Here is a 42,532-nt window from a genome sequence, read left to right as displayed (position 1 = left end):
TCGCCTCAAAGTCAAGTGGCTATCGCAACGCGGCTAGGCGGCTTGGTTGAGGAGGGTGGCTAGGCGTTGGGCTGGGGTGTCGAGATCGAGGGTGGGTCGGGGCCGGCTGTTGAGTTTGTCTTGGACCCGTTTGAGATCGGCTTTGGTGTAGCCGCTGAGGTCGGTGCCCTTTTCAAACCAGAACCGCAGTAGCCGATTGGTGTTCTCGTTGCTGCCACGCTGCCAGGGCGAATGGGGATCGCAGAAGTAGACCGGGGCCTGCAACTGCAGGCTGATGTGCTGCCAGCTGGCCATCTCACTGCCGCGGTCCCAGGTGATGGTGCGGCGCAGATGAGCGGGCAGCTCATTCATCGCCTCGATCATCGCGGCGGCCACCGAGTCGGCGGTGTGATCGCCTGGCAGATGCAACAAGATGGTGAATCGGGTGCTGCGCTCGACCAGAGTGCCTATCGCACTGCCACACGCCGTGCCCAGGATCAGGTCACCTTCCCAGTGCCCGGGCACCGCACGGTCATCCACCACGGCGGGACGCTGGCTGATGGTGATCACATCGCTGAACTTCCCGCGGCGCTCAGTGTGACCACGGGGTTTGCGAGCTGCCCGTTTGGTCGACAAGCACTTGTTGAGATCGGCGCGCAGCTGGCCGCGGCCTTGGACGTAGAGACACTTGTAGATGGTTTCGTGGCTCACCTGCGCCAGCTTGTCACCGGGATGATCACGTGCCAAGACCTCAGCGATCAGCTTCGGGCTCCACCCATCGTCCATCCAGGTTTCGATGGTGGCGCACAACCGGGTGTCGTTGAGCTTGAACTCCTTGGGCCGCTTGGCATTCTGGCTAGCTCGGGCATGAGCCAACCCCGCGTGGTAATCCCCGTCGGGATTGCGGTTGCGCCGGATCTCACGGCTGACCACGCTCGGGTCGCGGCCGAGTTGGCGTGCGATCTCGCCCTGCCTGAGTCCCTGGTCTCGACCCCGCATGATGACCACGCGCTCGTCGTAACTGAGATGGTGCCCCCGGCCACCGGCGCGCTCTAGATCACCAGGATCGGCCAATCCCAGAACACCGCTGCCAAGACGTAGCTTCATGGCCCCAGCCTTACGCCACCACTGCTGGCCAACAGTGCGGGACACACCGAGTTGTCGCTCGGCTTGCAACACCGACGTCCCACCGCACACCAGATCAAAGAACTGCCGCTTCAACCACCACGGCGCCCGGTAACCGCTCGGCATTGCAACCTCCCACATTGATGGATGTTGCATTGACCGTATGAATCTGCCCGCCCGATCGACGATCTGCTAGCAGTTTCGGCGCAGTAGGCGGGAGTCGCTTCAGGCGCCGGGAATCGGGTCCAGCGCCTTGAGCTTCCCGTCGGCGATCTGGAAGCGCACCGTCCCGATGCCCGTCGGGCAGCAGGCCGCGTCTTGGCCCTGGCGCCACTGGTACTGCACTGATGCGCTGTCATCACCCGCCGACGTCACGCTGATGTAGGGCCGGGGCTGCGGCGTCGCCGGTCCCAGCGGAGTGTCGTGGTCGAAGAACAGCACCTGCTGCGGCCGATCGGGCGCCGCGCCGGTGACCGCGACCTGCACCCAGTGCAGCCGGCAGTCGCCCGTGTATCCCCTGGCGGTCTCCGACCAACCGCCGTCGCCCAATCCGGCGACCGCGCGCTCGACCGTGGCTGCGCTGGGACCATCGGACGGCGCGCAGGCTTTGGGGGGTGGCGCGGACGGTGGGCTCCAGCCGCAACCCGCCGCGATGAGGCCGACCATGACGATGCCGGCAAGGAATCCGAGAAGCCGCATGACGCGAGCTTACGGTTGGCTCCCCCGCCTGGACTCGAACCAGGAACCGTCCGATTAACAGTCGGAAGCTCTGCCAATTGAGCTACAGGGGAATGCTCGTCGACTCGCGGATTACTGCCCGCGACCGAGGGATGACTCTAGCGTATCGGGGGGCGAACCTCGGAATCGGGCACCGGCCACCTCGTCCCGACACCCGTCGCGCGGTGAGGCAGGATGGAGGCAATGCATCGTCACGTGGGAGGGGTCCTGTGATCCGAGTAGCCGTCGTGTTGGCCGTGGGCTATGTCATGGGCGCCAAGGCAGGCCGGCGCCGCTACGAACAGATCGCCGGCACGTATCGCGCGGTGACGGGCAGCCCGCGGACGAAGGCCGTGATCGACGCCGGGCGCCGCAAACTGGCCGATCGGGTCTCACCCGATCCGGCGCTGGTGAATCTGACTGCCATCGATGCCGAGACGTCCGTGCTGCATCCCACGACGTCGCAGGCCAGGGCCGACGGGCGTTAGCCGATCGGCACGGTCCAGGTCTGGCCCGGCAGCAGCGGCCCGGTGGTGACGCCGATGCCGCCTCCGCGACCGTTCGCGGCGCCGCTCTCCGGCCCGTACAGGCCGAAGTCGGGGGTGCCCACGTTGACGCCCTGCCCGTTGGAGTAGGACAGGCAGACGCCGTCCTCCTGGTTGCCGTACCAGGCCAGGCACGGCGGTCCGGCGACGGTTTCTGCTGCATTGCCGCTGGACAGCGCGACGGCGATCGGAGCGGCGGCGGTGGCCACGGCCAGCGCGCCCGCTGCGACGAAGCGGTGTGCTCGGATGGTCATGAGGTGCCTTCCCAGTGGTTTGACAGCGAAATCACCTTAGCGCGTGCGATCGGCTCACGCAGTAAGGTCGTCGCCGCTGGCCTGTTCGAGCAGGCTGCGGCGGTAGTTCTCCATAGCGACCAGGTCGCCGAACAGCGCCAGGTATTCGTCGTTCTGATCGACCGGTGACATGCGGTGCAGCTTGGACTTCATCTCGGCGATCTGCCTGCCCACCCACACCTCCTGCAGCCGGGCCAGCACACCGCCGATGTAGCGCGGCAACCGCTCGTCGTCGTCGACGCGGATGGCCTCGACCCCGAGTTCGTTGACCAGGTTGGCCGCCTCCGGCGACCCCGTCTGGTCGCGGACGGCTTCGATCCACTCGGCTCCGGACAGCCCGGACGCCGTGCCACCGGCTGCCGCGACCGCCCTGCGCACCGCGGCGTACGCGGGGTGGGTGAAGCCCTCGACGGTCAACGCGTCGAACACCGGCCCGGCGATCACCGGGTATTGCAGTGCCGACTTGAGCGCCTCGCGCTGCGGCCACAACGTGGGGTCGCGGGGGTTGGGCCTGCCGACCGCCGACGGCGCCGTCTTCGCGCGCCCGCGGGCCGTTTCGGCAGCAGTCTGGCGCCGCCCGTCGCCCCGGCCGGGACGCCGGCCGGCTTCCTCGCGCACCCGTCCGATGACCTGAGCCACGTCCTCCCAGCCGACCCAGCCGGCGAGTTGACGCGCGTACTCGTCGCGCAGGGACGAGTCCTTGATCTTCGCCACCATCGGAACGCACCGGCGCAGCGCGCTGACCCGTCCCTCGGCGTTGTCCAGGTCGTGCTCCTCGAGCGCCGTGCGAATCGCGAACTCGAACAACGGGGTTCGGCGCGCCACCAGGTCGCGCAGCGCGCCGTCGCCGGACTTGAGCCGAAGGTCGCACGGATCCATGCCGTCGTCGGCGACCGCCACGAACGACTGGCCCGCCAGGTTCTGCTCCCCCTCGAGCGCCTTCACCGCGGCCGCGCGACCGGCGGCGTCGCCGTCGAACACGTAGATCAGTTCGCCGCGAAAGAAGTTGTCGTCCATCATGAGTCGGCGAAGCATCGACAGGTGCTCCTCGCCGAACGCGGTGCCGCACGACGCCACCGCCGTCGTCACCCCGGCCAGGTGCATGGCCATCACGTCGGTGTAGCCCTCGACCACGACGGCCTGATGTCCCTTGGCGATGTCGCGCTTGGCCAGGTCGAGCCCGAACAGCACGTTCGACTTCTTGTACAGCACCGTCTCGGGCGTGTTGACGTACTTGGCCTCCATGCCGTCGTCGTCGAACAGGCGCCGCGCGCCGAAGCCGATCACCTCGCCCGAGGACACCCGGATCGGCCACAGCAGCCGACGGTGGAAGCGGTCCATCGGGCCGCGCTTGCCCTCCCGCGACAGGCCTGCGGCTTCCAGTTCCTTGAACTCGAATCCCTTGCGCAGCAAGTGCTTCGTCAGCGTGTCCCACCCCGACGGGGCGAAGCCGCAGCCGAACTTGGCGGCCGCCTCGGCGTCGAAGTTGCGCTCGACCAGATACTGCCGGGCCGCCGCAGCCTCGGGCGACTTCAGCGCCTCGGCGTAGAACTCCTGCGCTGCCGCGTTGGCGGCGATCAGCCTGCTGCGACTGCCACGGTCCCGTTGCACGTTGGTGGTCGAGGAGCCGGTGTAGGTGACGGTGTAGCCGATCCGGTCGGCCAGCATCTCCACCGACTCGACGAACGAGGCGTGTTCGATCTTCTGCAGGAACGCGTAGACGTCACCGCCCTCGCCGCAGCCGAAGCAGTGGAAGTGTCCGTGGTTGGGCCGGACGTGGAACGACGGCGACTTCTCGTCGTGGAACGGGCAGAGGCCCTTGAGCGAGTCGACGCCTGCGCGGCGCAACTGCACGTAGTCGCCCACGATTTCCTCGATGCGGACCCGTTCCCGGATGGCCGCGATGTCACGGTCGGGGATCCGCCCACGACCCCTGGTCGCTTCGCTCCTGCCCGCCGGTCCAGCCACCGGGACAGTCTATGCGCGCGCGGCGGGCCCGTTACGCGGGTTCGAGCCTCTCCAGGCGCCCCTCGGTGAAGGACGCGATCTGGTCAAGGATCACGCGCAGGCGGGCGCCGTCGTCGGCGGCGTCGTTGAACTCCGGCACGAAGATGGGGTCGAGGGTCGACGGCGCCCGGGCCAGCAGGAACTGGGCGACGTGATGGATCCTCATCCGTTGCTGCGCCTGCAGTTCGAGATGCGCCGGGTCGGACATGATGAATTGCAGTGCCAGGATCTTGAGCACGGCGACCTCGGCGCGCACCAGCGACGGCACCGACAGGTCGGCCTCGTACCGGACCAGCCGGCCGGGACCCGCAGCCTCCCTGGTCGCCTTGATGGCCGCCGACGCGAACCGACCAACCAGCTCGCTGGTCAGTTTCTTCAGTGCGACGGATGCGCTCAGCGTCCCGTCGTACTTGCCGACGGCACTCACCACCGGCAGCGCCGACAGCCGCTCCGCCGCCGCCACGAGGTCGTCGGCACTCAACCCGGAACCCATCCCGCTGGCCTGCCCGAGCCGGCCCAGCGCCGCGGCCTCGTCGTCGTCGGCCAGCACGCGCAGATCGATGCGACCCGACACGACGCCGTCCTCGACGTCGTGCACGGAGTAAGCGACGTCGTCGGCCCAGTCCATGACCTGGGCCTCCAGGCAGGGCTTCTCCTCCGGCGCGCCGGACCGTGCCCAGGCCGCCGCGGGAGCGTCGTCGGCGTAGAAGCCGAACTTGCTGGTCCGTTCGCCCCGGAACCACGGGTACTTGGTGACGGCGTCCAGCGCCGCCCGGGTCAGGTTCAGTCCGACGCTGCGACCTTGCCCGTCAAGCACTTTCGGTTCCAGTCGAGTGAGGATGCGGAAGTTCTGCGCATTGCCCTCGAAGCCGCCGAAGTCGAAGGCCACCTCGTTGAGCGCCCGCTCCCCGTTGTGGCCGTACGGCGGATGGCCGATGTCGTGGGCCAGGCCGGCGAGGTCGACCAGGTCGGCATCGCAGCCCAACCCCACCGCCATCCCCCGCCCGATCTGAGCGACCTCGAGCGAGTGCGTCAACCGGGTGCGCGGCGTCTCGCTGTGCCGCGGACCGACGACCTGCGTCTTGTCGGCCAGTCGACGCAGGGCGGCACTGTGCAGCACTCGCGCGCGGTCACGGGCGAAGTCCGTGCGGTGCTCGTTGTCGGTGCCCGGCAATGCGGCACCCTTGGGCTCCTCGGCCACCATGCGCTGGCGGTCGAAGTCGTCGTAGGGGTCGCTGCTAGTAATCACCGACGCACAGTCTGCCAGCACCGTGCGCCGGTCCCGCCGGGGTCAGGCCTGGTGACCGATGGCCCGCTCCGCCACCACACCGCCGAGAGGTCGTTAGATTGACGGTCATGCGCAGCAGACTTGGGGTGGCCCGCCTTCTCAGCGTGGTTCTGGCGGTGGTCACCGCGGGCCTGGTGATGGCGCCGACCGCCCCGACGGCCCGGGCCGATGCGCCCTTCCGGCTCTCCGACTACGTCACCGACAACGCCGACGCGCTGAGCGCCACCGGCCGCACCGAGGTGCAGAGCGCGGTCGACAGCCTCTACACCGCCCGCCGGGTGCGGCTGTGGGTCGTCTACGTCGACTCGTTCTCCGGTCAAGCAGCCGAGACGTGGGCCCGAAACACCTACCGCATCAGCGACTTACAGGACGAGGACGCGATTCTCGCCGTCGCCACCGGTGACCGCGCCTACGCGCTCCTGGTTCCCGACGCCGCCACCGGCGGAGTCGACGTGGACACGTTGCGCCGCAACGACGTCGAACCGGCGCTGCGCCGCGGCGACTGGGCAGGCGCTGCGGTTGCCGCCGCCAACGGCCTGACGCAGACGTCGTCGAGCGGCGGGTTCACCTGGGTGGGCCTGGTGGCCATCCTGGCCGTCATCGCCATCGCGGTGCTGATCCTGCTGTGGTGGCGGCGCCGACGGCGCCGCAAGCGTCGCGATGCGGAGTTCGCCGCCGCGCAACGCGTCGATCCCGCGGATGCCAACGCGATGGCGTCGTTGTCCATCGACACGCTCGACGACCTGTCCCGCTCGATCGTCGTCGAAGTGGACAATGCGGTGCGCACCAGCGACAACGAATTGGCCTTGGCGGTCGAGGAATTCGGCGAGCGGGACACCGCGCCGTTCACCGCGGCCGTGGCGAACGCCAAGACGACGCTCGCGCAGGCGTTCAACGTCCGCCAGATCCTCGATGACGCCGTGCCCGAGACGCCGCAACAGCGGCGCGATCTGCTGACCCGCGTGATCGTGGCGGCGGCGAAGGCGGACCGCGAGCTCGACGCGCAGCGCGAGGCGTTCCAGCAGTTGCGTGACCTGATCGTCAACGCCCCGACCCGGCTGGATGCGTTGACCCAGCAGATGGTGGATCTGACCGCGCGCCTCGAACCCGCACAGCAGACCTTGACCGGCCTGCACGCGCAGTTCGCCGACACGGCGCTTGCAGCGGTGGCAGGCAACGTCGACACCGCCAAACAGCGGCTGACGTTCGCCGACCAGAACATCAGCACAGCGCGCGCGCTGGTCGCGCGGCCCGCGGGCAGTCAGGGCGGACTGGTGGATGCGATTCGCGCCGCGGAGTCCGCGCTGGGTCAGGCCCGCGTCCTGCTGGACGCCGTCGACAGCGCCGCCACCGACATCAACCGCGCGGTCGCTGCCCTGCCGTCGGCCATCGCCGACACGCAGGCGGGGATCAACCAGGCCACCGCCCAGCTCGCCAAAGGCGATGCACCACATGAAGGAGAACTCAGCGCTGCCAGGGATGCCGCCGTGACGGCGGTGTCGAACGCGCAGAACACCGGCAACGCCGATCCCCTCGGCGCGTTCACTCACCTGACCCAGGCCGACGCCGAACTCGACCGGCTGCTGGCCATGGTCAGCCAGGAGCGCGAGGCCAGTGAGCGGTTGAGCCGCGCGTTCGACGAGGCGCTGTTCACGGCGCAGTCGCGGGTGCGATCGGTGTCGGACTACATCGATACCCGCCGCGGCAGCGTCGGCCCCGAGGCCCGCACCCGGCTGTCGGAAGCGATGCGGCAGCTAGAGGCGGCCGTCGCCAAGCGGACGACGAATCTGTCGGAGGCGCTCGCGCACGCCAACGGCGCGTCGATGCTGGCGGCCCAGGCGCAAACCCTGGCCAATGCGGACGTCCAGAACGCGCAGCGCACGTTCACCGGCGGCGGTTACGGCGGAGGCGGTGGCGGCAACATGGGCGCGGTGCTCGGCGGCATCATCATCGGCAACATCCTGTCCGGGGCCCTGCGCGGGGGCATCGGCGGAAGCGTTGGCGGCGGCAGCTGGAGTCCGACGTCGTTCGGCGGCTCGGGCGGCGGCGGCTTCAGCGGTGGCGGCGGCCGCTTCTAGGTCTCCTTCTCTGGCGCGAGCGTGCGTGTCGGAGGGCGACACGCCGAGCGCGAACCGGACTTCACGCACGCTCACGCCACCTGCGACCGCTGCAGGTCGAACTCGATGCGGCGCACCGTTTCCCAGGGCCGCCTTCTGACGTCGTCGGCCACGATCGACATCACCGACCAGCCCATCTCGAGAAGGGCAGCGCGCTTCTGTCGATCACGCCTCAATGCGTCCGGATCACTATGCCAATCGAAGCCGTCATACTCGACAGCCACTTTGCCGTCAGGCCAGGCAAAGTCGACGCGCCACAGGCGGCCCGAGCGATCGATCACCTCGTACTGCAACTCTGGCATCGGCAACCCGCCATCGATCATCACCAAGCGTGCCTCGCTTTCCATCGGCGACTCAGCTTCCGGTCTGGCGAGTGCAATGAGGTCGCGGACCTGCACGATGCCCCGCCGACCGGATTGCATCGCGGCGGCACGCTCGAGCGTCCGACGATCACACGTGCCGCTTCGCAATGCAGCGTCCAGGGTGGCCAACGCACGCGGACGCCGCAAGCCACGGGCGATCTCGACCGCCGTCCACTCCGGCGTCGTCGCCGGCCTGCCGTCGACCTCCGTGAGCGGCGCTCCTTCCCGACGGTGCACGACGAGGCCATCCGAATTTCGCAGCTGATGCCGCAAGGGATTCAGGACGTGAAGATCCGCGGGCTCCTCGGTGTCGAAGCCGTACGCGGACGCTGCGGTGCCAAGACAGACCGCGACGGGCTCGCCGGCGCGCAGATCCAGCCCGCGCAGGCGGGTCAGTCCATCGGGTTCGTCCCTGCTGTACACGCCGGCCCAGACCTTCACCAAGTCGCCGCGATTGACCCTGGTGTCGAGTTGACTGCGACTCACTAAGGTCCGCAGCTGAGCAGTGGTCGCCACTCCACCCTGCCGTGCGAAAAGCTGTTCCAAGTCGTCGGCCACGCAACGATCGTCACCGGGTGCGACGGCCGATTACAGATCCGAACGCGAGATTGGGGATGAAGCGCGGACTGTGGAGAACTCGCCGCCGGCGAGCGTGCGTGAAGTCCGGTTTACGCGCGGCGTGTCGCCCTCTGACACGCACGCTCGCGGAAAGGGTTGGACGCGGGAGAGAGCTAGCAGCCCTTGAGGCGCACCGCGAGATAGTCGGCGACGGCGTCGATCGCCACCCGGTCCTGCGTCATGGCGTCGCGTTCCCGGATGGTGACGGCGTGGTCGTCGAGCGAATCGAAGTCCAGCGTCACGCAGAACGGCGTACCGATCTCGTCCTGCCTGCGGTAACGCCGGCCGATCGCGCCCGCATCGTCGAACTCGACGTTCCACGACTTGCGCAGCTCGGCCGCCAGGTCGCGGGCCTTCGGCGACAGGTCGGCGTGCCGCGACAACGGCAGCACCGCCGCCTTGACCGGCGCGAGCCGCGGATCCAGCCGCAGCACCGTCCGCTTGTCGACGCCGCCCTTGGCGTTGGGCGCCTCGTCCTCCGAGTAGGCGTCGACGAGGAAGGCCATCAGCGACCGGGTCAGACCCGCCGCCGGTTCGATGACGTAGGGCACGTAGCGGGTTTCGGTGGCCTGGTCGTAGAACGACAGGTCGACGCCGGAATGCTTTGAGTGCGTGGACAGGTCGAAGTCGGTGCGGTTCGCGACGCCCTCGAGCTCACCCCACGGGTTGCCCTGGAAGCCGAACTTGTACTCGATGTCGACGGTGCGGTCGGAGTAGTGCGACAGCTTGTCCTTGGGATGCTCGAACAGGCGCAGGTTGTCGGCGTCGATGCCGAGATCGACGTACCACTGCAGCCGGGTGTCGATCCAGTACTGGTGCCATTCCTTGGCAGTCGCGGGTTCGACGAAGAACTCCATCTCCATCTGTTCGAACTCGCGCGTGCGGAAGATGAAGTTGCCCGGGGTGATCTCGTTGCGGAAGCTCTTGCCGATCTGGCCGATGCCGAACGGCGGCTTGCGCCGCGACGTGGTGACCACGTTGGCGAAGTTGACGAAGATGCCCTGCGCGGTTTCGGGCCGCAGGTAGTGCAGCCCCTCCTCGGTCTCGATCGGCCCGAGGTAGGTCTTGAGCATCATGTTGAAGTCGCGTGGCTCGGTCCACTGGCCGGGATCGCCGGTTTCGGGATCGCGGATGTCGGCCAGACCGTTGGCCGGCGGATGGCCGTGCTTGGCCTCGTACGCCTCGATGAGATGGTCTGCGCGGTAACGCTTGTGGGTGATCAGCGATTCGACGAGCGGATCGTTGAACACCTCGACGTGACCGGATGCCACCCACACCTCGCGCGGCAGAACGATCGCGCTGTCCAGGCCGACGACGTCGTCGCGGCCGGTGACCACCGAGCGCCACCACTGGCGCTTGATGTTCTCCTTGAGCTCGACGCCGAGGGGGCCGTAGTCCCACGCGGACTTGGTCCCGCCGTAGATCTCGCCCGATTGATAGACAAGACCACGGCGTTTCGCCAAGTTCGCAACGGTGTCGATGATGGAGGCCACGGGTCAACAGCGTAGCGAGGTGCCGGAGGTCGACTCGCCGCCGCGTGCGGGGGCGGCCGTTGACATGCACGATTACGCATGTAATCTGGCGTCATAATGAAAACGGTTTCCACTACGGCTGCTGCCGACGCCGAGGAACTGCCGCCGCGAGAAGTCCTCGATACGGCGGGCGACTTACTGCGTGCGTTGGCCGCGCCGGTGCGCATCGCCATCGTGCTTCAACTGCAGGGCGGGTCGTGTTGCGTCCACGAACTCGTCGACGCGCTCGCCGTGCCGCAGCCACTGGTCAGCCAGCATCTGCGCATCCTCAAGGCAGCGGGCGTCGTGGCCGGTGAGCGTTCGGGCCGCGAGGTGTACTACCGCCTCGTCGACCATCACCTCGGCGACATCGTGCTGGCCGCGGTGGCCCACGCCGGCGAGGACGCCCAGGACCGTCCCCGATGAGCGAGACTGCGCCGGCCGTGCGGTCGACCCGGCAGCGGGCAGCCATCTCGGCGCTGCTCGAGAACCGCGAGGAGTTCCGGTCCGCCCAGGAACTGCACGACGAACTGCGGCGTCGCGGCGAGGGCATCGGCCTGACGACGGTCTACCGCACGCTGCAGTCGATGGCCGCCGCCGGGCTGGTCGACACGCTGCGCACCGACACGGGCGAGTCGCTGTACCGCCGCTGTTCCGAGCACCACCATCACCACCTGGTGTGCCGCGACTGCGGGACGACGGTCGAGGTGCAGGGCGGTCAGGTCGAGAAGTGGACCGCCGAAATCGCCAAGGCGCACGGCTTCTCCGACGTCAGCCACACCGTCGAGATCTTCGGCGTCTGCGCGGGCTGCACGAAGACCGGCCCGTCAGGCGGTTAGCGCCGCACGGACATCCGCGCCCGTCGACAGCACCATGAGGATCAGCGTTCGCAGCGCCTCATCGGTCAATCCCGCCGCCGGAAAGTTGTAGCGCAACAGCACGTCGGCCACCTTCTTGGCGGGGCTGCGCCGCGCCGAGGACGTGGCGGACGCGCCGTTGGCCGCGGTCGCGACCGTCTTCGGGACCAGCGTGACCGTGCCGAGCATCGTCTTGGTCGCCTGATCGGTGACGCTTTCGCGGATCTTGTTCGTCAGCGGCAGATCCCACGCCAACGGCTGGGTCAGCGACACCATCTCCAGACCTTCGGCGATCTCGACGACGCGCAACGAGGCGACGCTGCCGTCGACGGTGACCGTGAGGGCGCCATCCGGTTCCTCGACGACGGTCATGACCGCGCCGAGTGCCGTCGACAGCCGCTCCAGCAGGGAGGGCATCATGCCCTGCCGAAGCGACGGTTGCGGTTCACGTACTCCATGCACGCCTCCCAGAGATCGCGCCGGTCGTAGTCGGGCCACAGCTTGTCCTGAAAGACGTACTCGGCGTACGCCGCCTGCCACAACAGGAAGTTGCTGGCTCGCTGCTCCCCCGACGTCCGGATGAACAGGTCGACGTCCGGGATGTCCGCGCGGTGCAGGTGCTTGGCGACGGTGTCCTCGGAGATTCGGCTTGGATTGATCCGCCCGTCGACGGCGGCCTGCGCGAGTTCCCTTGCCGCCTCGACGATCTCGGTACGACCGCCGTAGTTCACGCAGTAGTTCACGGTGATGACGTCGTTGTCGACCGTCATCTCCTCGGCGATGTCGAACTCCTTGATGACGCTGCGCCACATGCGCGGCCGAGAACCGACCCAGCGCATGCGCACACCCATCGCGTCGAGGTTCTCGCGGCGACGGCGAACCACCTCACGGTTGAACCCCATCAGGAACCGCACCTCGTCGGTGCTGCGCTTCCAGTTCTCGGTGGAGAACGCGTACACGCTCAGGTGCTTGATCCCGAGTTCGATGGCGCCACAGGTGACGTCGATCAACACCGCCTCGCCCATCTTGTGCCCCTCGGTGCGGCCCAGTCCGCGCTGGGTGGCCCAGCGACCGTTGCCGTCCATCACGATCGCGACGTGGTTGGGCACCTGCTCGGCGGGAATCTGCGGGGCGGATTCCTTCGAGGTGTGCTGCGGCGGACGGCGCGGCCCACCCTTCGCAGCGGGCGGCAGGTCGGGGAAGACTACCGGCCAGGTCGACTTGTCCGGGAACGTCGGATAGTCGTCAGGCGCCTGCGGCAGCTGTGGGTAGGTGTCCTTCTTCGCCCGCTGTCCGTCCCGCTTCAGTGCCATGCGCCACATCCTGCCCGAACAGGGCCGTTCGTCGATCAGCGACCGTGCGATCGATCCGATAGATCCGCTCGACCAGCGGCAACGTTCGCAACTGGCGTTCGAGGTGCCATTGCAGATGCGCGGCCACCAGTCCGCTGGCCTGGCTGCGGTGCGACGACGAGGCAGCCTCGGCCGCCGGCCAGTCGCCGTCGTGAAGGGCGACCATCAGATCCAGCACGCCCTGTGGCGGCGTGACCGAACCCGAAGGGCGGCAGTGCACGCACACGCTGCCGCCCGCGGCGACGTGGAACGCGCGGTGCGGACCAGGCTCGGCGCAGCGAGCACACTCGATGAGCGCGGGCGCCCAGCCGGCGATGCCCATGGCCCGCAGCAGGTAGGCGTCGAGCACCAGTTCGCGCGGCCGGTTGCCGTCCGCGACCGCGCGCAGGGCGCCGACGGTGAGCCGGTGCAACGCAGGCACCGGGGCACGTTCCTCACCGGCCAGCCGCTCGGCGGTCTCCAACACGGCGCATCCGCACGTGTAGCGGCCGTAGTCGCTGACGATGTCGCTGGCGAACGCGTCGATGGCCTGTACCTGGGTGACGATGTCGAGGTTCCGGCCCGGGTGCAGCTGAACGTCGATGTGCGCGAACGGCTCCAGCCGGGCCCCGAACTTGCTGCGGGTGCGGCGCACGCCCTTGGCCACGGCACGGACCAGACCGTGCTCGCGGGTGAGCAGGGTCACGATCCGGTCGGCCTCGCCGAGCTTGTGCTGGCGCAGCACCACCGCCCGATCTCGGTACAACCGCATCAGCACAGTCTTCCATCAAGAGGTGACAACGTCGCTGAGGCTTACCGTCGTCGCGGCCGGATATCCTCGGTTCCAACATGGCATCAGCGCTTCCCGAAACCCCGTCCATGACCACCGCTTCTTCGTACCGCCGCCCCGAGGGCAACCGGTTCCCCACCCTGACTCAGCTGCTGTATCGACTCGCCAGCGGCAGGGTCACCTCCGAGGAACTGGTCCAGCGTTCGCTGCGCGCAATCGACGCCAGCCAGTCCTCGCTCAACGCCTTCCGGGTGATCCTGACCGAACAGGCACTGGCCGACGCGCGGGAAGCGGATCGCAAACGTGCTGCGGGGCAATACCTTCCGCTACTCGGCATACCGATCGCGGTGAAGGACGACGTGGACGTCGCGGGGGTGCCCACGCGGTTCGGCACGTCGGGGGCGGCACCGGTCGCCACGGCGGACGCGGAGGTGGTGCGCAGGCTGCGCGCCGCGGGCGCCGTGATCGTGGGCAAGACCAACACCTGTGAGCTCGGCCAATGGCCGTTCACCAGCGGGCCCGCCTTCGGGCACACCCGCAATCCCTGGTCGCGCGATCACACGCCGGGCGGCTCGTCGGGCGGCAGCGCGGCGGCCGTCGCGGCCGGGCTCGTCACGGCGGCGATCGGTTCCGACGGAGCGGGCAGCGTCCGGATCCCGGCAGCCTGGACACACCTCGTCGGCATCAAGCCGCAGCGCGGGCGCATTTCCACCTGGCCGCTGCCCGAGGCGTTCAACGGCATCACCGTCAACGGCGTGCTGGCCCGCACCGTCGCCGACGCCGCGCTGGTGCTCGACGCGGCATCCGGCAACGTCGACGGCGACCTGCACAAGCCGCCCGCGGTGCGGGTGTCGGAGTATCTGGGCAGGGCGCCTGGGCCGCTGACCGTGGCGATGTCGACGAAGTTCCCGTTCAACGTCTTCAAGGCCAAGCTGCACCCGGAGATTCGGGCGGCCATGGCGACCGTCGCAGCCCAACTCGAAGACCTCGGCCACACCGTCCGGCACGCCGACCCCGACTACGGGCTGCGGATGTCGTGGAACTTCCTGTCCCGGTCGACGTCGGGTCTGCTGGACTGGGCGGATCGCCTCGGTCCCACCGTCGACTTCGAACAGCGCACCAGGAGCAACATGCGCATGGGCCGGCTGCTCTCGCAGCAGGCGCTGCGCAAGGCCAGGGCCCGCGAAGCAGACACCCACCGCCGCATCGGCTGGATCTTCAACCTGGCCGACGTGGTGCTCGCACCGACGACGGCGCTCCCGCCGCCCGACCTGCACGCGTTCGACCGGCGTGGTGGCCTGTCGACGGATCGCGCGATGATCCGCGCGTGCCCGGTGACCTGGCCATGGAATCTGCTGGGTTGGCCGTCGATCAACATTCCCGCGGGATTCACGTCCGACGGATTGCCCATCGGCGTGCAATTGATGGGGCCCGCCGACAGTGAGCCGTTGCTGATCTCGCTTGCCGCAGCGCTCGAGGCCATCGGCAACTGGCCCAACCAGCAGCCCGACCCGTGGTGGGACCAGCCTGCCAACAACTAGCCGTTCGCGCGATGGGCCGCCACGCACTCGCGTAATGTCCCCCACCATGAAGATCACCGACGTTGCATTGTCGTGCGCACGGGCACTGCCCGTCTTGGCGGTCGTGGGCGCTGCGGTGGTCGCGATGCCCACCGCCAACGCCGACAACAGACGGCTCAACGACGGCGTCGTCGCCAACGTCTACACCGTTCAGCACCAGCACGGCTGCACCGGTGACGTGAAGAAGAACCCGCAGCTGCAGCTGGCGGCCGAGTGGCACGCGAACGACGTGCTCAACAATCGAGCGCTCGACGGTGACATCGGGTCCGACGGGTCGAGCGTTCAGGACCGCGCCAACGCGGCGGGATTCAAGGGCATTGCCTCCGAGACGGTCGCGATCAACCCGGCGCTGGCCATCAACGGCATCGACGTCATCAACCAGTGGTACTACCGGCCCGACTACATGGCCATCATGTCCAACTGCGCCAACACCCAGATGGGGGTCTGGTCATTGAACAGTTTGGACCGCTCGGTCGTCGTCGCGGTGTACGGCCAACCAGGCTGAGCCGCTAGAAACCGAGGCGACCGAGCTGTTTCGGGTCGCGCTGCCAGTTCTTGGCGATCTTGACGCGCAGCTCCAAGTACACCTTGGTGCCGAGCAGCTTCTCGATCTGAGTGCGCGCGGCGGTGCCGACCTCGCGCAGCCGGGCGCCACCCTTGCCGATCACGATGCCCTTCTGGCTGTCGCGTTCGACGTAGAGGATGGCGTGGACGTCGATGAGCTCGCCCTGTTCCTCCGTACGGCCCTCGCGCGGGTTGATCTCGTCGATCACCACGGCCAGCGAGTGCGGCAGTTCGTCGCGGACGCCTTCCAGTGCGGCCTCGCGGATCAGCTCGGCCATCAGCACTTCCTCCGGCTCGTCGGTCAGCTCCCCGTCGGGGTAGAACGCCGGTCCCGGAGGAAGCTGCGCGACCAGCACGTCGGTGAGCACGTCGATCTGCTCACCGGTGGTGGCCGAAACGGGCACGATTTCGCAGTCGCCGCCGGTGAGTTCGCTGACGGCCATCAGCTGCGCGGCGACCTTGTCCCGTGGCACCTTGTCGGTCTTGGTGACGATCACGATCAGCGTGGTCCTCGGCGCGATGGTCCGGATCTGCTGATAGATCCAGCGGTCGCCCGGGCCGATCGTCTCGTCGGCCGGGATGCACAGACCGATGACGTCGACCTCGGAGTACGTGCCCTTCACCAGCTCGTTCAACCGCTCACCGAGCAGCGTTCGCGGCCGGTGCAAGCCGGGGGTATCGACGAGGACGATTTGGAAGTCGTCGCGGTGCACGATGCCGCGGATGGTATGCCGCGTCGTCTGTGGGCGATTCGACGTGATCGCCACCTTGGAGCCGACCAGCGCATTGGTCAGCGTCGACTTGCCGGTATTGGGCCTGCCGACGAAACACACGAAGCCCGAACGGAATTCGGTCATGCAAGCACCTTGCCCGATCGGTCGGTGACGATGACGGCGGCGTCGGCCGACAACTCCCGCACGGCAGCCACGCCGGCGTCGTCGGCGGAACCACCGACCAGAACGGCCGCCTCGAGGCCGGTTGCTCCACTCGATAGCGCCGCGGCGATGGCGGCCTGAAGTGCGCTCAGCGACAACGCCTTCAGCGCGACGGGCGCGCCGGCATAGGTCCGTCCGTCGGCGTCCCGCACGGCCGCACCGCTGCCTGCCTCGGCGCGGGCCATCGCTCCGCGCGCCAGCACCACCAGCTTCGCGTCCTCGGCATCAAGGTCCTGGGTGCTCATTCGTCGTCCTTCTCGGGTTCGATCGACTCGACGAGTACGGTGCCGATGCGCACCCGGCCGCGGTGATCCTGGCCGCCTTCGGCGCGCAGCCGCAGCGAATCCCACGTCACCTCGGCGCCCGGCAACGGTACCCGGCCCAGCGCGTGGGCGAGCAATCCGCCGACGGTGTCCACGTCGAGATCCTCGTCGACCTCGAGCTCGTAGAGTTCTGCGAGGTCCTCCAGCGGCAGGCGTGCGGACACCCGGAAGTTGCCGTCGGCCAACTGCTCCACCGGCGCCACCTCGTCGGTGTCGTACTCGTCGGCGATCTCACCGACGATCTCCTCCAGCACGTCCTCGATGGTGGCCAGACCGGCGATCGCGCCGTACTCGTCGACCAGCAGCGCCATGTGATTGCGGTCGCGCTGCATCTCGCGGAGCAGCTCGTCGAGCGGCTTGGAGTCGGGCACGAACACCGCAGGACGCATCACCTGAGTGACCTTGGTGTCGCGGCCGCCATTGGTGGAGTAGTAGGTCTGTTGGACGAGGTCCTTGAGGTAGACGACGCCGACGACGTCGTCGACGTTCTCGCCGATCACGGGTATGCGCGAGTGTCCACTGCGCACCGCTAATGACGTGGCTTGGCCGGCCGTTTTATCACTCTCGATCCACACCATCTCGGTGCGGGGCACCATGACCTCGCGCGCCGGAGTGTCCCCAAGTTCGAACACCGACTGAATCATTCGGCGTTCGTCGTCGGCGACCACGCCGCTCTGCTGGGCCAGGTCGACGACCTCGCGCAGTTCGATCTCGGAGGCGAACGGGCCGTTGCGGAAGCCGCGGCCCGGGGTCAGCGCGTTGCCAAGCAAGACCAGCAGGCGGCTGATGGGGGTGAAGAGAACCGAAATCCCTTGCAGTGGAAGGGCAGCGGCCAACGAGATGGAGTACGCGTGCTGGCGGCCGATCGTGCGCGGCCCGACGCCGATGGCCACGAAGCTGACCACCACCATGATCGCGGCGGCCACCAACAGCCCCCAGGTCGGTCCGAGGTCTTCGTACAGGTAGACCACCAGCAGTACCGTCGCCGCCGTCTCGCACGTGATGCGCATCAAGACGACGAGGTTGATGTACCGCGGCCGGTCGGCGACGACACGGGCCAGACGCGCCGCGCCGGGACGCTCGTCGCGCACCAACTCGTCCACCCGCGCAATGGAGACCGTGCTGATGGCCGCGTCGATGGCCGCGAACACACCACCGAGGCCGATCAGCGCGAGGGCGCCTATGAGTGAGGCGATTCCGGTCACGGTTCGTCGAAGTATCGGGACTTGTCGAGCAGGCGCCGGTCGCGCTCGACCTGGAGATCTTGGTGGTACGACGCCACCTGATCGGCCACCCATTGCTCGAGCAATTGGGCCTGCAGGCCGAACATCTCCTTCTCCTCGTCCGGCTCGGCGTGGTCGTAACCGAGCAGGTGCAACACGCCGTGGACGGTGAGCAGCGCGAGCTCGTGACCGAGCGAATGTCCAGCCGTCTCAGCCTGTTTGGCCGCGAACTCCGGGCACAGCACGATGTCGCCGAGCATCGACGGTCCGGGTTCGGGCGCGTCGGGGCGCCCGCCCGGTTCGAGCTCGTCCATCGGGAAGCTCATCACGTCGGTGGGCCCGGGCAGGTCCATCCAGCGCATGTGCAGATCGGCCATGGCCGCCGTGTCGAGCAACACCATGGACAGTTCGGCGGCCGGATTCACGTCCATCTTCTCGATGACGAACCTTGCGACACTGATGAGTTCGGTTTCGGAGACGTCGACGCCCGACTCGTTGGATACCTCGATGGTCATTCGATCACCGTCGCCGGCCGGGCGCGGCCCGGCGCTGTGCACGGTTCATCGACGTGGGCTCCTCGGCCCTGGCGTAGGCGTCGACGATCTCGGACACCAGGCGGTGGCGTACCACGTCGGCGCTGGTGAGTTCCGCGAAGTGAATGTCGTCGATGCCGTCCAGTACGTCGGCGGCAGCGCGCAGGCCCGACCTGGCGCCACCGGGCAAGTCGACCTGCGTGACGTCGCCGGTGACCACGATCTTCGAGCCAAATCCCAAGCGGGTCAAGAACATCTTCATCTGCTCGGCGGTGGTGTTCTGCGCCTCGTCGAGGATGATGAACGCATCGTTGAGGCTTCTACCCCGCATGTACGCCAGCGGCGCCACCTCGATCACCCCGGTGCTCATCAGCTTCGGGATCAACTCGGGATCCATCATGTCGTGCAGGGCGTCGTAGAGCGGGCGCAGGTACGGATCGATCTTCTCCGACAGCGTGCCGGGCAGAAAGCCAAGGCGCTCACCGGCTTCCACCGCCGGCCGGGTCAGGATGATGCGCGACACCTGCTTGGTCTGCAATGCGTTGACCGCCTTGGCCATCGCGAGATACGTCTTGCCGGTGCCTGCGGGCCCGATGCCGAAGACGATGGTGTGGTCGTCGATCGCGTCGACGTAACGCTTTTGGTTGAGCGTCTTGGGCCGGATGGTCTTGCCGCGCCGCGACAAGATGTCGAGCGTGAGCACCTCGGCGGGCGACTCGGTGTCATCACCGGTCAGCATGGCGACGCTGTGGCGCACGGCTTCGGGGCTCAACCGTTGGCCACGGGCCACGACGGCGACCAACTCGGACACGGCGCGCTCGGCAAGGGCCACCTCGGCGGGTTCACCGGACAGCGTGATGGCGTTGCCGCGGACGTGGATGTCGGCGGTCAGCAGGCGTTCTAGGGCGCGCAGATTCTCGTCGGACGAGCCAAGCAGGCCCACGACGAGGTCTGGCGGAACATCGATGCTGCTTCGTGCGGGCGAGCCGGTGGCCAGCGAAGGAGACTGGGACGAGGCAGCGTTCGTCTCGCGGGGCGTCACGTGGGTTTCAGTGCCTGCTTTCTGGGTTCTAAGTCCGGTGGTGGCCGGATCCGGTGTTGATCCCAGTTTACCGCTGGTCACCGTCGCGCCCCAATGGTTATGCCGACGGCGTTCCGGTCCGGCGGGCGGGCATCGCAGGTCGAGGCGATAATCGTCGAGTGCCCAGCCCCGTGAACGCGCAACCGCGGCGTCGATGACCCGCGCCGTACTGGTCTGCGGCGGGACCGGCGCAATCGGGCGCGCCATCGTGCACACCCTGGTCAGGGCCGGTGACCGGGTCGCGTTCAGCGGCCGTGATCGACGCCGCGGCGAGGCACTCGAGGCGGAGTCCGGGGCCATCTACGTCGCCCACGACGAGCACCGTGACGGCGCACCGGTCGTCGAGGAGGCCGCGCGGCGCCTCGGCGGGCTGCACGGCCTGGTCCTCAACGCGGGCACCATCGTGCACGCCCGCCTGGGCGACACCGCACCGGCAGAGTTGGCCGACGTGTTGCGGGTCAACGTCACCGTTCCGGTCACGCAGGCGCAGGTCGCGGCGGCGCTGATGCCGCAGGGCGGCGCCATCGTGGCCGTCGCGTCGAACGCCGGCGCCTGGGGTGAAACCGAGATCGGTGCGTATTCGGTGTCCAAGGCCGCCCTGCTCGCCGCGTGCCGTGCCCTGGCCGCCGAGTACGGCCCGCGAGGCATCCGGGTCAACGCGGTCAACCCCGGCGACACCGAACCCGGCATGGCGCCCAGCCTCGACGCCTTCGGCGATGAGGTGTTCCCCGTGCTTCCACCGCTCGGGCGCCTCGGCCGGCCCGAGGACACCGCAGAGGCGGTGGCCTTCCTGCTGTCCGACGCGGCGGCCTTCACCACCGGCGCCGACCTTCTCGTCGACGGCGGCATGCACAGCGCCCTCGACGCGGGGCGGCCGACGTGACCGGCCGCGAGGTCCTGGTGTGCGGACGTGACGGCACGCTCCTCGAGACGCTGGGCGATCTGGGTTGGACACCGGCCGACGCCGATGCGACGACACCGCTGGACCTGCTGATCATCGAACCGGCACCGCAGGCGGAGGGCGAGTGGTCGGCGGCCGCTGCCATGGATGCGACCGCCGAGGCCATCCGCGGCATCACCGGACGCCGTGAGCGGCTACTGGCCCGTCGAGGCTTGGTGGTGGTCGCGGTCGGGTCGCCACCCGCCCGGGCGGCCCTGCGATCCGCCGGCGACGGCGTGGTCGCCGCGGCGCTCGCCATGGCGGTGCAGGTGCTCGCGGTGGACTGGGCGGCCGACGGCGTCCGATGCCTGCTGGTGGTGACGGGTGACGACCGTGGCGCGGCACTGGCCCGGCTCTTGCACTGGCTCGCCGCGCCCGACGCGCCCGCGCTGACCGGTCAGACGATCGACCTCGGCGCCGTCGAGCATGCGACGCTGCGGGCACCAGGCGCGTAGCCGGGTGCCCGCAGGGTTGCCGCGTCCGATCGTCGCTACGGCACCATCCAGCCGAGGATCGGAGTCGATTGCAGAACGATGAGCAGGGTGATGATCGCCAGTAGCGCCAGGCTCCAGCCGAGGAGGCGGCGAAACAGTGCGCTCTCCGATCCGACGACCCCGACGGCTGCCGAGGCCACGGCAAGGTTTTGCAGCGACAGCATCTTTCCCATCACACCGGCCGACGAGTTGGCGGCCGCCATCAGTACCGGGGACAGCCCGGTGTGCTCGGCGGCGGTCACCTGGAGCTGGCCGAATAGCGAATTCGACGACGTGTCAGATCCCGTGAGCGCGACGCCGATCCAGCCGAGAACGGGTGATATCGCGGCGAAGACGCCACCGGCGGATGCCAGGGCAAGCCCGAGGGTCGCGGTCTGCCCGGACAGGTTCATCACGAACGACAGGCCCAGTACGGCCGTCACCGTCACGATCGTCCAGCGCAGTTGCACGAGGGTGTCACCGTAGAGCCGAAGTGCCCGACGCGGTGAAATCCGGTATATCGCCATCGAAATGATGCCGGAGAGCAGCAGCAGCGAGCCGGCGGCCTTGAGGTGGTCGAGCTTGAACTTCTGCGCCCCCACGGCCTTTCCCGCGGTGTCGACCACGTCGAGGCCCGGCCAGTGGAACGTCACGCTGCCGTGCGCGGTGAGCCAGTCCTTCAGCGCCGGGATTTGTGCAAGCGAGAACACGGCAATGATTACCAGGTAGGGCGCCACGGCCATCCAGACGTGTGACGTCGCAGGGCGTTTCGTCGCCTCCTCGTCGACGACGGCGACGGCCGTCGCGGGCCCTGTGGCGCCGCTACCCGCAGACGAGTCTTCGAGGTCGCGGGCTTCGGTAGGCGTCGGATGTGCGCCGTCCGCATCCGCGCTGTCGGCGCCGTCGTGGATCCCGATGATCTCGGCGGGCTGCCAGAATCGCAGCATGACCAGCACCGCGCAGGCGGTGGCGACCGATGCCACGACGTCGGTCAGTTCAACGGCGACGAAGTTGGACGTGAGGAACTGGGCAACACCGAAGGTGACTCCCGCGACGATCGCGATCGGCCAGGTCTGCCGCACTCCGCGCCAACCGTCAACGATGAACACCAGCAGCAGGGGTACGAGGAGCGCAATCAGTGGTGTCTGGCGGCCCGCCATCGACGAAAGATCTTGCAGGGGAATGCCGGTGACGCCATGTAGCGCGATGATGGGAGTACCCATCGACCCGAACGCGACCGGTGCCGTGTTGGCGAGCAGACTGACCGCGGCACTCTTCAACGGTTTCATCCCCGCGGCCATCAACATCGCCGCCGTGATGGCGACGGGAGCACCGAAACCGGCCAGGCTCTCCAGCAGAGCACCAAAGCAGAAGGCGACGATGATCGCGAGAATGCGCAAGTCGTTGGAAATGGACCGAATCGTTCGGCCGAGCACGTCGAACCAAGATGTCGCGACCGTCATCTTGTAGATCCACAAGGCATTCACCAGGATCCACAGAATGGGCACCAGTCCATAGACGAAGCCTTCTGTGGTCGCGCTCAGCGTTTGGCCAACGGGCATGCGCCACACGAAGAGTGCGAGGGCGACGGAGGTCAGCAGCCCTGCGAGGGCCGCCTGGTGGGCCTTTACACGGAAGATGCCGAGCAGTACGAACAGTACGAGCAGCGGCAGGGCCGCGCACAGCGCCGAGAGCAGTAGCGAGCCCCCTACGGGTGCCGCCAATTGTTGAAACACGAGTTCTCCGTTTCGATTGAAGGATTGGGTGGGGTCAGTTGGAGCCGGCGAGGGACAACCGCGGGCCGGGGTCGGCCCGCTGCCGTGCCCATCCCCCGCTGTCGGAGGCGAATCCAGCGATGTGGGCGGCAACGTCGCGGACCAAGGCTTCGGCGTCGCCGCACAACTGCTCCAGTTCGGCGGGCCCGCGCGCAATGGAGAAGGCCCCGGCCAATCCCGCCGCCCGCGTTTCGACGGCGGAAAGCTTGACGGCTCCGGCCACGACGACGACCGGGCAGTGCGCGGGGGCGCGGCGAACGACGCCATGGACTACCTTGCCGCGCAACGACTGTGAGTCGAAGGATCCCTCACCAGTGAGGATGAGATCGGCATCGGCGAGGACGGCGGTCAAGCCGATCACGTCGGCGACCACGTCGATGCCTGCCAGAAGTCGGGCGTCGAAGAATGCCAGCAGACATGCGGGCAGTCCGCCCGCTGCGCCTGCGCCAGGGATATTCGCCACGTCCGTGCTGGTCTCGTCGGCGAGAACTCTGGCCAGGTGTGCGAGACCGGCATCGAGCTCACCGACGTCGTTGGGCGACGCGCCCTTCTGAGGTCCGAAAACCGCTGCTGCACCGTGCTCTCCGGTGAGCGGATTGTCGACGTCGCAGGCCACTCGCCAGCGCACCGTGCTGGCGCGGGCGTCCATCGCCGACGCATCGATGGATGCGATGTCCTGCAGGCCCGCTCCGCCGGGACGGACGTCGTCGCCGTGGCAGTCGAGGAACCGAACTCCTAGAGCCCGCAGCAGGCCCGTTCCGCCGTCCGTCGAGGCGCTGCCGCCGATGCAGAGCAGGATCTCCTCGACGCCGTCGTCGAGGGCACTGCGCACGATCTCACCGACGCCGAAGGTGTCTGCCCGCATCGGCGCCGGTGGCACGTCGGCGAGGTGGGGCAGGCCGTTGCCTTCGGCGGCTTCGATGATGGCCACGGATGAACCGCCAGCAGTGCCGTAGCGCGCCGTGCGCGGTCGACCGATGGCGTCGTGCACGTCGACGGTGTGCGTCTGGGCGTCGTGCCGGGACAGCAGCGTCTCCAACGTGCCCTCGCCACCGTCGGCGAGCGGGCACTCGACCACGTCGACGCCGGCACCGAGCGCCGACCGGACACCGGCGGCCATCGCCGCGGCGATCTCGACGGCGGACAGCGTGCCCTTGAAGGAATCGGGAGCGACGACGATGGTGGGTTTGCGCCTTTGCATCGCTGTAGCGTAGGTCACTATTTCGGATCAGATAATGTGCGATCAACATACATTTCAGCGCGATTTTCGGCGCTTTATATGTGCATGTTGCACCTGCTGACGGCGGACGACGACGAGCGACGGCGTCGGGCGTCAGCGGCCGTCAGGTGCGGGCGTCGGCCGCGAGCAATGCGAGCTTCATCGTGGTCGCGTGGCCGAATCGCCGCAGGTCCAGACCGGTGAGTTGCTCGATCCGATCCAGTCGCTGAACCAGCGTGTTGCGGTGGGTGGCGAGCCCCTTCGCGGTGGCGGCGATGGACAGGTCCTCGTCGAGGAATCGGCGGGCAGTCTCGCGCAGCGGCGGCGACAACGGCGCCAGGACGCGGTCCACCAAGTCCTGCGACAACTCGGTGGGCTGGGACGCGACGGCACACTCGACCGCAACGTTCCCAAGCCACACCACATCCCGCTTCGGGAGCAAACCCGCTGCCGACAACAGCACCCGCAGCTGCTTCGCCTCGATGGCGACCTGTTCGGTGGTTGCCTCCAAACGTCCCGTGATGATCCGAACCTTGAACGCCCGCAAGCGATTCCGAAGACCCGACAGGGATCGCGCACCCGCCGACCCATTCAGCACCCACAGAGCCCCCTGCAGCTCAGCCGCAATCGCGTTGGGTATTCCCTCGATTCGGCGCAGAAGGGTGGCCAGTTGCTCGGGCGGCATGGTCCACCCGGACGTTCGTGCCGAAATGACGGCGCTGAGATTCCATGGCGGAGAAAGCGGCGAGCCCAGGTGCTCGAGGGCCTCGAGCAGACCTTCCTCACTCATCGCTCCGCTCGCCAGCGTGAGCAGCACCTGACGGACCGCGTCCTCGTGCCACCGCGAGCTGTCGCGCTGCCGCTCGTCGTTCACCAGCAGCTCCACGGTCAGCGCGATGACCGCGCCGATCGGTTCGACTTCGGCCGGATCCCCGGTCACCCCGACCACGCCGATCACGGCGCCATCTAGCAGCAGGGGAATGTTGACGCCGGGCTTCACACCGGCAGCGTCGTCGGCGGTGTCGATGACGACCGTCCGGCATTCACTGATGGCTCGGACCGCGCCGTCGTGCACCGACCCGATCCGCGTGGAGTCGACGGACCCGATGATGCGTCCCGTGTGATCCATCACGTTGATGCCGTGCGTCAGGCGGGGCCTGACCTGATCGACGACACGTTGAGCGAGTGCACTGGTCAACGGATGCGAGTCCTGGTCTCCGTCACCGCCGGCCGTCGACATGACGACAACGATATGTCGCTACCCGCGACGGAACTGCTACTAGAGCAAACGCGCGTCCGGCTAACTGGCCGCGGTGAAGGGATTGTGTTCGGCGATCAGCTTCTCCATCCGTGCTTCGTCGAGGCGGACGCGGATGGTGGCGGCTTCCTGCTGGTCGCGAATGACCTTCGCCAGCGTGAATGCGCTGGAGACGAGGAACAGCACGGCCATCGCGAGGAACAGCCGCTGCCACACGTCGAGCGGCAGGAAGAAGATACCGCCGATCGCGCCGACGAAACTCACGCCGAATGCCACGGCGGCCTGGAGGAAGAATGCGGCCGTGTTCTTGGACATGTCGTTGAATGCGTTCATGATTGGCAGCTTGTCGTAGCCCGCCGTTCGACGCATGCGTGAGATTACTCAGATTCCCGGATTGCACGCCGACTTCTGCCCCGCGGTCGCGGTGCTGCACCCCTCACGACCCGTGGGCAGATCTCGGCGAAATCCTCGCGAGTTCTGCACCGCGGTCAAATCCCCCAGCGCGCCGTCAGCACGCCGAGCGCGCCGAGGGCGACCGCCGCGGCGGTCGACGTCCGTAGCACGGTCGGGCCGAGGCGCACCGGGATCGCTCCGGCGTCGGACAACGCCGCGATCTCGGCGTCACTGATACCGCCTTCCGGCCCGACGATGAGCACCACCGAATGCGTCTGCGCCAGAGGCACTTCCGCCAACGGCCCGGTTGCCGACTCGTGCAGCGCCAGGACCACGGCGCCGTCCGTGGTCATGTCGGCGACCGCGCGGACCAGTTCGGGCGTGGACACCAGCGAGCTGACCGCCGGAACATAGGCGCGACGGGACTGCCTTGCCGCCGAACGCGCCACCGCCTGCCAGCGCCGAAGGCCCTTGTCCACCTTCGCCGCTCCGTCCCACCGGGCCACGCAGCGCTCGGACTGCCACGCGACGAACGCGTCCGCACCTGCCTCAGTCGCCAGCTCGACGGCCAATTCGGAGCGCTCCGACTTGGGCAGCGCCTGTACCACCGTGACCCGTGGACTCGGCGGTTCGACCGTCCGGCGTTCGAGGACCCTCCCGGACAGCCGGCCCTTCGCGGCGTCCTCGATCACGCACAGCGCGACGACGCCCGCTCCGTCACCGAGGTCGAGTTGCTCGCCGGTGCGGATCCGTCGGACATTGGCGGCATGAAAGCCCTCGTCGCCGTCGACGACGGCGAGCCCACCGACCTCGGGCAGCGCGTCGACGTAGAACAGCGCGCGGCTCATCGAGCCGGCCTAGCGGCCGGTGAACGTCTCGCGCAGCCGGCTGAACAGCCCACCCGCGGCGGGACCGGCGTGCGTCGACTTCACCTCTGCCACATCGCGGGTTCGGTGCTCCTTGAGCTTGACCAGCAGATCGGTGTCCTGCTGATCGAGCCGCGTCGGCACCACGACGTCGACATGCGCGTGCAGGTTGCCGCGCACCCCAGACCGCAGATGCGGCATGCCGTGGCCCCGCAGCGTGACGACTGAACCGGGCTGGGTACCGGGCGCGATGGCGATCTCGGTGGGCCCGTCGAGGATCGCGTCGACGGTGACGGAGGTACCCAACGCCGCGTCGACCATCGGCACCGAGACGGTGCAGTGCAGATCGTCGCCGTCGCGCACGAAGATGTCATGGGGTTGTTCATGGACCTCGACGTACAGGTCGCCTGCCGGTCCACCGCCGGGGCCGACCTCGCCCTGCGCCGCCAGTCGGACGCGCATGCCCTCGCCCACACCGGCCGGAATCTTGACGCTGACCTCGCGGCGCGCGCGCACCCGGCCGTCGCCACCGCACCGGTGGCAGGGATCGGGGATGACCTCGCCGACGCCGCCACACACCGGACACGGCCGCGACGTCATCACCTGGCCGAGCAGCGACCGCTGCACGCTCTGCACCTCGCCATGCCCGCCGCAGGTGTCGCACGTGACGGGTGTCGTGTCGCCGTGCGTGCCCTTGCCGTGGCACAGGTCGCACAGGATCGCGGTGTCGACGGTGACCTGCTTGGTCACCCCGGTCGCGCATTCGGACAGGTCCATCCGCATCCGCAGCAGCGAATCCGAGCCAGGCCGCACCCGGCCGATCGGCCCGCGCGCGCCACCGCCACCGCCGAAGAACGCCTCGAACACGTCACCGAGGCCGCCGAACCCGGCGAACCCGTTGCCCGCCGACGCCCCCGCGCTCTCCATCGGGTCACCGCCCAGGTCGACGATGCGGCGCTTCTCCGGATCGCTGAGCACCTCATAGGCGACGCTGATCTCCTTGAACCGCGCCTGCGCACCCTCGTCGGGGTTGACGTCCGGATGCAGCTCGCGCGCCAGCCTGCGGTACGCCTTCTTGATGTCCGAATCGCTCGCGCCCTTGCTCACTCCGAGCAGGCCGTAATAGTCGCGTGCCACGCTAACCCTTCCCATGCCGCATCCAGCGGCTACTCGCACCCCTTATCGGGTGCCCAAGACTTCGCCTATGTAGAGAGCAACCGCCGCGACGTTGGCAATGGTTCCCGGATAGTCCATTCGCGTGGGACCAACCACACCCATGCCGCCGTACACCTTGCCCGAGCTGCCATAGCTGGTGCTGACCACCGACGTTCCGGCCATCTGCTCGGCCTCGGTTTCGTGCCCGATTCGTACCGTGACCTTACCGGTCTCCTGCTGCACGGCCAGCAATCGCAAGACGACGACCTGTTCCTCGAGCGCCTCGAGCACCGAACGCAGCGATCCGCCGAAGTCGGCGGTGTTGTGCGTCAGATTGGCGGTGCCGCCCAGCAGCAGCCGCTCCTCCCGGTGCTCGACGAGGGTCTCGACCAGCACGGTGGCGGCGCGGCCCACGGCGTCACCGAGTCCGCCGCGGCCGTCAAGCTGGGCGGCCAGGTCCGCCACGGCGATGGACGCCGCCGACAGCGGCTTGCCCTCCAGCGCGGCACCCAGCCGTTCGCGCAGCTGCGACAGCTGGTGATCGTCGATGGCGTCGCCGAGTTCGACGACGCGTTGGTCGACCCGGCCTGTGTCGGTGATGAGCACCAGCAACAGGCGGGCCGGCGTCAGCGCCACCACCTCGAGGTGGCGCACGCTCGACGTCGACAACGTCGGGTACTGCACGATCGCCACCTGCCTGGTGAGCTGTGCCAGCAAGCGCACCGCACGCCGCAGCACGTCGTCGAGGTCGACGCCGGACTCGAGGAACGTCAGGATCGCCCGTCGCTCGGCCGCCGAGAGCGGCTTCACGTCGTCGAGCCGGTCGACGAACTCGCGGTAGCCCTTCTCGGTTGGCACGCGGCCCGAACTGGTGTGGGGCTGGGCGATGTAGCCCTCGGCCTCCAGCACCGCCATGTCGTTGCGCACGGTGGCGCTCGACACCCCGAGATTGTGTCGCTCGACGAGGGTCTTGGAACCAATCGGTTCCTTGGTGGAAACGAAGTCCGCGACGATGGCGCGCAGCACCTCGAAGCGACGGTCATCAGCACTACTCATCGTTCACCTCCAGGTTCCCCGTCATTTTACGGTGCCAAGCAGCGCCGACACCGCGCGAGCAAGCTTCCTTGCCGAGGACAACGCGCGCGTGTGGCATTAATCTCATGTCATGCCGACGCCGAAGTCGCGCGTTTGCCCGTCAGCGAAGGCCCGACCGTGATCTTCAAGGGCGTCCGCGACGGCAAACCGTACCCCGAACACAACCTGTCCTACCGGCAGTGGGCGCAGATCCCGCCGCGGCAGATCCGGCTCGACGAACTAGTCACCACCACGACCGTGCTGGCCCTCGACCGCCTGCTGTCCGAGGATTCGACGTTCTACGGAGACCTGTTCCCGCATGCCGTGCGGTGGGAGGGCGTCGTCTACCTCGAGGACGGTGTGCACCAGGCGGTGCGGGCCGCGTTGCGCAACCGGACCGTGGTGCATGCGCGCGTGTTCGACATGGATCTGCCTCTCGCCGAACAGGTTTAGCCGCCTGCCGCTACCGCTGGATTCTGCGAAGCAAGTACACCCCGGTGACGGCCTGCCACGCGTAGACCGCGTAGACGGCACCACGCTCCCAGGCGCCGACGGGCACGGCGGCGTGTGCCGCGGGGAACTGCAGCGCCACCAAACACGCGAAGCCGAGGATTGCGAGTGCTACGGACACCACCCGGTACGGCCGCGACGCACCCGCCCTTCGCAGCGCCGACGATCCGGCCAGTGCCGCAGCGTTACCGCCTGCAATGGCGAAGAATGCCCCTACGCCGTGCCAGTCGGCACCTCCCCCGGCCGGCGGGCCGCTGTGCACCGTCGCGACCAGGATGTTGCCGACGGCGATCGGCACGGTGAACACCAGCAGTACCCACGCCTTGCTGGCCCGCCCCGACGCGACCAGTAGCACCGCTCCAGCAGGAAACAGCAGCGCCTGCATGACGAACGCGGCGTTCATCAAGGAGGCGAGTGGCGAGAGTCCGGGAACGCCGAGCGTGCTGATGTAGTCGTCGGCATAGCTGTAGGTGGGCTCGAAGACCGCGGCCGCCGCGGCCTCGAACAGGAAGAACCCCACCGCCGAGACGATCCACAGCAGTGCGCCGATCCTGGCGAACACCATCCGTCGGGGCTCTGAAGTCACGATCCCCAACGTAGAGGCCTAGCTCTGACCGCCGCCCATGGCCTCGTGCGGACGCACGTTAGGCGCTCTGCGCCTCGGTTATGCGTTGCTGCGCTTCCCCCGGTGATATTCGCAACCGCCGGGCAAGGACATCTGCCCACGACGCCCCGCCGATCACCGCCGGGTCGCCGTCGCTGATCAGCTGCCCGATCAGTCGCCGATCGAGAGCCTTCATCTTCTTCTCCAGCTCTTCGAGCTCCTTGAGCAGCTGCTGCTTCTCGGGGCGGCTCAGCGCGTCCAACGGCAGCGACGCAAGTTCTCGTTGGCCCGCTTTCACGGCATCGAGGGCCGCCATGACTTGGTTTCTAGTCGAATACATGTTCGAAACGATATCTGGACGGTCCGACATCGATGATGTGCTCGCTCCAGGGTCTACTCCCCCGCGGTCAGAAGGTCGCGCACCACACCGTCGGCGAGCAGGCGGCCGCGGTCGGTCAGGACCAGCCGGTCGGCCTGGCGCTCCACCAGTCCGTCGGCCACGGCGATGCCCGCGCGGTGAATCTCGGTGTCGCTGAGCACATCCAGCGGCAACCCGCTGCGTAGCCGCAGCCGCAACATCACGTCCTCGGTGTGACGGTCGGCGGCACCCAACTCCTCGGAGTCGGCGATAGGCAACGCCCCATCGGCCAACGACTGCGCATATGCGTTGGGATGCTTGACATTCCACCAGCGCGTGCTGCCGACGTAGCCGTGCGCGCCGGGTCCGGCACCCCACCACTCGCCGCCATCCCAATAGCCGAGGTTGTGTCGGCACTCTCCACCGGGACGGCTCCAGTTCGAGACCTCGTACCAGTCGAATCCGGCTTCGGACAGCCGCGCGTCGAGCAATTCATACCGTTGCGCGAGCACCTCGTCGTCGGTCAGAGCGATCTCACCGCGTCGCACCCGCCGGGCCATCGCGGTGCCGTCCTCGACGACGAGCGCATAGCCGGACACGTGGTCGACACCGGCTTCGATCGCGGCGTCGACCGAGCGGCGCAGATCGTCGTCGGTTTCGCCCGGCGTGCCGTAGATGAGGTCAAGGTTGACGTGATCGAACCCGGCGGCGCGCGCCTCGGCCGCGGCAGCCAGCGGCCGCCCCGGCGAGTGCACCCTGTCCAATACCGCCAGCACGTGCGGAACCACCGACTGCATGCCCAGCGAGATGCGGGTGAACCCGGCCGCGCGCAGTTCACCGAAGAACTCCGCCGAAGTGGATTCGGGGTTGGCCTCCGTGGTCACTTCGGCGTCGGCGGCGAGGTCGAAGTTCTCGCGAATGGCGTCGAGGACGCTGCGCAGGCCGACGCCGCCCAGCAGGGACGGCGTCCCGCCCCCGACGAACACCGTCTCGACTTCCCGAGGCTGGGAGAGTTCGGCCGCCAGCTTCAACTCCACCCGCAGCGCCGCCAACCAGCCGTCGGGATTGGAACCGCCCAACTCGGCTGGCGTATAGGTGTTGAAGTCGCAATATCCGCAGCGGGTCGCACAGAACGGCACGTGGACGTAGATCCCGAACGGCCTCGCGTTGTCGGCGCGCATGCCGGGCAGTGGCGCGGGCGCAGGTCGGAGGGTCACGCCACCAGTCTCCCAGAGCCGAGTTTTACTCACGTTGAGCGCAAGTTTGTCCCGGTTAGGGTGGGTGCCGCCCTCCGTGGCACAATGGCTACCGTGCATGCCGCCCTCAGCTCCACCAGCCGCGTATCGCTCGTGGCACGGCGGCACATCGATTTCAAGCGTGTTTGCAGCTGTTGCTGTCTGCCTTGACGTCGTAGACCTGCCCACCCAGTACTTTCAGCTGGCCGCCGGATCTGCGCCGCCGGACAGCCACCGGTGATCAAGCGCGATTCCTAGGCCGGCTCCTCCCATGAAGGGGCCAAATCAATGACTCAGGCCGAAACCCCGCCTGCAAGCAAGGCCAAGCCTGCCAAGCGACCACGTGGCGAGGGCCAGTGGGCGCTCGGCTACCGCGAGCCGCTCAACGCCAACGAGCAGTCCAAGAAGGACGACAACCCGCTGAACGTGCGGGCCCGCATCGAAAACATCTACGCACCTGGTGGCTTCGACAGCATCGACAAGGGCGACCTGCGCGGCCGTTTCCGCTGGTGGGGGCTCTACACCCAGCGCAAAGAGGGCTACGACGGCACCTGGACCGGTGACGAGAACACCGACATGCTCGAAGACTCGTTCTTCATGCTTCGGGTGCGGTGCGACGGCGGCTCGTTGTCCGCAGCAGCGCTGCGCACGCTCGGCGGCATCTCCACCGAGTTCGCCCGCGACACCGCAGACATCTCCGACCGCGAGAACGTCCAGTACCACTGGATCCGGGTCGAGGACATGCCGGAGATCTGGAATCGGCTCGACGCCGTCGGCCTGCAGACCACCGAGGCGTGCGGCGACTGCCCGCGCGTGGTGCTCGGCTCACCGCTAGCAGGTGAGTCGCTCGACGAGGTGATCGACGGCACCCCGGCGATCGACGAGATCGTGCGCCGGTACATCGGCAAGCCGGAGTACTCCAACCTGCCCCGGAAGTTCAAGACCGCCATCTCGGGTCTGCAGGACGTGGTGCACGAGGTCAACGACGTGGCGTTCATCGGCGTCGAGCACCCCGAGCACGGGCCGGGCTTCGACCTGTGGGTCGGCGGCGGCCTGTCCACGAACCCGATGCTGGGCCAGCGGGTCGGCGCGTGGGTGCCGCTCGACGAGGTGCCAGAAGTCTGGGAGGGCGTGGTCAGCGTTTTCCGGGACTACGGCTACCGCAGGCTGCGGGCCAAGGCGCGGCTGAAGTTCCTGATCAAGGACTGGGGCGTCGAGAAGTTCAGGGAAGTTCTCGAGACCGAGTACCTCAAGCGCGCCATGATCGACGGTCCAGCGCCAGAGCCGGTCACCCGCCCGATCGACCACGTCGGCGTGCAGCGGCTCAAGAACGGCCTCAACGCCGTCGGCGTCGCGCCGATCGCGGGCCGGGTGTCCGGCACCATCCTGTCCAAGGTGGCCGACCTGGCCGAGGCAGCGGGCTCCGACCGCATCCGCTTCACGCCGTATCAGAAGCTGATCATCCTCGACGTGCCCGACGACAAGCTCGACGAGCTCAAGGCGGGGCTGGACGCTCTCGGCCTGCCGGCGCAGCCGTCGCACTGGCGGCGCAACCTGATGGCCTGCACGGGCATCGAATTCTGCAAGCTGTCGTTCGCGGAGACGCGCAAGCGGGCCCAGGTGCTGGTGCCGGAGCTGGAGAAGCGGCTCGAGGACATCAACGCCCAGCTCGACGTTCCGGTCACGGTCAACATCAACGGCTGCCCGAACTCGTGCGCGCGCATCCAGGTCGCCGACATCGGCTTCAAGGGCCAAATGGTCGACGACGGTGACGGACCGGTCGAGGGTTTTCAGGTCCACTTGGGCGGCAGCCTGGGCCTGGACAGCGGATTCGGCCGCAAGTTGCGCCAGCACAAGGTGGTTTCCAGCGAGCTCGGCGACTACATCGAGCGAGTGGTTCGCAACTTCGTGAAACAACGAGAGCAGGACGAGCGTTTCGCTACGTGGGCATTGCGAGCGGACGAGGCGGATCTTCGATGAGCGCTTGCGCGAAGAGCGGATGGAAGAGGTGAACGGTTTGACGACGGAGTCTGATCTGATCGAGTTGGCCGAGCGTGGCGCGGCGGAGCTGGACGGCGCCAGCGCCGAGGAGCTGCTGGCCTGGACCGACGAGCACTTCGGCGGCAAGTACGTAGTCGCATCGAACATGCAGGACGCGGTGCTGGTGGACCTGGCCGCCAAGGTGCGCCCCGGCGTGGACGTGCTGTTCCTGGACACCGGCTACCACTTCGTCGAGACCATCGGCACCCGTGACGCCGTCGAGGCCGTCTACGACGTGAACATCGTCAACGTCACGGCGGAGAACTCCGTGGCCAAGCAGGACGAGCTGTTCGGCAAGGATCTGTTCGCCCGCGAGCCGAACGAGTGCTGCCGGATGCGCAAGGTCGAGCCGCTGGGCAGGGCGCTGCGCGGCTACTCCGCCTGGGTGACCGGCATCCGGCGGGTCGAGGCGCCGACGCGCGCCAACGCCCCGTTGATCAGCTGGGACAAGGCATTTGGCTTGGTGAAGATCAATCCGCTTGCCGCCTGGTCGGATGACGACATGCAGAATTACGTCGACACCCACGGCGTCCTGGTCAATCCCCTTGTCTACGAGGGCTATCCGTCGATCGGTTGCGCTCCATGCACGGCCAAGCCCATCGAGGGTGCCGACCCGCGCAGCGGCCGTTGGCAGGGTCTGGCGAAGACGGAGTGCGGGCTGCACGCGTCGTGAGGCCGATGTGACCACGCTCGTCCTCACCGCGCACGGGTCCGCCGACCCGCGTGCGGCGCAGACGACCTTCGCCGTCGCCGACCGGATCCGCCGGTTGCGACCGGGCCTCGACGTCCGCTCGGCGTTCTGCGAGCAGACCTCGCCCAACCTGCGTGACGTGCTCGCGGACGTGGACGACGATGCCGTCGTCACACCGCTGTTGCTGGCCAGCGCGTATCACGCCCACGTCGACATCCCGGCCATCATCGAGGATTCGGGTCGTCGCGTCCGGCAGGCCGACGTGCTCGGCGAGGACGACCGGTTGCTCGCGGTGATGCGGCAACGACTGGCCGAGGCCGGGGTGTCCGCCGACGACGAATCCGTCGGCGTGCTGGTGGTGGCGGTCGGCTCGTCGCGCCCTGCCGCGAATGCCGAAACGGCGACCGTCGCCACGACGTTGGCCCGCGAAACCCGTTGGGCCGGAGCCGTTGCCGCGTTTGCGACGGGTCCACGCCCGACGGTGGCGGTGGCCGCGCAACGGCTGCGTCGCCGCGGCGCCACACGCATCGTCGTGGCGCCGTGGTTTTTGGCTCATGGCCGGATCACCGACCGGGTCGAACGCGTCGCCCAAGCAGAGGGCTTAGTGATGGCGCAGCCGCTCGGCCCGCACAGCCTGGTCGCCCAGACGGTCCTGGACCGGTTCGACCGCGCGCTGGAGATGTCGCAGGCGGCCTAGCCCCTACGCCTTGCTCAGGACGTCAGCCTCGTCAGTGGTCGGCAATTCGGCGCCGCCGGGAATCGGCGGAACCCGGGTGGCGCGCACGTAAACGGTGTCGCCCTCCTGCAGACCCAGCGCCTCGGCGTCGCCCCGGGTGATCTGCGCGGTGAACGGCCCGTTGTTGGCCGACGCGGTGAGCTCGACGCGAACTTCGAAGCCCAGCACCACGATTCGGTCGATCGTGGCCCGGATGACGCCCGTCGACGACACGCTGCCGTCGGTCTGTGCGATCGCCATGTCGGGATTGCGGCCCACTCGAATGTCGTGCGGCCGCACCAACGTGCCGTTCAACGACGACACCGCGCCGAGGAACGACATGACGAACGCATTGGCGGGGCTGTCGTACACCTCGGTGGGCGAACCGATCTGCTCGATGCGGCCCTTGTTGAGCACTGCGATGCGGTCGGCCACGTCGAGGGCCTCGGCCTGATCGTGCGTGACGAGCACCGTAGTCACGTGCACCTCGTCGTGCAGACGACGCAGCCAGGCGCGAAGATCCTCGCGGACCTTGGCGTCGAGCGCGCCGAACGGTTCGTCGAGCAGCAGCACCTGCGGATCGACGGCAAGCGCGCGAGCCAGGGCCATGCGTTGACGCTGACCGCCGGACAGCTGATTCGGATACCGGGTCTGGAAGCCGGCCAGCCCGACGATCTCGAGGAGGCTGTCGACCTTCTCCTTGATCTCGGCCTTGGGCAGCTTGCGGATCTTCGGCCCGAAGGCGACGTTGTCACGGACCGTGAGGTGCTTGAACGCCGCGTAATGCTGGAACACGAAGCCGATGCCCCTGCGCTGCGGCGGAACCCGGGTCACGTCCTCGCCCTTGATGGTGATGACGCCGCTGTCCGGCTGATCGAGCCCGGCGATGGCGCGCAGCAGCGTCGACTTGCCAGAACCGCTGGGACCGAGCAGGGCGGTCAGTGACCCCTCGGGGACGTCGAAGTCGATGTTGTCCAGCGCCACGAAGTCGCCGTAGCGCTTGTTGGCGCCACGCACCGTGATCGCGTTGGTGGTCATGGAAGCGTCTCCCTGTCGAAGCCTATTTTGCAGCCCGGGCACGCCGGGCGTCGAGGATTACCTGTACGACCAGCACGAACACGGCCACGGTCATCAGCAGAGTCGATACCGCGTACGCGCCGTACTCGGCTCCGCGGCTGTAGCGATCGGCCACCAGCAACGTCAATGTCTGGGAGGTGCCCGGCAGGTTGGACGACACCATGATCACCGCACCGAACTCGCCGAGTGTCCTGGCGACTGTGAGCACGATTCCGTAGGTCAGCCCCCACCGGATGGAAGGCAGAGTGATCTTCCAGAAGGTCTGCCACCACTGGGAGCCCAGCGTGGCCGCCGCCTCCTCCTGGTCGGTTCCCAGCTCGTGCAGAACCGGTTCGACCTCCCGGATCACGAACGGGACGGTGACGAAGATGCTGGCCAGCACGATGCCGGGCAGGCCGAAGATGATCTTGAATCCGAGGTTGTTCTCCACGAATCCGAGCGCGCCAGCCGAACCCCACAACAGGATGAGGGCCACGCCGACGACCACGGGAGACACCGCGAAGGGCAGGTCGATCACCGCTTGCAGCGCACTCTTGCCGCGGAACCTATTGCGGGCCAGCACCAGCGCGGTGGGCACCCCGAACAACACGTTGAGCGGCACCACGATGGCAACCACCAACAGCGACAGTTGCAGTGCCGACACCGCGGCGGGTGTGCTGATGGACGCGAAGAAGGCGCCGACGCCGGGTTGGAACGTGCGCCACAGGATGAGCCCCACCGGCACGATCACCAGGATCGTCACGTAGGCCAGCGCGAGGAACCGCACCAGATAGCGCACCGGGGGCGAGAGGGTCATTGCGCCAGTTCCTCACGCTTGGCTGCTCGGGAGCCAATGGCCCGCAGGATGAACAGCACGACGAATGAAACGACAAGCAGCACAATCGAAATCGCGGCCGCACCGGTGCGATCGTCGTTCTCGATCAGCGTCCGGATCCACTGCGAGGACACTTCCGTCTCGCCGGGCACGGCACCGCCGATCAGCACGACGGAGCCGAACTCCCCGATCGCCCGGGAGAAGGCCAGGCCGGCGCCGGACAGCAGCGACGGCAGCAGCGCGGGCAGGATGATCTTGGTCAGGATGGTGAAGGTGTTCGCGCCAAGCGACGCCGCCGCCTCCTCGACGTCCCGGTCGAGTTCCAGCAGGACCGGTTGCACCGAACGCACCACGAACGGCAGCGTGACGAAGAGCAACGCGACACCGATGCCCCACTTGGTGTGCTGCAGGTGCAGGTCGACCGGACTGTTGGGACCGTAGAGCGCCAACATCACCAGGCTGGCCACGATGGTCGGAAGCGCGAACGGCAGGTCGATGACGGCGTCGACCAGCCGCTTGCCCGGGAAGTCGTCCCGCGTGAGCACCCACGCCACCAGCAGGCCGAACACCAGGTTGACCGCGGTGACGCCGACGGACACGGTCACGGTGACCTTGAACGACTCGACGGCGGCGTTGGAGGTCACCTCCCGAACGAAGGCATCCCAGCCGCCCCCGGCGGCCTGCCACACGATCGCCGCAAGGGGCAGCAACACGATGACCGACAGCCAGATGGATGCCGCACCGACGCGCAGCGAGGTAGTGCCGAATCGTCGGGTCAACAGGCCGCCCGGCCCGCCCGAGCCACCGCTTCCGGTGGCCTCGGGTTTTGGCTCGACGATCGTTGTCATCCGGTGGCCTGCTTGTAGATCTTCGTGATGGAACCGTTTTCCTTGTCGAACAACGCAGGATCGACGTCACTCCATCCGCCCAAGTCGGCGATGGTCCACAACTTCTGCGGCGCCGGGAAGTCCGCGGTGAAGTCGGCCGCCACCGCGGGATCGACGGGACGGAATCCGGCCTGCGCCCAGATCTTCTGACCCTCGGGGGTGTAGAGGAAGTTCTTCAGCGCGTTGGCCTGCTCGAGGTGGGTGCTGCTGGTGACGACCGCGACCGGGTTCTCGATCTTGAAGGTCTGCGGCGGGTTGATGTGCTCGACGTCCTTGCCCTGCCGCTCGATGTTGATCGCCTCGTTCTCGTAGCTGATCAACACGTCGCCCGTGCCCTGCAGGAACACGTCGGTGGCCTCCCGGCCTGAGCCGGGGCGCGTCTTGACGTGTTCGGTCACCAGCTTGTTGACGAAGTCCAGGCCCGCCTGGGAGTCCTTGCCGCCGTTGCTCTTCGCGGCGTACGGCGCCAACAGGTTCCACTTGGCCGAGCCGGAGCTCAACGGGCTCGGGGTGACGACCTCGACCCCGGGCTGAAGCAGATCGTCCCAGTCCTTGATGTTCTTCGGGTTGCCCTTGCGCACGACCAGGGAAACCACCGATCCGAACGGGATGCCCTTGGTGGCGTCGGCGTTCCAGTCCTTCGCCACCTTGTCGGCCTTGACGAGTCGGGTGACGTCGGGTTCGACGGAGAAGTTGACGATGTCGGCGGGCTTGCCGTCGACCACACCACGGGACTGGTCCCCCGATGCGCCGTACGACGTCGTGACCGCGACGCCCTTGCCCTCGGGGGTGGCTGCGAACGCCGGGATGATCTTGCTCCAGCCCGGCTCGGGCACGGCGTACGCGACGAGGGTCAGCGTGGTGTCGGCCTTCGGGCCGCCGGTGTCACCTGCGACGTCGCTGGATCCACCACCACAGGCGGCGAGCAGCGTCGCGGTGATGCCGAGGGCGCCGACGGACATCCAGGTTTTGATCCGGTTGGACTGTGAGTGGGGCATGGTGACCTTTCCTTGCGGGCATTTGAACGGGAATCCCGTCACGACGGCAAGGCGATGGATCAGCGTGAACGCAAGGACAGCGACAGCCGACACCAAACCGGGGACGGGTTGGAGTCAGCGACAACAGTGGACGTCTGCAACAGCGCAGGTACCCACGGCAATGAGAGCCAAGATGTGGCTTCCCGTAGTGCCGGACGCTGCGTGCATGGCGCGAAGCCTAACAGAGTTCGCTCGGCGGGCAGGGGCGGAGCGACCGGGGGTGCCAGCGCTCATTGATCAACGGGTGAAGAGCCACAACGTGATCACCAGGATCACCAGGATGACCAGCACCAACGTGACGCGGGACCGAGGCATGCCGGTCATGATTCGTCCTCGTCGGTGCGCCTGCCCTTCAACAGCTGGATGCCGTTGCCCAGTGCCCCGTCCAGCAGCACCGCGGTGCCGTAGGCCAACAGCAGCACCACCGGCATCACCACTGCGGTCTGGGCGACGAACCCGAGCCCGGAGAGCCACAGTTCGACGCCGTCCCACCAATTGAGGATGCCGCTCACTCGGTCCACCCTACGATCAACGCCGTGGCGATCCCCGACGAGGCAGCTCGAAATGCGACGACGTGCCTGGTTGTCGGTGGTGGACCCGCGGGCATGATGCTGGGCCTTCTACTCGCCAGGGCGGGCATCGACGTCACGGTGATGGAGAAGCACGCCGACTTCCTGCGCGACTTCCGCGGTGACACCGTGCATGCCAGCACGCTGCGGCTGCTGGACGAACTGGGTCTCGGCGACGCCTTCGCGACCGTTCCGCACCGCATGATCGATGGGGTCACCGCGACCGTTCAGGACACCACGTTGCGGATAGATCTGACCCGACTGCCCGGCCCGCACAAGCACATCGCGCTGGTGCCGCAGTGGGACTTTCTGGAGATGCTCGCCGGCGCCGCCCAAGTGGAGCCGAACTTCCGGCTGATGCGCAGTACCGAGGTGTTGGGTGCGGTCCGGGGATCCGGCGGGCAGGAGCGAAGCGACCCGGGAAGTAGATCCGGCGAGCGTGTGACCGGCGTGCGGTACCGCGCCGCCGACGGCGCCGTACACGAGATGCGCGCCGACCTGGTCGTGGCCTGCGACGGCCGCGCGTCGACGCTGCGCGCGGCGTCGGGCCTGACGCCACGGAACTTCGGCGCCCCGATGGACGTGTGGTGGTTCCGGGTGCCCCGCCACGACGGCGATCCGGCCGGGTTGAACGGCATCTTCCAGTCCGGGCACGGCTGCGCCCTGATCGACAGGGGCGACTACTTCCAGGTCGCCTATCTGATCCGCAAGGGCGCGGACGCAGCGATGCGGGCCGAGGGCATCGAGTCGTTGCGTCGTCAGGTCACCGAGCTGGCGCCGTGGCTCGCCGACAGGATGGACACGGTCATCGCCTTCGATGACGTCAAATTGCTTGACGTGCAACTGAATCGGCTGCGCCGCTGGTACACCGACGGCCTGTTGCTGATCGGTGACGCAGCGCACGCAATGTCGCCGATCGGCGGCGTCGGGATCAACCTGGCCGTGGCCGACGCCGTCGCCGCGGGCCGGATTCTCGCCGAGCCACTGCGCCGAGGGTCGGTGACCACGAGGGATCTCGCGCGGGTGCAGGCCCGGCGGTGGTTGCCTGCAGCCCTCATCCAGCGGGTGCAGCGGCTCGTCCAGGACCGGGCCATCGCGGTCGCGCTGGACGCCGAAGGTGGCGTCGGAACCGCACCGCGTGGGATACGCATTGCCGGCCGAATTCCCGTGCTCCGCGCGCTCGTGGCGTACGGCGTGGCGATCGGTCCACTGCCCGAGCACGCCCCCGCCTACGCGCGGCGCTGACCCCGCACGACCTCACGAGTAGACGGCGAGTACCTGCGCAGTCGATGATGTGCGACATGGTTCTGCAGCACACCGAGCACGCCGACGAAAACGGTGAGGCCAACGGCGTACCCGAGGCGCCCTACACGGTGACCGCCCCCGTGCCGTATGCGCCGGGCGGCGCACTGCGGAATCCGTTCCCCCCGATCGCGGACTACGCGTTCCTTTCGGACTGCGAGAACAGCTGCCTGGTCTCGTCGGCCGGCTCGGTGGAATGGATGTGCGTACCGCGGCCGGACTCCCCCAGCGTGTTCGGGGCGATCCTGGACCGCGGGGCGGGGCACTTCCGGCTCGGACCGTACGGGGTGACCGTGCCCGCGGCCCGGCGCTACCTGCCCGGCAGCCTCATCCTGGAGACGACGTGGCAAACCCACACCGGGTGGCTGATCGTGCGTGACGCGCTGGTGATGGGTCCGTGGCACGACATCGACACCCGGTCGCGGACGCACCGCCGCACGCCGATGGACTGGGATGCCGAGCACATCCTGTTGCGCACGGTGCGCTGCGTCAGCGGCGTGGTGGAGCTGGTGATGAGCTGCGAACCGGCGTTCGACTACCACCGCGAGGCCGCCACCTGGGAGTACTCGGCAGCGGCGTACGGCGAGGCCATCGCGAGGGCGGGCAAGCACCCGGAGGCGCATCCGACGCTTCGGTTGACCACGAACTTGCGGATCGGCCTCGAGGGCCATGAAGCGCGGGCCCGGACCCGGCTCAACGAGGGCGACAACGTGTTCGTCGCGCTGAGCTGGTCCAAGCACCCGGCGCCGCAGACCTTCGACGAGGCCTCCGAGAAGATGTGGAAGACCAGCGAGGCGTGGCGGCAGTGGATCAACATCGGCGACTTCCCCGACCACCCGTGGCGGTCGTATCTGCAGCGCAGCGCGTTGACTCTCAAGGGGTTGACCTACTCGCCGACCGGCGCCCTGCTGGCGGCGAGCACCACGTCGCTGCCGGAAACGCCTCAGGGCGAGCGCAACTGGGATTACCGGTACGCGTGGGTGCGTGATTCGACGTTCGCGTTGTGGGGTCTGTACACGTTGGGCCTGGATCGTGAGGCCGACGACTTCTTCGCGTTCATCGCCGACGTGTCGGGCGCCAACAACGGTGAGCGCCACCCACTTCAGGTGATGTACGGCGTCGGCGGTGAGCGCAGCCTGGTGGAGGAGGAGTTGAACCACCTCTCCGGCTACGACAACTCCCGTCCGGTCCGCATCGGCAACGGCGCGTTCGACCAGATGCAGCACGACATCTGGGGCACCATGCTCGACTCGGTCTATCTGCACGCCAAATCGCGCGAGCAGATCCCCGAGATGTTGTGGCCGGTGCTCAAGAATCAGGTCGAAGAGGCCGTCAAGCACTGGAAGGAGCCCGACCGCGGCATCTGGGAGGTGCGCGGCGAGCCGCAGCACTTCACCTCGAGCAAGGTGATGTGTTGGGTGGCGCTCGACCGCGGCTCGAAACTGGCTGAGCTGCAAGGTGAGAAGAGCTACGCACAGCAGTGGCGCGCGATCGCCGAGGAGATCAAGGCCGACATCCTGGCTCACGGCGTCGACCACCGCGGCGCGCTGACCCAGCGCTACGGCGACGACGCGCTGGACGCCTCCCTGCTGCTCGTTCCCCTGGTGCGGTTCCTGCCGTCCGACGATCCGCGGGTTCGGGCGACGGTGTTGGCCATCGCCGACGAGCTCACCGAGGACGGGCTGGTGCTGCGCTACCGGGTCGAGGAGACCGACGACGGATTGTCCGGCGAGGAGGGCACCTTCACCATCTGCTCGTTCT

Annotated in this window: 46 protein-coding genes and 1 tRNA gene (1 of these 47 only partly in view); 15 read left to right on the top strand and 32 right to left on the bottom strand. The window is 67.9% G+C overall.

All coding sequences use genetic code 11. The features are described from left to right. Positions 1-33: 33 nt before the first annotated feature. The 3 genes from N536_RS0106765 to N536_RS0106755 all read right to left on the bottom strand — a co-directional run bounded on the left by N536_RS0106765 (position 34) and on the right by N536_RS0106755 (position 1,895). Positions 34-1,230, bottom strand: a complete 1,197-nt coding sequence (locus tag N536_RS0106765) for an IS30 family transposase (RefSeq protein ID WP_029112411.1) — start codon at positions 1,228-1,230, stop codon at positions 34-36. 99 nt (positions 1,231-1,329) lie between these two features. After that, entirely contained in the window at positions 1,330-1,803 is a 474-nt protein-coding gene (locus tag N536_RS0106760) for an LppP/LprE family lipoprotein (RefSeq protein WP_029112921.1), read from the bottom strand. A gap of 16 nt (positions 1,804-1,819) precedes the next feature. Beyond that, positions 1,820-1,895: transfer RNA gene (locus tag N536_RS0106755), tRNA-Asn, on the bottom strand. A 156-nt stretch (positions 1,896-2,051) separates the two neighbouring features. On the opposite strand from N536_RS0106755, the gene N536_RS0106750 reads away from it, so the two are divergent. Then, positions 2,052-2,309, top strand: a complete 258-nt coding sequence (locus tag N536_RS0106750) for a hypothetical protein (RefSeq protein ID WP_029112920.1) — start codon at positions 2,052-2,054, stop codon at positions 2,307-2,309. On the opposite strand, the gene N536_RS0106745 is transcribed toward N536_RS0106750, so the two are convergent. The 3 genes from N536_RS0106745 to N536_RS0106735 are packed head-to-tail and all read right to left on the bottom strand — an operon-like array spanning position 2,306 to position 5,915. After that, entirely contained in the window at positions 2,306-2,620 is a 315-nt protein-coding gene (locus tag N536_RS0106745) for a hypothetical protein (RefSeq protein WP_029112919.1), read from the bottom strand. The genes N536_RS0106750 and N536_RS0106745 overlap by 4 nt on opposite strands. A gap of 54 nt (positions 2,621-2,674) precedes the next feature. Next, positions 2,675-4,627, bottom strand: a complete 1,953-nt coding sequence (gene dnaG, locus N536_RS0106740) for a DNA primase (protein ID WP_051574282.1) — start codon at positions 4,625-4,627, stop codon at positions 2,675-2,677. 31 nt (positions 4,628-4,658) lie between these two features. Continuing rightward, positions 4,659-5,915, bottom strand: a complete 1,257-nt coding sequence (locus tag N536_RS0106735; RefSeq protein ID WP_036435683.1) for a deoxyguanosinetriphosphate triphosphohydrolase — start codon at positions 5,913-5,915, stop codon at positions 4,659-4,661. 107 nt (positions 5,916-6,022) lie between these two features. Between N536_RS0106735 and N536_RS0106730 the strand changes: the two genes are divergently transcribed. Beyond that, a complete protein-coding gene (locus tag N536_RS0106730; protein WP_036435581.1) occupies positions 6,023-8,032 on the top strand; it encodes a TPM domain-containing protein in 2,010 nt (669 codons plus the stop codon). 71 nt (positions 8,033-8,103) lie between these two features. On the opposite strand, the gene N536_RS0106725 is transcribed toward N536_RS0106730, so the two are convergent. Further along, positions 8,104-8,991, bottom strand: coding sequence for a type IV toxin-antitoxin system AbiEi family antitoxin domain-containing protein (locus tag N536_RS0106725; RefSeq protein ID WP_029112915.1), 888 nt, complete (start codon positions 8,989-8,991; stop codon positions 8,104-8,106). A 173-nt stretch (positions 8,992-9,164) separates the two neighbouring features. After that, a complete protein-coding gene (locus N536_RS0106720) occupies positions 9,165-10,544 on the bottom strand; it encodes a glycine--tRNA ligase (protein ID WP_029112914.1) in 1,380 nt (459 codons plus the stop codon). A gap of 96 nt (positions 10,545-10,640) precedes the next feature. On the opposite strand from N536_RS0106720, the gene N536_RS0106715 reads away from it, so the two are divergent. Further along, a complete protein-coding gene (locus tag N536_RS0106715; RefSeq protein ID WP_029112913.1) occupies positions 10,641-10,988 on the top strand; it encodes a metalloregulator ArsR/SmtB family transcription factor in 348 nt (115 codons plus the stop codon). Beyond that, complete coding sequence (locus N536_RS0106710) at positions 10,985-11,401, top strand: Fur family transcriptional regulator (RefSeq protein WP_029112912.1); 417 nt, start codon at positions 10,985-10,987, stop codon at positions 11,399-11,401. The genes N536_RS0106715 and N536_RS0106710 overlap by 4 nt, the downstream gene beginning before the upstream one ends. On the opposite strand, the gene N536_RS0106705 is transcribed toward N536_RS0106710, so the two are convergent. The 3 genes from N536_RS0106705 to recO are packed head-to-tail and all read right to left on the bottom strand — an operon-like array spanning position 11,390 to position 13,522. Then, positions 11,390-11,836 carry a hypothetical protein gene (locus N536_RS0106705; protein ID WP_029112911.1) on the bottom strand — a complete coding sequence of 149 codons (447 nt, stop codon included), beginning with the start codon at positions 11,834-11,836 and terminating at the stop codon, positions 11,390-11,392. The two genes, N536_RS0106710 and N536_RS0106705, sit on opposite strands and share 12 nt — an antisense overlap. Next, on the bottom strand, positions 11,836-12,732 hold the full coding sequence (locus N536_RS0106700; RefSeq protein WP_029112910.1) for a decaprenyl diphosphate synthase: 897 nt from the start codon (positions 12,730-12,732) through the stop codon (positions 11,836-11,838). The genes N536_RS0106705 and N536_RS0106700 overlap by 1 nt, the downstream gene beginning before the upstream one ends. Continuing rightward, complete coding sequence (recO, locus tag N536_RS0106695) at positions 12,665-13,522, bottom strand: DNA repair protein RecO (RefSeq protein ID WP_029112909.1); 858 nt, start codon at positions 13,520-13,522, stop codon at positions 12,665-12,667. The genes N536_RS0106700 and recO overlap by 68 nt, the downstream gene beginning before the upstream one ends. 107 nt (positions 13,523-13,629) lie before the next feature. Here recO and N536_RS37605 point away from each other — a divergent pair, with 107 nt between their 5' ends. Together N536_RS37605 and N536_RS0106685 are read left to right on the top strand one after the other, a co-directional pair. Continuing rightward, on the top strand, positions 13,630-15,081 hold the full coding sequence (locus N536_RS37605) for an amidase (protein ID WP_051574297.1): 1,452 nt from the start codon (positions 13,630-13,632) through the stop codon (positions 15,079-15,081). Positions 15,082-15,127: 46 nt separating this feature from the next. Further along, complete coding sequence (locus N536_RS0106685) at positions 15,128-15,625, top strand: CAP domain-containing protein (protein ID WP_029112908.1); 498 nt, start codon at positions 15,128-15,130, stop codon at positions 15,623-15,625. Positions 15,626-15,629: 4 nt separating this feature from the next. On the opposite strand, the gene era is transcribed toward N536_RS0106685, so the two are convergent. Genes era through N536_RS0106660 form a run of 5 tightly spaced genes read right to left on the bottom strand, consistent with a single transcriptional unit; the run spans position 15,630 to position 19,740 of the window. Further along, positions 15,630-16,541: a GTPase Era gene (gene era, locus N536_RS0106680; protein ID WP_029112907.1), complete on the bottom strand. Its 912-nt coding sequence runs from the start codon at positions 16,539-16,541 to the stop codon at positions 15,630-15,632. After that, positions 16,538-16,864, bottom strand: a complete 327-nt coding sequence (locus N536_RS0106675) for a hypothetical protein (protein ID WP_029112906.1) — start codon at positions 16,862-16,864, stop codon at positions 16,538-16,540. The genes era and N536_RS0106675 overlap by 4 nt, the downstream gene beginning before the upstream one ends. Beyond that, positions 16,861-18,147 (bottom strand): hemolysin family protein, encoded by a 1,287-nt coding sequence (locus N536_RS0106670; protein ID WP_029112905.1) that lies wholly within the window; start codon positions 18,145-18,147, stop codon positions 16,861-16,863. The genes N536_RS0106675 and N536_RS0106670 overlap by 4 nt, the downstream gene beginning before the upstream one ends. Beyond that, positions 18,144-18,680, bottom strand: a complete 537-nt coding sequence (gene ybeY / locus N536_RS0106665) for an rRNA maturation RNase YbeY (RefSeq protein WP_029112904.1) — start codon at positions 18,678-18,680, stop codon at positions 18,144-18,146. Before ybeY ends, N536_RS0106670 begins: the two co-directional genes overlap by 4 nt. A gap of 4 nt (positions 18,681-18,684) precedes the next feature. Then, complete coding sequence (locus tag N536_RS0106660; RefSeq protein ID WP_029112903.1) at positions 18,685-19,740, bottom strand: PhoH family protein; 1,056 nt, start codon at positions 19,738-19,740, stop codon at positions 18,685-18,687. A 193-nt stretch (positions 19,741-19,933) separates the two neighbouring features. Here N536_RS0106660 and N536_RS0106655 point away from each other — a divergent pair, with 193 nt between their 5' ends. Together N536_RS0106655 and N536_RS0106650 are read left to right on the top strand one after the other, a co-directional pair. Then, the gene (locus tag N536_RS0106655; RefSeq protein WP_029112902.1) at positions 19,934-20,662 is read left to right on the top strand and encodes an SDR family NAD(P)-dependent oxidoreductase; all 729 of its coding nucleotides are present in this window, start codon (positions 19,934-19,936) and stop codon (positions 20,660-20,662) included. Continuing rightward, a complete protein-coding gene (locus N536_RS0106650) occupies positions 20,659-21,174 on the top strand; it encodes a hypothetical protein (RefSeq protein WP_029112901.1) in 516 nt (171 codons plus the stop codon). Before N536_RS0106655 ends, N536_RS0106650 begins: the two co-directional genes overlap by 4 nt. 35 nt (positions 21,175-21,209) lie before the next feature. Here the strand turns inward: N536_RS0106650 and N536_RS0106645 are convergent, their stop codons facing one another. The 7 genes from N536_RS0106645 to hrcA all read right to left on the bottom strand — a co-directional run bounded on the left by N536_RS0106645 (position 21,210) and on the right by hrcA (position 28,914). Beyond that, positions 21,210-22,928 carry an L-lactate permease gene (locus N536_RS0106645; protein WP_029112900.1) on the bottom strand — a complete coding sequence of 573 codons (1,719 nt, stop codon included), beginning with the start codon at positions 22,926-22,928 and terminating at the stop codon, positions 21,210-21,212. 34 nt (positions 22,929-22,962) lie between these two features. Next, on the bottom strand, positions 22,963-24,168 hold the full coding sequence (locus tag N536_RS37600; protein WP_051574281.1) for a glycerate kinase: 1,206 nt from the start codon (positions 24,166-24,168) through the stop codon (positions 22,963-22,965). Positions 24,169-24,310: 142 nt separating this feature from the next. Then, on the bottom strand, positions 24,311-25,426 hold the full coding sequence (locus tag N536_RS0106635; protein ID WP_051574280.1) for a sugar diacid recognition domain-containing protein: 1,116 nt from the start codon (positions 25,424-25,426) through the stop codon (positions 24,311-24,313). A gap of 60 nt (positions 25,427-25,486) precedes the next feature. Then, positions 25,487-25,777 (bottom strand): YiaA/YiaB family inner membrane protein, encoded by a 291-nt coding sequence (locus N536_RS0106630; protein ID WP_029112898.1) that lies wholly within the window; start codon positions 25,775-25,777, stop codon positions 25,487-25,489. 155 nt (positions 25,778-25,932) lie between these two features. Beyond that, positions 25,933-26,685, bottom strand: coding sequence for a 16S rRNA (uracil(1498)-N(3))-methyltransferase (locus N536_RS0106625; RefSeq protein ID WP_029112897.1), 753 nt, complete (start codon positions 26,683-26,685; stop codon positions 25,933-25,935). 9 nt (positions 26,686-26,694) lie between these two features. Then, the gene (gene dnaJ, locus N536_RS0106620) at positions 26,695-27,840 is read right to left on the bottom strand and encodes a molecular chaperone DnaJ (RefSeq protein ID WP_029112896.1); all 1,146 of its coding nucleotides are present in this window, start codon (positions 27,838-27,840) and stop codon (positions 26,695-26,697) included. Between the two features lie 42 nt (positions 27,841-27,882). Next, the gene (hrcA, locus tag N536_RS0106615) at positions 27,883-28,914 is read right to left on the bottom strand and encodes a heat-inducible transcriptional repressor HrcA (protein ID WP_029112895.1); all 1,032 of its coding nucleotides are present in this window, start codon (positions 28,912-28,914) and stop codon (positions 27,883-27,885) included. Between the two features lie 156 nt (positions 28,915-29,070). On the opposite strand from hrcA, the gene N536_RS0106610 reads away from it, so the two are divergent. Further along, on the top strand, positions 29,071-29,385 hold the full coding sequence (locus N536_RS0106610) for a type II toxin-antitoxin system VapB family antitoxin (RefSeq protein WP_029112894.1): 315 nt from the start codon (positions 29,071-29,073) through the stop codon (positions 29,383-29,385). A gap of 10 nt (positions 29,386-29,395) precedes the next feature. Here the strand turns inward: N536_RS0106610 and N536_RS0106605 are convergent, their stop codons facing one another. From N536_RS0106605 to hemW, 3 genes are all read right to left on the bottom strand, one after another. Continuing rightward, positions 29,396-30,028 (bottom strand): DUF998 domain-containing protein, encoded by a 633-nt coding sequence (locus tag N536_RS0106605; protein WP_231514431.1) that lies wholly within the window; start codon positions 30,026-30,028, stop codon positions 29,396-29,398. Between the two features lie 58 nt (positions 30,029-30,086). Then, positions 30,087-30,362: a DUF222 domain-containing protein gene (locus N536_RS0106600; protein ID WP_231514430.1), complete on the bottom strand. Its 276-nt coding sequence runs from the start codon at positions 30,360-30,362 to the stop codon at positions 30,087-30,089. Between the two features lie 77 nt (positions 30,363-30,439). Beyond that, positions 30,440-31,621, bottom strand: a complete 1,182-nt coding sequence (gene hemW, locus N536_RS0106595) for a radical SAM family heme chaperone HemW (RefSeq protein ID WP_036435579.1) — start codon at positions 31,619-31,621, stop codon at positions 30,440-30,442. Positions 31,622-31,705: 84 nt separating this feature from the next. On the opposite strand from hemW, the gene N536_RS43480 reads away from it, so the two are divergent. The 4 genes from N536_RS43480 (at position 31,706) to N536_RS0106580 (ending at position 35,067) form a co-directional block, all read left to right on the top strand. Beyond that, complete coding sequence (locus N536_RS43480) at positions 31,706-31,810, top strand: Ms4527A family Cys-rich leader peptide (protein WP_369798388.1); 105 nt, start codon at positions 31,706-31,708, stop codon at positions 31,808-31,810. 117 nt (positions 31,811-31,927) lie between these two features. Beyond that, positions 31,928-33,619: a nitrite/sulfite reductase gene (locus tag N536_RS0106590; RefSeq protein ID WP_029112890.1), complete on the top strand. Its 1,692-nt coding sequence runs from the start codon at positions 31,928-31,930 to the stop codon at positions 33,617-33,619. 19 nt (positions 33,620-33,638) lie between these two features. Further along, entirely contained in the window at positions 33,639-34,352 is a 714-nt protein-coding gene (locus N536_RS0106585; RefSeq protein ID WP_036435576.1) for a phosphoadenylyl-sulfate reductase, read from the top strand. 7 nt (positions 34,353-34,359) lie between these two features. Further along, entirely contained in the window at positions 34,360-35,067 is a 708-nt protein-coding gene (locus tag N536_RS0106580) for a sirohydrochlorin chelatase (protein ID WP_029112888.1), read from the top strand. A 3-nt stretch (positions 35,068-35,070) separates the two neighbouring features. Here the strand turns inward: N536_RS0106580 and N536_RS0106575 are convergent, their stop codons facing one another. From N536_RS0106575 to N536_RS0106550, 6 genes are all read right to left on the bottom strand, one after another. Further along, a complete protein-coding gene (locus tag N536_RS0106575) occupies positions 35,071-36,123 on the bottom strand; it encodes a sulfate/molybdate ABC transporter ATP-binding protein (RefSeq protein WP_029112887.1) in 1,053 nt (350 codons plus the stop codon). Between the two features lie 22 nt (positions 36,124-36,145). Continuing rightward, a complete protein-coding gene (gene cysW, locus N536_RS0106570; RefSeq protein WP_029112886.1) occupies positions 36,146-36,958 on the bottom strand; it encodes a sulfate ABC transporter permease subunit CysW in 813 nt (270 codons plus the stop codon). Continuing rightward, complete coding sequence (gene cysT, locus N536_RS0106565) at positions 36,955-37,824, bottom strand: sulfate ABC transporter permease subunit CysT (RefSeq protein ID WP_029112885.1); 870 nt, start codon at positions 37,822-37,824, stop codon at positions 36,955-36,957. The genes cysW and cysT overlap by 4 nt, the downstream gene beginning before the upstream one ends. Beyond that, a complete protein-coding gene (locus N536_RS0106560; protein WP_036435677.1) occupies positions 37,821-38,825 on the bottom strand; it encodes a sulfate ABC transporter substrate-binding protein in 1,005 nt (334 codons plus the stop codon). The genes cysT and N536_RS0106560 overlap by 4 nt, the downstream gene beginning before the upstream one ends. 150 nt (positions 38,826-38,975) lie before the next feature. After that, a complete protein-coding gene (locus N536_RS43475) occupies positions 38,976-39,068 on the bottom strand; it encodes an Ms4533A family Cys-rich leader peptide (RefSeq protein ID WP_369798387.1) in 93 nt (30 codons plus the stop codon). Positions 39,069-39,220: 152 nt separating this feature from the next. Beyond that, positions 39,221-39,412 carry a hypothetical protein gene (locus N536_RS0106550; RefSeq protein ID WP_029112883.1) on the bottom strand — a complete coding sequence of 64 codons (192 nt, stop codon included), beginning with the start codon at positions 39,410-39,412 and terminating at the stop codon, positions 39,221-39,223. Between the two features lie 30 nt (positions 39,413-39,442). On the opposite strand from N536_RS0106550, the gene N536_RS0106545 reads away from it, so the two are divergent. Both N536_RS0106545 and N536_RS0106540 read left to right on the top strand, forming a co-directional pair. Continuing rightward, positions 39,443-40,714: an FAD-dependent oxidoreductase gene (locus tag N536_RS0106545; RefSeq protein ID WP_029112882.1), complete on the top strand. Its 1,272-nt coding sequence runs from the start codon at positions 39,443-39,445 to the stop codon at positions 40,712-40,714. Between the two features lie 56 nt (positions 40,715-40,770). After that, a protein-coding gene (locus N536_RS0106540; RefSeq protein ID WP_029112881.1) for a glycoside hydrolase family 15 protein crosses the window boundary here: on the top strand, positions 40,771-42,532 show its 5' portion. The gene runs 251 nt beyond the window's last position; the window shows 1,762 of its 2,013 coding nt (coding positions 1-1,762); it begins with the start codon at positions 40,771-40,773; the stop codon falls past the right edge of the window.

This window comes from Mycobacterium sp. URHB0044 (assembly GCF_000620625.1).
Taxonomy (GTDB): Bacteria; Actinomycetota; Actinomycetes; order Mycobacteriales; family Mycobacteriaceae; genus Mycobacterium.
The sequence above is the reverse complement of the archived record's forward strand: the minus strand, read 5'-3'. Positions and strand labels throughout refer to the sequence as shown.

Excerpts from the sequence above, each read along its gene's own strand:
- N536_RS0106630 (WP_029112898.1), bottom strand. The coding sequence starts at position 25,777 with ATGAACGCATTCAACGACATGTCCAAGAACACGGCCGCATTCTTCCTC.
- N536_RS0106590 (WP_029112890.1), top strand. The coding sequence starts at position 31,928 with ATGACTCAGGCCGAAACCCCGCCTGCAAGCAAGGCCAAGCCTGCCAAG.
- N536_RS0106655 (WP_029112902.1), top strand. The coding sequence starts at position 19,934 with ATGACCCGCGCCGTACTGGTCTGCGGCGGGACCGGCGCAATCGGGCGC.
- N536_RS0106575 (WP_029112887.1), bottom strand. The coding sequence starts at position 36,123 with ATGACCACCAACGCGATCACGGTGCGTGGCGCCAACAAGCGCTACGGC.
- N536_RS0106745 (WP_029112919.1), bottom strand. The coding sequence starts at position 2,620 with ATGACCATCCGAGCACACCGCTTCGTCGCAGCGGGCGCGCTGGCCGTG.
- cysT (WP_029112885.1), bottom strand. The coding sequence starts at position 37,824 with ATGACAACGATCGTCGAGCCAAAACCCGAGGCCACCGGAAGCGGTGGC.
- N536_RS0106710 (WP_029112912.1), top strand. The coding sequence starts at position 10,985 with ATGAGCGAGACTGCGCCGGCCGTGCGGTCGACCCGGCAGCGGGCAGCC.
- N536_RS0106765 (WP_029112411.1), bottom strand. The coding sequence starts at position 1,230 with ATGCCGAGCGGTTACCGGGCGCCGTGGTGGTTGAAGCGGCAGTTCTTT.
- N536_RS0106585 (WP_036435576.1), top strand. The coding sequence starts at position 33,639 with ATGGAAGAGGTGAACGGTTTGACGACGGAGTCTGATCTGATCGAGTTG.
- ybeY (WP_029112904.1), bottom strand. The coding sequence starts at position 18,680 with ATGACCATCGAGGTATCCAACGAGTCGGGCGTCGACGTCTCCGAAACC.
- N536_RS0106675 (WP_029112906.1), bottom strand. The coding sequence starts at position 16,864 with ATGAGCACCCAGGACCTTGATGCCGAGGACGCGAAGCTGGTGGTGCTG.
- N536_RS0106700 (WP_029112910.1), bottom strand. The coding sequence starts at position 12,732 with ATGGCACTGAAGCGGGACGGACAGCGGGCGAAGAAGGACACCTACCCA.
- cysW (WP_029112886.1), bottom strand. The coding sequence starts at position 36,958 with ATGACCCTCTCGCCCCCGGTGCGCTATCTGGTGCGGTTCCTCGCGCTG.
- N536_RS43480 (WP_369798388.1), top strand. The coding sequence starts at position 31,706 with ATGGCTACCGTGCATGCCGCCCTCAGCTCCACCAGCCGCGTATCGCTC.
- N536_RS0106635 (WP_051574280.1), bottom strand. The coding sequence starts at position 25,426 with ATGTCGACGGCCGGCGGTGACGGAGACCAGGACTCGCATCCGTTGACC.
- recO (WP_029112909.1), bottom strand. The coding sequence starts at position 13,522 with ATGCGGTTGTACCGAGATCGGGCGGTGGTGCTGCGCCAGCACAAGCTC.
- N536_RS0106705 (WP_029112911.1), bottom strand. The coding sequence starts at position 11,836 with ATGCCCTCCCTGCTGGAGCGGCTGTCGACGGCACTCGGCGCGGTCATG.
- N536_RS0106625 (WP_029112897.1), bottom strand. The coding sequence starts at position 26,685 with ATGAGCCGCGCGCTGTTCTACGTCGACGCGCTGCCCGAGGTCGGTGGG.
- N536_RS0106560 (WP_036435677.1), bottom strand. The coding sequence starts at position 38,825 with ATGTCCGTCGGCGCCCTCGGCATCACCGCGACGCTGCTCGCCGCCTGT.
- N536_RS0106760 (WP_029112921.1), bottom strand. The coding sequence starts at position 1,803 with ATGCGGCTTCTCGGATTCCTTGCCGGCATCGTCATGGTCGGCCTCATC.
- N536_RS0106715 (WP_029112913.1), top strand. The coding sequence starts at position 10,641 with ATGAAAACGGTTTCCACTACGGCTGCTGCCGACGCCGAGGAACTGCCG.
- hrcA (WP_029112895.1), bottom strand. The coding sequence starts at position 28,914 with ATGAGTAGTGCTGATGACCGTCGCTTCGAGGTGCTGCGCGCCATCGTC.
- N536_RS0106600 (WP_231514430.1), bottom strand. The coding sequence starts at position 30,362 with ATGGCGGCCCTCGATGCCGTGAAAGCGGGCCAACGAGAACTTGCGTCG.
- N536_RS37600 (WP_051574281.1), bottom strand. The coding sequence starts at position 24,168 with ATGCAAAGGCGCAAACCCACCATCGTCGTCGCTCCCGATTCCTTCAAG.
- N536_RS0106730 (WP_036435581.1), top strand. The coding sequence starts at position 6,023 with ATGCGCAGCAGACTTGGGGTGGCCCGCCTTCTCAGCGTGGTTCTGGCG.
- N536_RS37605 (WP_051574297.1), top strand. The coding sequence starts at position 13,630 with ATGACCACCGCTTCTTCGTACCGCCGCCCCGAGGGCAACCGGTTCCCC.
- N536_RS0106685 (WP_029112908.1), top strand. The coding sequence starts at position 15,128 with ATGAAGATCACCGACGTTGCATTGTCGTGCGCACGGGCACTGCCCGTC.
- N536_RS43475 (WP_369798387.1), bottom strand. The coding sequence starts at position 39,068 with ATGCACGCAGCGTCCGGCACTACGGGAAGCCACATCTTGGCTCTCATT.
- era (WP_029112907.1), bottom strand. The coding sequence starts at position 16,541 with ATGACCGAATTCCGTTCGGGCTTCGTGTGTTTCGTCGGCAGGCCCAAT.